General features: G+C 39.1%; 55 protein-coding genes, 19 tRNA genes, 3 rRNA genes, 2 pseudogenes and 2 other annotated features (2 of these 81 cut by a window edge). Of the genes and pseudogenes, 11 read left to right on the top strand and 68 right to left on the bottom strand.

Annotated elements, in window-relative coordinates; genetic code table 11:
* From F0161_RS07645 to F0161_RS11730, 7 genes are all read right to left on the bottom strand, one after another.
* Positions 1-294, bottom strand: partial view of a 5'-methylthioadenosine/adenosylhomocysteine nucleosidase gene (locus tag F0161_RS07645; RefSeq protein ID WP_150204231.1) — the start only. It extends 402 nt beyond the left edge of the window; the window shows 294 of its 696 coding nt (coding positions 1-294); it begins with the start codon at positions 292-294; its stop codon lies off the left edge, out of view.
* Between the two features lie 12 nt (positions 295-306).
* On the bottom strand, positions 307-606 hold the full coding sequence (locus F0161_RS07650) for a hypothetical protein (protein WP_137602652.1): 300 nt from the start codon (positions 604-606) through the stop codon (positions 307-309).
* Between the two features lie 2 nt (positions 607-608).
* The gene (locus tag F0161_RS07655) at positions 609-1,160 is read right to left on the bottom strand and encodes an NUDIX hydrolase (RefSeq protein WP_137602653.1); all 552 of its coding nucleotides are present in this window, start codon (positions 1,158-1,160) and stop codon (positions 609-611) included.
* Positions 1,150-1,383 carry a cold-shock protein gene (locus F0161_RS07660; protein ID WP_137602654.1) on the bottom strand — a complete coding sequence of 78 codons (234 nt, stop codon included), beginning with the start codon at positions 1,381-1,383 and terminating at the stop codon, positions 1,150-1,152. The genes F0161_RS07655 and F0161_RS07660 overlap by 11 nt, the downstream gene beginning before the upstream one ends.
* A gap of 31 nt (positions 1,384-1,414) precedes the next feature.
* On the bottom strand, positions 1,415-2,404 hold the full coding sequence (dapF, locus tag F0161_RS07665; RefSeq protein ID WP_137602655.1) for a diaminopimelate epimerase: 990 nt from the start codon (positions 2,402-2,404) through the stop codon (positions 1,415-1,417).
* Positions 2,405-2,618: 214 nt separating this feature from the next.
* The gene (locus tag F0161_RS07670) at positions 2,619-3,509 is read right to left on the bottom strand and encodes an IS3 family transposase (protein WP_318635340.1); all 891 of its coding nucleotides are present in this window, start codon (positions 3,507-3,509) and stop codon (positions 2,619-2,621) included.
* A 5-nt stretch (positions 3,510-3,514) separates the two neighbouring features.
* Positions 3,515-3,766 carry an IS3 family transposase gene (locus F0161_RS11730; protein ID WP_002816285.1) on the bottom strand — a complete coding sequence of 84 codons (252 nt, stop codon included), beginning with the start codon at positions 3,764-3,766 and terminating at the stop codon, positions 3,515-3,517.
* Between the two features lie 82 nt (positions 3,767-3,848).
* On the opposite strand from F0161_RS11730, the pseudogene F0161_RS11600 reads away from it, so the two are divergent.
* Positions 3,849-4,040 (top strand): annotated as a pseudogene (locus tag F0161_RS11600) (transposase); the annotation flags it as partial.
* Between the two features lie 210 nt (positions 4,041-4,250).
* Here F0161_RS11600 and ileS read toward each other — a convergent pair.
* The 17 genes from ileS to F0161_RS07765 all read right to left on the bottom strand — a co-directional run bounded on the left by ileS (position 4,251) and on the right by F0161_RS07765 (position 22,051).
* On the bottom strand, positions 4,251-7,052 hold the full coding sequence (ileS, locus tag F0161_RS07685; RefSeq protein WP_150204233.1) for an isoleucine--tRNA ligase: 2,802 nt from the start codon (positions 7,050-7,052) through the stop codon (positions 4,251-4,253).
* 67 nt (positions 7,053-7,119) lie between these two features.
* Positions 7,120-7,333, bottom strand: a binding site (T-box leader).
* A gap of 19 nt (positions 7,334-7,352) precedes the next feature.
* The gene (locus F0161_RS07690; RefSeq protein ID WP_150204234.1) at positions 7,353-8,051 is read right to left on the bottom strand and encodes a DivIVA domain-containing protein; all 699 of its coding nucleotides are present in this window, start codon (positions 8,049-8,051) and stop codon (positions 7,353-7,355) included.
* Between the two features lie 16 nt (positions 8,052-8,067).
* Positions 8,068-8,820 carry a DivIVA domain-containing protein gene (locus F0161_RS07695; RefSeq protein WP_137601744.1) on the bottom strand — a complete coding sequence of 251 codons (753 nt, stop codon included), beginning with the start codon at positions 8,818-8,820 and terminating at the stop codon, positions 8,068-8,070.
* Between the two features lie 12 nt (positions 8,821-8,832).
* Positions 8,833-9,624, bottom strand: a complete 792-nt coding sequence (locus F0161_RS07700; RefSeq protein ID WP_150204235.1) for a YlmH family RNA-binding protein — start codon at positions 9,622-9,624, stop codon at positions 8,833-8,835.
* A 12-nt stretch (positions 9,625-9,636) separates the two neighbouring features.
* Positions 9,637-9,921, bottom strand: coding sequence for a YggT family protein (locus F0161_RS07705; protein ID WP_371858074.1), 285 nt, complete (start codon positions 9,919-9,921; stop codon positions 9,637-9,639).
* Between the two features lie 15 nt (positions 9,922-9,936).
* Positions 9,937-10,359, bottom strand: a complete 423-nt coding sequence (locus F0161_RS07710; protein ID WP_137601746.1) for a cell division protein SepF — start codon at positions 10,357-10,359, stop codon at positions 9,937-9,939.
* A gap of 94 nt (positions 10,360-10,453) precedes the next feature.
* Positions 10,454-11,650, bottom strand: a complete 1,197-nt coding sequence (gene ftsZ / locus F0161_RS07715; RefSeq protein WP_150204236.1) for a cell division protein FtsZ — start codon at positions 11,648-11,650, stop codon at positions 10,454-10,456.
* A gap of 25 nt (positions 11,651-11,675) precedes the next feature.
* Positions 11,676-13,052, bottom strand: a complete 1,377-nt coding sequence (gene ftsA / locus F0161_RS07720) for a cell division protein FtsA (protein ID WP_150204237.1) — start codon at positions 13,050-13,052, stop codon at positions 11,676-11,678.
* Between the two features lie 149 nt (positions 13,053-13,201).
* Positions 13,202-14,083: a cell division protein FtsQ/DivIB gene (locus tag F0161_RS07725; RefSeq protein ID WP_150204238.1), complete on the bottom strand. Its 882-nt coding sequence runs from the start codon at positions 14,081-14,083 to the stop codon at positions 13,202-13,204.
* 31 nt (positions 14,084-14,114) lie between these two features.
* Positions 14,115-15,212, bottom strand: a complete 1,098-nt coding sequence (gene murG, locus F0161_RS07730; protein WP_150204239.1) for an undecaprenyldiphospho-muramoylpentapeptide beta-N-acetylglucosaminyltransferase — start codon at positions 15,210-15,212, stop codon at positions 14,115-14,117.
* Positions 15,209-16,585, bottom strand: coding sequence for a UDP-N-acetylmuramoyl-L-alanine--D-glutamate ligase (murD, locus tag F0161_RS07735; RefSeq protein ID WP_150204240.1), 1,377 nt, complete (start codon positions 16,583-16,585; stop codon positions 15,209-15,211). Before murD ends, murG begins: the two co-directional genes overlap by 4 nt.
* A gap of 17 nt (positions 16,586-16,602) precedes the next feature.
* Positions 16,603-17,562, bottom strand: a complete 960-nt coding sequence (gene mraY / locus F0161_RS07740; protein WP_150204241.1) for a phospho-N-acetylmuramoyl-pentapeptide-transferase — start codon at positions 17,560-17,562, stop codon at positions 16,603-16,605.
* 18 nt (positions 17,563-17,580) lie between these two features.
* On the bottom strand, positions 17,581-19,725 hold the full coding sequence (locus F0161_RS07745; RefSeq protein WP_150204242.1) for a penicillin-binding transpeptidase domain-containing protein: 2,145 nt from the start codon (positions 19,723-19,725) through the stop codon (positions 17,581-17,583).
* Entirely contained in the window at positions 19,725-20,120 is a 396-nt protein-coding gene (locus tag F0161_RS07750; protein ID WP_150204243.1) for a hypothetical protein, read from the bottom strand. The genes F0161_RS07745 and F0161_RS07750 overlap by 1 nt, the downstream gene beginning before the upstream one ends.
* Before the next feature lie 18 nt (positions 20,121-20,138).
* A complete protein-coding gene (gene rsmH, locus F0161_RS07755; protein ID WP_137601755.1) occupies positions 20,139-21,089 on the bottom strand; it encodes a 16S rRNA (cytosine(1402)-N(4))-methyltransferase RsmH in 951 nt (316 codons plus the stop codon).
* A 20-nt stretch (positions 21,090-21,109) separates the two neighbouring features.
* Positions 21,110-21,538 carry a division/cell wall cluster transcriptional repressor MraZ gene (mraZ, locus tag F0161_RS07760; protein ID WP_137601756.1) on the bottom strand — a complete coding sequence of 143 codons (429 nt, stop codon included), beginning with the start codon at positions 21,536-21,538 and terminating at the stop codon, positions 21,110-21,112.
* Between the two features lie 147 nt (positions 21,539-21,685).
* Positions 21,686-22,051 (bottom strand): DUF3397 family protein, encoded by a 366-nt coding sequence (locus F0161_RS07765; protein WP_137601757.1) that lies wholly within the window; start codon positions 22,049-22,051, stop codon positions 21,686-21,688.
* A gap of 89 nt (positions 22,052-22,140) precedes the next feature.
* Here F0161_RS07765 and F0161_RS07770 point away from each other — a divergent pair, with 89 nt between their 5' ends.
* Together F0161_RS07770 and F0161_RS07775 are read left to right on the top strand one after the other, a co-directional pair.
* Complete coding sequence (locus F0161_RS07770; protein WP_150204244.1) at positions 22,141-23,100, top strand: magnesium transporter CorA family protein; 960 nt, start codon at positions 22,141-22,143, stop codon at positions 23,098-23,100.
* A 60-nt stretch (positions 23,101-23,160) separates the two neighbouring features.
* Positions 23,161-23,286: a DUF4044 domain-containing protein gene (locus F0161_RS07775; RefSeq protein WP_137601759.1), complete on the top strand. Its 126-nt coding sequence runs from the start codon at positions 23,161-23,163 to the stop codon at positions 23,284-23,286.
* Between the two features lie 42 nt (positions 23,287-23,328).
* On the opposite strand, the gene F0161_RS07780 is transcribed toward F0161_RS07775, so the two are convergent.
* The 4 genes from F0161_RS07780 to F0161_RS07795 all read right to left on the bottom strand — a co-directional run bounded on the left by F0161_RS07780 (position 23,329) and on the right by F0161_RS07795 (position 28,434).
* Positions 23,329-25,647, bottom strand: coding sequence for an FtsK/SpoIIIE family DNA translocase (locus F0161_RS07780; RefSeq protein ID WP_150204245.1), 2,319 nt, complete (start codon positions 25,645-25,647; stop codon positions 23,329-23,331).
* Positions 25,648-25,696: 49 nt separating this feature from the next.
* Positions 25,697-26,212 carry a tRNA (cytidine(34)-2'-O)-methyltransferase gene (locus F0161_RS07785; RefSeq protein WP_137601761.1) on the bottom strand — a complete coding sequence of 172 codons (516 nt, stop codon included), beginning with the start codon at positions 26,210-26,212 and terminating at the stop codon, positions 25,697-25,699.
* A 189-nt stretch (positions 26,213-26,401) separates the two neighbouring features.
* A complete protein-coding gene (locus F0161_RS07790) occupies positions 26,402-27,250 on the bottom strand; it encodes a methyltransferase domain-containing protein (protein WP_150204246.1) in 849 nt (282 codons plus the stop codon).
* Entirely contained in the window at positions 27,247-28,434 is a 1,188-nt protein-coding gene (locus F0161_RS07795; RefSeq protein ID WP_137601763.1) for an AI-2E family transporter, read from the bottom strand. Before F0161_RS07795 ends, F0161_RS07790 begins: the two co-directional genes overlap by 4 nt.
* 117 nt (positions 28,435-28,551) lie before the next feature.
* Between F0161_RS07795 and F0161_RS07800 the strand changes: the two genes are divergently transcribed.
* Positions 28,552-29,580 (top strand): lactonase family protein, encoded by a 1,029-nt coding sequence (locus F0161_RS07800; RefSeq protein ID WP_137601764.1) that lies wholly within the window; start codon positions 28,552-28,554, stop codon positions 29,578-29,580.
* Positions 29,581-29,653: 73 nt separating this feature from the next.
* Here F0161_RS07800 and F0161_RS07805 read toward each other — a convergent pair whose 3' ends face one another.
* The 5 genes from F0161_RS07805 to F0161_RS07825 all read right to left on the bottom strand — a co-directional run bounded on the left by F0161_RS07805 (position 29,654) and on the right by F0161_RS07825 (position 35,105).
* Positions 29,654-31,039, bottom strand: a complete 1,386-nt coding sequence (locus F0161_RS07805) for an aspartate ammonia-lyase (protein ID WP_137601765.1) — start codon at positions 31,037-31,039, stop codon at positions 29,654-29,656.
* A 329-nt stretch (positions 31,040-31,368) separates the two neighbouring features.
* On the bottom strand, positions 31,369-32,718 hold the full coding sequence (gene mgtE, locus F0161_RS07810; RefSeq protein WP_150204247.1) for a magnesium transporter: 1,350 nt from the start codon (positions 32,716-32,718) through the stop codon (positions 31,369-31,371).
* A 2-nt stretch (positions 32,719-32,720) separates the two neighbouring features.
* On the bottom strand, positions 32,721-33,608 hold the full coding sequence (locus F0161_RS07815; protein WP_404825381.1) for an RluA family pseudouridine synthase: 888 nt from the start codon (positions 33,606-33,608) through the stop codon (positions 32,721-32,723).
* Positions 33,605-34,414 (bottom strand): NAD kinase, encoded by an 810-nt coding sequence (locus F0161_RS07820; protein ID WP_137601767.1) that lies wholly within the window; start codon positions 34,412-34,414, stop codon positions 33,605-33,607. The genes F0161_RS07815 and F0161_RS07820 overlap by 4 nt, the downstream gene beginning before the upstream one ends.
* Positions 34,415-34,430: 16 nt before the next feature.
* Positions 34,431-35,105, bottom strand: coding sequence for a GTP pyrophosphokinase (locus tag F0161_RS07825; RefSeq protein WP_170175926.1), 675 nt, complete (start codon positions 35,103-35,105; stop codon positions 34,431-34,433).
* 244 nt (positions 35,106-35,349) lie between these two features.
* Between F0161_RS07825 and F0161_RS07830 the strand changes: the two genes are divergently transcribed.
* Positions 35,350-35,973 (top strand): DsbA family protein, encoded by a 624-nt coding sequence (locus F0161_RS07830; RefSeq protein ID WP_150204248.1) that lies wholly within the window; start codon positions 35,350-35,352, stop codon positions 35,971-35,973.
* Between the two features lie 8 nt (positions 35,974-35,981).
* On the opposite strand, the gene F0161_RS07835 is transcribed toward F0161_RS07830, so the two are convergent.
* From F0161_RS07835 to F0161_RS07855, 5 genes are all read right to left on the bottom strand, one after another.
* A complete protein-coding gene (locus tag F0161_RS07835; protein ID WP_150204249.1) occupies positions 35,982-37,028 on the bottom strand; it encodes a competence protein CoiA in 1,047 nt (348 codons plus the stop codon).
* A gap of 77 nt (positions 37,029-37,105) precedes the next feature.
* On the bottom strand, positions 37,106-38,380 hold the full coding sequence (locus F0161_RS07840; RefSeq protein ID WP_150204250.1) for an O-acetylhomoserine aminocarboxypropyltransferase/cysteine synthase family protein: 1,275 nt from the start codon (positions 38,378-38,380) through the stop codon (positions 37,106-37,108).
* 24 nt (positions 38,381-38,404) lie between these two features.
* Positions 38,405-39,250, bottom strand: coding sequence for a homoserine O-succinyltransferase (locus tag F0161_RS07845; protein ID WP_150204251.1), 846 nt, complete (start codon positions 39,248-39,250; stop codon positions 38,405-38,407).
* Between the two features lie 68 nt (positions 39,251-39,318).
* Positions 39,319-39,562, bottom strand: a binding site (T-box leader).
* A gap of 105 nt (positions 39,563-39,667) precedes the next feature.
* Positions 39,668-40,555 (bottom strand): IS3 family transposase, encoded by an 888-nt coding sequence (locus F0161_RS07850; protein WP_012390893.1) that lies wholly within the window; start codon positions 40,553-40,555, stop codon positions 39,668-39,670.
* Entirely contained in the window at positions 40,552-41,088 is a 537-nt protein-coding gene (locus tag F0161_RS07855) for a helix-turn-helix domain-containing protein (protein WP_150204252.1), read from the bottom strand. The genes F0161_RS07850 and F0161_RS07855 overlap by 4 nt, the downstream gene beginning before the upstream one ends.
* Positions 41,089-41,255: 167 nt before the next feature.
* Between F0161_RS07855 and F0161_RS07860 the strand changes: the two genes are divergently transcribed.
* The 4 genes from F0161_RS07860 (at position 41,256) to F0161_RS07880 (ending at position 43,932) form a co-directional block, all read left to right on the top strand.
* Positions 41,256-41,726 (top strand): transposase family protein, encoded by a 471-nt coding sequence (locus F0161_RS07860; RefSeq protein ID WP_150204253.1) that lies wholly within the window; start codon positions 41,256-41,258, stop codon positions 41,724-41,726.
* Positions 41,727-41,771: 45 nt separating this feature from the next.
* The gene (locus tag F0161_RS07865) at positions 41,772-42,380 is read left to right on the top strand and encodes a transposase (RefSeq protein WP_150204254.1); all 609 of its coding nucleotides are present in this window, start codon (positions 41,772-41,774) and stop codon (positions 42,378-42,380) included.
* A gap of 116 nt (positions 42,381-42,496) precedes the next feature.
* Positions 42,497-43,672: an IS256 family transposase gene (locus tag F0161_RS07875; protein ID WP_150204256.1), complete on the top strand. Its 1,176-nt coding sequence runs from the start codon at positions 42,497-42,499 to the stop codon at positions 43,670-43,672.
* 44 nt (positions 43,673-43,716) lie between these two features.
* Positions 43,717-43,932, top strand: a complete 216-nt coding sequence (locus F0161_RS07880; protein WP_404825414.1) for a transposase — start codon at positions 43,717-43,719, stop codon at positions 43,930-43,932.
* Positions 43,933-44,076: 144 nt separating this feature from the next.
* Here the strand turns inward: F0161_RS07880 and F0161_RS07885 are convergent, their stop codons facing one another.
* The 3 genes and pseudogenes from F0161_RS07885 to F0161_RS07895 form a co-directional block, all read right to left on the bottom strand.
* Positions 44,077-44,787 carry an adaptor protein MecA gene (locus F0161_RS07885; RefSeq protein ID WP_137602826.1) on the bottom strand — a complete coding sequence of 237 codons (711 nt, stop codon included), beginning with the start codon at positions 44,785-44,787 and terminating at the stop codon, positions 44,077-44,079.
* A gap of 127 nt (positions 44,788-44,914) precedes the next feature.
* On the bottom strand, positions 44,915-45,316 hold the full coding sequence (gene spxA / locus F0161_RS07890) for a transcriptional regulator SpxA (protein WP_150204257.1): 402 nt from the start codon (positions 45,314-45,316) through the stop codon (positions 44,915-44,917).
* A gap of 270 nt (positions 45,317-45,586) precedes the next feature.
* Positions 45,587-46,323 (bottom strand): annotated as a pseudogene (locus tag F0161_RS07895) (MBL fold metallo-hydrolase).
* A 157-nt stretch (positions 46,324-46,480) separates the two neighbouring features.
* Between F0161_RS07895 and F0161_RS07900 the strand changes: the two are divergent.
* Complete coding sequence (locus F0161_RS07900) at positions 46,481-46,915, top strand: antibiotic biosynthesis monooxygenase (RefSeq protein ID WP_150204258.1); 435 nt, start codon at positions 46,481-46,483, stop codon at positions 46,913-46,915.
* Between the two features lie 20 nt (positions 46,916-46,935).
* On the opposite strand, the gene F0161_RS07905 is transcribed toward F0161_RS07900, so the two are convergent.
* The 23 genes from F0161_RS07905 to F0161_RS08015 form a co-directional block, all read right to left on the bottom strand.
* A tRNA-Asp gene (locus tag F0161_RS07905) sits at positions 46,936-47,009 on the bottom strand.
* Between the two features lie 2 nt (positions 47,010-47,011).
* Positions 47,012-47,085, bottom strand: a tRNA-Met gene (locus tag F0161_RS07910).
* A gap of 33 nt (positions 47,086-47,118) precedes the next feature.
* Positions 47,119-47,190 (bottom strand) — tRNA-Glu (locus F0161_RS07915).
* Between the two features lie 20 nt (positions 47,191-47,210).
* Positions 47,211-47,298, bottom strand: a tRNA-Ser gene (locus F0161_RS07920).
* Between the two features lie 2 nt (positions 47,299-47,300).
* A tRNA-Ile gene (locus tag F0161_RS07925) sits at positions 47,301-47,375 on the bottom strand.
* 10 nt (positions 47,376-47,385) lie between these two features.
* Positions 47,386-47,456, bottom strand: a tRNA-Gly gene (locus F0161_RS07930).
* A gap of 23 nt (positions 47,457-47,479) precedes the next feature.
* Positions 47,480-47,552 (bottom strand) — tRNA-Phe (locus tag F0161_RS07935).
* 6 nt (positions 47,553-47,558) lie between these two features.
* Positions 47,559-47,632, bottom strand: a tRNA-Asp gene (locus F0161_RS07940).
* A 2-nt stretch (positions 47,633-47,634) separates the two neighbouring features.
* Positions 47,635-47,708, bottom strand: a tRNA-Met gene (locus tag F0161_RS07945).
* Between the two features lie 10 nt (positions 47,709-47,718).
* Positions 47,719-47,808: transfer RNA gene (locus F0161_RS07950), tRNA-Ser, on the bottom strand.
* Between the two features lie 33 nt (positions 47,809-47,841).
* Positions 47,842-47,915: transfer RNA gene (locus tag F0161_RS07955), tRNA-Ile, on the bottom strand.
* Between the two features lie 24 nt (positions 47,916-47,939).
* Positions 47,940-48,013: transfer RNA gene (locus F0161_RS07960), tRNA-Met, on the bottom strand.
* 39 nt (positions 48,014-48,052) lie between these two features.
* Positions 48,053-48,126: transfer RNA gene (locus F0161_RS07965), tRNA-Pro, on the bottom strand.
* A gap of 5 nt (positions 48,127-48,131) precedes the next feature.
* A tRNA-Arg gene (locus F0161_RS07970) sits at positions 48,132-48,205 on the bottom strand.
* A gap of 8 nt (positions 48,206-48,213) precedes the next feature.
* Positions 48,214-48,299: transfer RNA gene (locus F0161_RS07975), tRNA-Leu, on the bottom strand.
* Between the two features lie 17 nt (positions 48,300-48,316).
* Positions 48,317-48,388 (bottom strand) — tRNA-Gly (locus F0161_RS07980).
* A gap of 4 nt (positions 48,389-48,392) precedes the next feature.
* A tRNA-Thr gene (locus F0161_RS07985) sits at positions 48,393-48,465 on the bottom strand.
* A 34-nt stretch (positions 48,466-48,499) separates the two neighbouring features.
* A tRNA-Lys gene (locus F0161_RS07990) sits at positions 48,500-48,572 on the bottom strand.
* A 2-nt stretch (positions 48,573-48,574) separates the two neighbouring features.
* Positions 48,575-48,647: transfer RNA gene (locus tag F0161_RS07995), tRNA-Val, on the bottom strand.
* Between the two features lie 6 nt (positions 48,648-48,653).
* A 5S ribosomal RNA gene (rrf, locus tag F0161_RS08000) occupies positions 48,654-48,770 on the bottom strand.
* Positions 48,771-48,883: 113 nt separating this feature from the next.
* Positions 48,884-51,803, bottom strand: a 23S ribosomal RNA gene (locus F0161_RS08005).
* Between the two features lie 234 nt (positions 51,804-52,037).
* Positions 52,038-53,612: ribosomal RNA gene (locus F0161_RS08010) — 16S ribosomal RNA — on the bottom strand.
* Together the 16S, 23S and 5S rRNA genes with 19 tRNA genes alongside form the textbook arrangement of a ribosomal RNA operon.
* A 414-nt stretch (positions 53,613-54,026) precedes the next feature.
* Complete coding sequence (locus F0161_RS08015) at positions 54,027-54,392, bottom strand: hypothetical protein (RefSeq protein ID WP_150204259.1); 366 nt, start codon at positions 54,390-54,392, stop codon at positions 54,027-54,029.
* Positions 54,393-54,543: 151 nt separating this feature from the next.
* Between F0161_RS08015 and F0161_RS08020 the strand changes: the two genes are divergently transcribed.
* Positions 54,544-55,185, top strand: a complete 642-nt coding sequence (locus F0161_RS08020; RefSeq protein WP_137602512.1) for a VTT domain-containing protein — start codon at positions 54,544-54,546, stop codon at positions 55,183-55,185.
* Here F0161_RS08020 and F0161_RS08025 read toward each other — a convergent pair.
* The 4 genes in view from F0161_RS08025 to F0161_RS08040 are tightly spaced (at most 18 nt apart) and all read right to left on the bottom strand, a layout consistent with a single transcriptional unit that may run on beyond the window.
* Positions 55,175-55,816, bottom strand: a complete 642-nt coding sequence (locus F0161_RS08025) for a TIGR01906 family membrane protein (RefSeq protein WP_150204260.1) — start codon at positions 55,814-55,816, stop codon at positions 55,175-55,177. The two genes, F0161_RS08020 and F0161_RS08025, sit on opposite strands and share 11 nt — an antisense overlap.
* Complete coding sequence (locus F0161_RS08030) at positions 55,797-56,573, bottom strand: TIGR01457 family HAD-type hydrolase (protein WP_150204261.1); 777 nt, start codon at positions 56,571-56,573, stop codon at positions 55,797-55,799. Before F0161_RS08030 ends, F0161_RS08025 begins: the two co-directional genes overlap by 20 nt.
* A 9-nt stretch (positions 56,574-56,582) precedes the next feature.
* Complete coding sequence (locus F0161_RS08035; RefSeq protein WP_150204262.1) at positions 56,583-57,311, bottom strand: YutD family protein; 729 nt, start codon at positions 57,309-57,311, stop codon at positions 56,583-56,585.
* Positions 57,312-57,329: 18 nt separating this feature from the next.
* Positions 57,330-57,671, bottom strand: partial view of a bifunctional metallophosphatase/5'-nucleotidase gene (locus F0161_RS08040; protein ID WP_137602516.1) — the 3' portion only. 1,038 nt of this gene lie beyond the right edge of the window; the window shows 342 of its 1,380 coding nt (coding positions 1,039-1,380); its start codon lies off the right edge, out of view; it ends in the stop codon at positions 57,330-57,332.

The raw sequence follows: 57,671 nt of genomic DNA on the forward strand, positions 1-57,671 counted from the left end.
ATGATAAGCCGTTTCAGACGAAACAACGACATCGCCAACTTTTAAGCCTTCACCGATTCCACCAGCTGAGCCAGAGTTAATAACAACGTCGGCATTAAATTCACTAATTAAGTGTTCAGTGGTAATCCCAGCCTCAACCTTACCAATACCAGATTCCACCAGAACTACCGCCTGGTTACTAATCATACCTTCGTAGTAAGTTTTTGATCCTAATTCAATTTCTTGTTTATAGTCCAATGCATCAATTAACTCTTTAATTTCTTCAGGCATTGCACAAATTACGCCATATTTCATTTCAATTCTCCATTATCCTACAAAAAATAGAACCAAGTAAACTGCCACAATTGCAATGACAAGTCCAACAATAGCAATATTTAATTTTGATTTCATTTTTCGCGATTTATCTTCACCTGAAATAGGCACAGTTCTCCCTTTTCGGGAACGAGTTGGCGCCTCTTCTGGTTCTGGATTATTCTGAGGATGCGTTGCAGCATAATCGCGTTCTGCTTTTAAGCGTTTTTTATCGCGCTCTTTTAATTCATTTTCTTCATTTTGCTGTTGTCGTTTGTATTCTGCTCGCGATAACGGCTTTTCATTTTCTGCCATAATTACTCACCTTGTTGCAAAGTTGCCCAATAATAAATTGCCATAATCGTTTTTTGATCAACAATTTCCTTAGACTTAACCATTTCCAACGCTTGCTTGAGTGAAACTGTAATTAGTTCCAAATTTTCATCTTCATCTTGTGGTAATTCGGTAGTTACCGGTGATAACTCTCTGGCTAAATAAAGTGTCATGTATTCATCTGAAAATCCAATTGAAGTGTAGAAGGAACTAATTTCAGAAACTTTGCCCGCACTATAACGAGTTTCTTCATTTAATTCACGATTGATAGCTCCTAACATATCACCTTGGTCTCGCTCATCAAGTTTTCCAGCAGGAATTTCTAACGTCAGTGCATCAATTGGTGCCCGCCATTGTTTCATCAAGATCATTTGATTATCAGCAGTAATTGCTAACACAGCGACAGCAGGTACATGACGAACAATGTCCCTTGTGGCTGTTTTACCATTGGGTAATTCCACCGTGGTCACTTCAACGTCAATAATTTTACCAGCATAGACGGTTTTGGATTCAATTGGCTTTTCTTCAAAGTTCATTATTATCCTCCTCATCTTCTTCAGTAATTACGCGGACATGTGCTGCTTGAGGTCCACGCACACCGGCAACGACGACTAATTCAACTTTTTGGCCAGGCTCAAGTTCTTTGTGCCCTGATCCTTCAATTCCACTGAAATGCACAAAAATATCCGGCTCATCTTCAACCTCGATGAATCCGAATCCTTTGAGTGCATCAAAACTTTTTACGACCCCTTGTAACATTTAAATTACGTCCAATCATTTTGATTTTACACTATGCAGTTTGTAAAGTTTGAATAAACTGTTCATACGCAGCTTGTTCGTTAGTTTCATTAATTGTAACATGTTCAAAATTCGATGTTAATGCATCTTCAAGATTTATTTCAACCGTACGAACAAAAGTCGCATTACCAATTAAATCAATATAGTCATCTTCTGAAACGGAATGGTGAACTACTGTGTTAACCATTCCTCCTGGATTACATACTGAAATGTTTGTATTATTTGATACTTGATCACTATGCAATAACACACTAACCAAACTTGAGGCTGACATTGCTGTCCCACAGGCATTAGTGTACCCAACGCCACGTTCAAAAGTCCGTACAAAAATTTGATTTTTTCCTAAAATACGTACAAAACTGACATTCACTCCATCTGGAAAAACTGGATTAGTTTTGTTATTCAAATAACGGCCTAACTCACCGAGGTAATCACCATTGATGGTTTCCTCATCAACAAATGCAATTAAATGTGGATTAGGTACAGCAACAGCAGTAAACTTCAAATCTGTGTCTAATTCAGCAATCGATTGGTCAATTAACGTATCTGCTTCATTATTAACGTGCATACCTAAATCTTTAGCTGCAAAACTCACTGGTGCGATGTGTGCTTGGTACGTTTCCACACCAGCAGCAAGTGATGGCATCTTTGCGACAGGTAAGTCTGCTTCCATCGTTTCCACGGTGAATGATTGTTGGTGATTTGTTTCAGCCAAATAACGAGCAACACATCGGAGCCCATTACCACACATACTAGCTTCACTACCATCAGAATTAATTACACGCATTTTACCGATGACATTATTATGTTCTGACTTATTAATCCACAGTAATCCATCAGCACCGTCACCTAGTCCTGATTTTCGATTACAAATGTTGATTGCTAATTGTTTAATTTCATCTTCCGTAAGTTGACGATTTAACTTCGTCGCATCCAACATATAAAAATCATTCTCTGAGCCATGTACTTTAATTAATTGCATAGCATTCACCTTCTCTTCGTTTATCTTCAATATTGGTATTCTACACCGATAAAGATTACTTGTCATGTTTTCTGTTGTTCCTAAAAATATTTTGGATTGAAGTCAATATTTGAGACAGATTTTAAGAGACATTCAGAACCGCGTTTACCTTCCAGGGTTCAAATAAATCATTAATCGCGATTAATAACTTATTTGAACCCTGGAAAGCATTAAATCAGGCGGCCATTTGGCTCGTAAGTGTTGCAATTTCAACTTGTAAGGGGGTCTGGTAGCCCAGTGAACTATGAATTCTCTTCCTATTGTAGAAAGCATGCACATATTCAAAAAGGACGGCAGCAGCAGTTTCATAATCTTCAAAGACCGGCACTGGATAAACACATTCCTTTTTGAGGGAAGCGTGAAAGGATTCCATTGGCGCATTATCATACGGACAACCCTTACGGCTGTATGAGTGGCGGATATGTAGCTCAGTTAAACGTTGATTGTAATCATCGATGGTATACTGTGATCCTAAATCCGTATGGATAATCAGGTCCCCAGTAATGGTTCGATTTTTAACCGCGCTTTCAAGGGTCTTTAAGACTAAATCAGTATCCATCTTTTTTGAGAACGAATAGCCGATAATCCGTCGTGAGTGCAGGTCCATGATGGTTGATAAGTAACACCAGCCATTACGCTTCGTTTGAATATAGGTCATATCAGCGGTCCATTTTTGATTTAAACCAGTAGTCGATAAATCCTGCTTAAGCAAGTTGGGACGCTGTTCAACCTTGGTTTTGGAAGCCGAAGCCGCTTTCCACTTATTGACGGTAACGGAGTGGATATCCAGTTCCTTCATGAGCCGGGAAATCCGTCGTGGACTGCACCAAAGCTGCAGTGGTTGAAGTTCCAGATTCAATTCATGGTGGATCTTCATAACACCGTATCGCTGCTTAAATTCCGCAAAGATCCGCAGAATCCGTTGTTTCAAGCCCGCATCTTCGGCCCGGCGTTTTGAAGGTTTGGGGGATCGATAACGATAATACTGAGCTCTGGAAACACCGAGGATTCGGCACATCTTGGTTACCTGGTGGTGATGGCTTTCTTGGTGAATGTAATCAAAGATATTGGTTACTTCTGCGCAAGGAAGCCCAGGGCTTTTTTTAGGATTTCGTTCTCCTCAGACAGCGAAGCCAGTCGCTTTTCCATCGCTTTGATTTCGTCTGGCGATTTACCGGATTGAGTTTTGGCCTGGCCCTGGATCCACTTATGAACTGTTGAATAGCCAATGCCATATTCTCTGGCCAGTTGGGCAGCTGATTCTCCTTGCTTATATAGGTTGATAATGTTTTGTTTGAATTCTTTGTCGTAACGAGTTGGCATGTAAAAATTCCTTCCTTTTGAGATGATTTATTCATTATACCCTCTCTTAAAAGTTGTCTCAGGAATCAGCTTACATCCAACAGGTCCTGTAGAAGGATGTAACAACAAAATTAAAGTAATAAAGCGTACTGCGTACGGGTTTAGAAACTTCTATCACTTCAAGATTCGAATTCTAATTGCATTTAAAAATAGTTTCTATTCTAAAAATTTCATATCTCTCACAAAACAACAAAAAACTGCTAATTCCCCGACAACGGAGAAACTAGCAGCTTGATGTTAATGATTGTGAAATTCTAGGTCATCAGTACTTCTTGACAAAGAACCAGTAAAAATTAAAATATTGTAACTGTTTAACTTGTGAATTTCAAAAAACAATATCATACAAGATTGAAATACGTTTCAGATTCTTAATAAGTAATAATCGATATTATTATCATTTAAAATTAACAACTTTTAAGCAAATGTTTATTAACTTATTGAAAAATTATTTTTCTAATCCTTCTGTGACTGTTTCTGGATATTCTGCCCGAACAATTGATGCACAACGCGCACATAATTCTGGATAAGCATCATCCGTTCCAACATCCTTAGTTGTCATACGACAACGTTGACAAACGTCACCTTCAGCAGGTGTAACCGTCAAAGCTACTCCATCATTAAAGTCAGTTGCAGAAGCTGGTGCCTCGTCAATTGAAGCGACGTGTAAATCAGAAACTTCCAGCATTTGACGAACATTAGCATTTAATGCTTCAAGCATCTTCTTGTTTGATTCAGATACATATAAATCAAGATGCGCTTCAAGTGATTTACCAATTTCTTTAGCATCACGTGCTTCTTCAAGCACCTTCAACACATGTCCACGTAAGTTCATAAATGAACCCCACGCTTCAATTAATTCTGCCTCATTATCGTAATGTGTCACTTCTGGCATTTCAGATAATTGAACAAATTCTTCGTCTTCCTTCAACAATGCCCAAATTTCTTCAGTTGTATGAGGAAGCACTGGTGTCAACAATTGGCTAAATGAAACCAAAATCTTATAGAAGACAGTTTGCATTGAGCGACGAGTCTTTGAATCTTCTGCATCAATATAAACAACATCTTTGGCCACGTTCATATAAAAAGCAGATAATTCAGTCGTAACAAAATTCATTAGCTTTTTATAGATGTCCAAAAACTCATTATTTTCATAATGTGCACGAATTTCTTCAACGAAAGCATTTAAACGAACCAACATGTATTGGTCAATTGATTCTAAATCATCGTATTCAACTGTATCCTTCTTAGGATCAAAATCAGTCGTGTTAGCCATCAAGAAACGCATTGTATTACGGATTTTACGGTAACTTTCCGAAACTTGTTTCATAATTTCCATTGAAACACGCACGTCAGCAGATGAATCAACACTCATTACCCACAAACGAATAATTTCTGCACCCATTTGTTTGATCACTTTACTTGGTTCGATTGTGTTACCAATTGACTTACTCATCTTGCGGCCTTCGCCATCAAGCGTGAAGCCTTGTGACAAGATTGACTTGTAAGGAGCTTTACCAGACACTACAACGCTGGTAATCAAACTTGAATTAAACCAGCCACGGTATTGATCTGAGCCTTCCATATACATGTCTGAAGGATAGGTTAGGTAATCACGTTCAGCCAAGACACCTTGGTGTGACGTTCCCGAATCAAACCAAACATCCATGATATCTGTTTCTTTTTTGAAAATTCCATTAGGTGAGTGTTCATTAGTATAGCCGTCAGGTAACAAATCCTTTGCGTCCCGATCAAACCAAACATTAGAACCAAATTCACCAAACAAATCAGCCACATGGTTAATTGTCTTTTCTTCGATAATTGGAGTTCCATCTTCCGCATAGAACACTGGCAATGGCACACCCCAAACACGTTGACGTGAAATAACCCAATCGCCACGATCACGAATCATGTTGTGGAGACGAACTTTACCCCAATCAGGTGTAAATTTAACATCATCGATAGCTGCCAAAATTTCATCACGAATCTTATCAACGGAAGCAAACCATTGATCTGTCGCACGGAAAATGATTGGTTTTTTAGTTCTCCAATCAAATGGATAGCTATGTTCGTATGGCATATATTTTAATAGCAAACCAGCATCTTTTAACTTATCCAAAGCAATTTGGTTAGCATCTTCATAAAAGACGCCTTCAAAATCAGGACCAGCTTCAGCAGTCAAATATCCACGATCATCAACTGGAACGAAAACGGCTAATCCATATTTACGGCCAATATTATAATCATCTTCACCAAAGCCAGGAGCAGTATGGACAAGGCCAGTACCTGCATCAGTCGTGACAAAATCACCAAGCATAGTGACCATTTGCTTATCTGCAAGGAATGGATGTTGTGCGGTAACGTTATCAAGTTCTTTTCCCTTAACAACTTTGATAGTTTTAACATCAGACCATTCAAATAATTCAGCACAACTATCGACCAATTCAGCTGCTAAGACATATTTGTTAGTGTCATCCCCATCATGAGTCACAATCGCGTAATCAAATTTAGCATCAATTGTGATACCCTCAGAACCTGGAATTGTCCATGGAGTAGTTGTCCAAACAACCATGTAAGTATCGGTATCAAGTACCCCTTTGCCGTCCACAACGCGTTCGCCGTAGAAAGCCGATGGAGAAACAACATCTTTATAATCAACTTCAGCTTCAGCTAAAGCAGATTCAGATGACCATGACCAATAAACAGGTTTCTTACCACGATACAGCAGATTTTTCTTTGCAAATTGTCCAAATACTCGAATTTGAGCGGCTTCATATTCTTTTTGTAAAGTTAAATATGGATTGTCCCATTCACCAGCAACACCCAAACGTTTGAAATCTTCACGTTGTTTGTCAACTTGTTCGAGCGCATATTTACGACATAAATCACGGAATTCAGAGGTATTCATCTTTTTCCGGTCGTAACCCATTTTGGTTAATTGTTGTTCAATTGGTAGACCATGTGTATCCCATCCAGGAACGTATGGTGCACGATAACCAGACATTGACTTGTATCGAACAATCACATCTTTAGTAATTTTATTCAATGCATGTCCAATATGAATATTACCATTTGCATATGGAGGCCCATCATGTAAGACAAAAGTTGGTTTGCCTTCATTTAATTTTTGACGTTGTTCATAAACTTTGTTTTCTGCCCAAACGTTTTGACGTTCGAGTTCTTTCACTGGTAAATTTCCACGCATTGGGAATTCAGTTTTACCAAGATTAAGTGTTTCTTTGATTCTCATTTGGAACCCTCCTTGAATTATGTAGACAATACGATTGAAATTGATGGCAATAAAAAAATCCCCATCCGCAAGGGACGAAGATTCGTGGTACCACCCAAATTTAGAATTAATTAGCAATTCTCTTAGATCATTTCTTAACGGTGATGAACCGCTTATACTTAATATCAGTATAAGATTCAGAGATGATCTATCAATGACGTTTTCCTACCAACCTCACACCAATCGTTGATTCGCTTTTTAGTAACTGTCAATTGAATTGCTGTTCTCTTCAAAACTTTCAGTCGTATTAAATTTTATGAATTATTTTTCTGAGTCATCTGGGAAGATAACTACAGTTTGACCAGCATCAGGTGCGCTTTCGGTTGGAGCAGGGGCAACTTCAGAAGTTGCTGACGCAGCTGATTGTGCAGGTACTGATGTAGATGAGTTTACACTTTGATTTACACTGTTGTCAAGCGTCTGTCCAAGAACTTTTTGAATTTCATCAAATGAGCTGACATCAACTTCTTTTAACAACGTATCCCAATCATTACTACGAACAACTTCTAATTGAGATTCTAACATGACTTGCAAGCGTTGACGGAAGACCATCGTTTGCTTCTTCAAGTCGTTAGTTTCAACAGTTAGTTTTGAAGTTGATTCTGCGGCTTCATGAACTACTTGGTTAGCTTTATCATTTGCTTCAGCAACGATATCAGTTGCTTGTTTTTGAGCTTCACGTAAAGTGATATCTGATTCGCGTTGTGCATTTGACTTAACCTTATCAGCAGCTTCTTGAGCTACTAAAATTGATTGGTTCAATGAATCTTTTAATTCGCTAAAATACTTCAATTTTTCTTGGTCAGACTTAACTGTTTCTTCTAATTCATGATTCCGTGTTTCTAAATCTTTCATTTCATCAATGATTTGATCTAAAAATGTGTTAACTTCGTCTGGGTTGTAACCACGCATCTTTCCAGAAAACTTTTTGGTTTGAATATCTTCAACTGAGATTGACATTGATTGGTTCCTCCGATTATTTTGAAATAACAAGCGACAAATTGATCACCAATTCGTTGTCTGCATTAGTACTGGTAGAAATATCTTTAATTTTTACTGCATCTTTTTGAGTGGTTGAATCTAGCTTGTGAACCATGACTGGATAGTCTGGATCATCATCCGCCATAATGCCGATACCGATTTGTTGATCTGCCACATCGATGGCGATATTTTGTTCAACAACTGGCACCTCTTCAACGTTATCGACAACTGTTTCCGGTTCGATAATCGCCGGTTCAACTTCTTCCACTACTTTCGGTTGTGGATTAACTAACTCAACTTGTTGCTTAAAGGCATCAACAATTTCATCTTGATAAGTTGCTACAATGACCTTTAATTTAGCTAATGAGTCGGCATGCAATTTGACCTCATTAATTTTAGCAACCACTTGATTTTTGGCAGTCGTATGCGCATCAGTCACAATTTGGTCAGCTTCTTGATTCGCAAACCGAACTGTAACCATTGCTTGACGTCTAGCTCTTTCTTTAACTTTAACGGAATACTTCTGCGAATTCACGATTAAATCCACGATTTCTTCCTTCATCGAGCTCAGTACAGCCAACTGACGTTTAGCATCTGTATCTTGTTGTTTCAATTCTCGATTAGTCGCTTTTAAAGCTTCTAAATCCCCCAAAATATCCGCGAAGAATTCATCAACCTGCTGATAACTGTAACCGCCTAATATTGACTTAAATCGATTATTTTTTATCTTTGGTATTGAGAAATCCATATCAATCCCCTCCTAATTCACCGTAACTACCGACAGTTTAATCCTAACCTTACCTTTTTTTGTTGGCTGTGAACTTATTTCATCTACACTAATTCTACCAGCTCTTCTTACAGACAACAAATCGTGTTCAACAATCAAATAATCCGGTTTTTGAGTTTCCGCCCAATTGACCTGTGCATAACCTTTTTCAATAACCTCTTTAGCGCGGTTGCGAGAAAAATTAAATGCCGCCGCGATGATACTATCAACTCTGACTGAACTGACCGTAGTCTCAATTGATTCCCAATCGGTTTCAGAATTGACGGTGTCGGTCATTTCCACAGGCTCTAATCGGATATTTAATTTACCAACCCGATCGACTTGTTCCTGAAAATAACTGGCCATTTGTTTTTGAACAATAATTTGCCAACGGCCCGTACCATCGGTAATGATATCCCCGAAGGTACCGCGTTCAACGCCTTGATTAAAAAGTGTCCCTAAAACTTGTCGGTGACTTATCTCGGCAAACTTTTCTGGGTAATTGATTTCAAGTAGTTGTAACTCAAAATCATCATTTGAAGGTTCAAAATAACTTGGATAAATTAGTACCCGTTGCATTTCAGCTTCTTCGAACCCACCATAGCTTCTCATTCGCACTTCATCTTGTTGGTTAACTAAGTTTTGTGCGATATAGATTTGTCTAGGATTTAAAAAGATACTAAGTACTGGACGATATTGCAATACTGCTTGAGAAATCCAATCTGAAATATCGTCGATAATTGGTTTTTCGTCTGGTCTAAAATGTTGCTCTACATTTAAGCTCATTGCGTACACTTCCTAATATAACGCATTCGCAACAACCGTCTGCAAAGCCCCAACCCCGTACTGTGCTAATTGCAAGACTAGCAATGCAATTAGTGGTGAAAAGCCGATTCCACCTAGACTTGGAATAAAATCGAATAATCGAATATATGGTTCTACTAAGCGATTAATAAATACTCCGAATTTACTCTGTGATGCACCTGGAAACCATGTCATCAGTGCCCATACAACTATCAGAATCATATATAGCTGCAGCAATTGAGTCACAGCGTAAAATATGAACCCTAACAAATTTGCCAAATTAATTCTCCTTGTTTACAAGTTATCTTGCTCGTGCGAGAGGTTATCAGTTAAATTACCCGATACCTCATAATTATGTGGGGTGCAGAGAAAGATTTGATCTCCAACTCGTTCAATCGCCCCATCAATAGCATATACCGTTCCATTCAAAAAATCGACGATTCGCTTCGCAGATCCTGTATCCATTTGCGTAAAGTTAACAATAATTGCCCGATTATTTAATAATTGGGTGGCAATTTCTTTAACGTCTGAATAAATACGTGGTTCAAATAAAGAAATTTTACTTGATTCGCTTGGTCGAGTGCTGTTAATAGAAACGACTTTCTTATTTCTAACTGGTGTTGAAACTTGTTCGACTGGTTCATCATAATATTCTTCATCTTCGTACTGTTCTTCAGATGTGCCAAAGAAGTTGTGTAATGAAAATTTATTTGCCATGTTATTCATCTCCTTTTCTCGTAATAACTCCAAAACGAGACCAAACTCACACCGTTTGAAAAGGCCTTTGTCTGCTCCCGATTATTCAACTATTCTAGTGACGTTTTTTGAAAAATGGTGGTGTATCTAAACCATTATCGTCTGATTCGTTAGAGCTTGAAGCAGTATCATCACTATAGATATTAAATTCTGGTTTCTCCACTTGTTCAAATTCAGTCGTATCAGCATCATTTCGTGATGTGCTTTCTGTTGAAGTTTGAACGTCCCAATCACCAAATGGATCCTTTTTCTCTGGTTTGTCTGCAGTTGGTCGAGTTATGTGATTAGAATTCTTTTCTTTGTCAATGCCAGTAGCAATAACAGTTACTCGAACTTCATCACCCAATGATTCATCAATCGAAGTACCAAAAATAATATTCACGTCGTTGGTTGCTGCCTGTGTAACAATATCAGACGCATCTTGGGCTTCAAACAATGATAAATCTGGTCCGCCAGTAATATTCAACAATACGTTTTCTGCGCCATCAACTGAGACTTCAAGCAATGGTGAAGAAATTGCTTTTTTTGTTGCTTCAGCGGTCCGGTTTTCACCTGTTGAAGAACCAACACCCATCAAGGCAGATCCTTGGTTAGCCATAACTGTTTTAACATCAGCAAAATCCAAGTTAACATATCCTGGACTCGTAATTAAATCTGAAATACCTTGTACCCCTTGACGAAGTACATTGTCAGCAGCTTTGAACGCTTCCATCATTGGCGTCTTTTTATCGACAATTTCTAACAGACGATTATTAGCGATGATGATTAATGTGTCAACACTAGCCTTCATTTTTGCCACACCTTCGGCGGCATATTTCCCACGCTTAGGTCCTTCAAAACTGAATGGACGTGTAACAACCCCAACCGTCAATGCACCAGAATCCTTTGCAATTTTTGCAACAATTGGTGCTGCACCGTTACCTGTACCACCACCCATTCCGGCGGTAACAAATACCATATCTGCACCTGCAAGTGCATCTGCTAATAATTCTTCACTTTCTTCGGCAGCCTTGGCACCAATTTCAGGATTAGATCCTGCCCCTAAACCACGGGTTAATTTAGGTCCAAGTTGGATTTTTGTTTCTGCTGCAGAAGCTTCCAAGGCTTGAACGTCAGTATTAGCGACAATAAATTCAACGCCTTTCACTTGATCGGAAATCATTCTGTTGACAGCGTTGCTCCCACCACCACCAACTCCGATAACTTTAATTTTCGCACCAAAACTTTGGTCCGCATCTATTGAATAGTCCATATTGTGATTCCTCCGTCACTATTTTTTAATTGAAAAAGTCATTAAAGAAGTTCTTGATACTTGCCAAACGATCTGGTTTTTCCTCATCACTTTTGGGCTTACTTTGTGTCCGTTGTGGCTCGGGCGCCTTTTGACGTGGACGACCGTTTTGCGTTTCAGCACGTGACGATTTTGCTGAATTCTTAAGAATACTTGGCCGACGACCTTCAGTAGTCTGAGCTTGTGACTTAACAGTTCCGCGTAAAGTTTGTTTGACTAGTAAATCAACCTCACTTAGGCTTGCTTCGTACTTAGTCAATGCAAATCCCTGGGTAAAACTAGGATGTCTAATCCCCATTTGATCAGGAACATAGGCACGGACATGAACACCGAAGTATTGTTCTGCCAAATCTGTAATACCAGGTAATGCGGCAACTCCACCAGTAATAACAATTCCTCCGGGAAGTTCAAGCGCGTTGATAATCTGTAATTTTTGGTTAATTCGTTCAAAAATTTGTTCAACACGTGCCTGGATAATTTCAGCTATATATTGTTCTGTAAACTCAACGGGCTTACTTTGACCAACAACGTCAACTGTAAAAGTATTTTCAGGTGAAACAGTATCTGAATTAGCATACCCATAGTCTCTCTTTAGCCGTTCAGCGCTAGCTAACGAAGTATTCAAAACAACTGAGATATCTTTTGTGATATATTGTCCACCTTCTGGATCAATATAAGAATACTTCAATCGATGATCATGTATTACACTCGTTGTGCTTTGGCCTCCACCAATATCAATCACAACTGTCCCAAAATCTTTCTCCCCATCATTCAAAATTGTATCTCCAATTGCCAATGGTGATACAACTAAATCCTTAACTTTTATTCCGGCCTTTTCTAACGCTTTTTTCGTATTATGCACAACAGTCTTAGGACCTGTGTACAAAGTTGCATGTAATTCTAATCGAACACCAACCATCCCACGAGGATCTCTAATGTCGTTAAAGCCATCGACGATAAATTCATCGGCTTTAAGATCAATAATCTCTCTTTCGGGTGGGAGGCTTTGCATAATTGCTTCTTTAGCAACATTAACAACATCTTGATCATTAATTTCACGTGCCTGACTTTGATCTGCAATCGTAATCATGCCGCGACTTTTTTCAATTTTTAATAGATTTGCTGGAATACCAACTACTACTTCTTCAATTGTTACGTTTGACTTTTCTTGTGCTTGGGCAACTGCCTTTTTGATTGCAGCTGCTGTCTTATCAATATCGACAATTATTCCACGATTAAGCCCTGCAGACTGCTCACTGCCAACCCCAACAACATTTAGCTGTCCTTTTACATTTTCACAGACAATTGCTTTAATCGAGGTGGTTCCAATGTCTAAGCCAACGTAGATACCTGAATTATTCATCTACTCGGAACCCTCCTATTATTTTTTTAGTCATAAATTTGTAAGTTTTTAGCCGAATAAAAAGATACATTTAGCTATTACGAGTTTACCACATAACTAGCGTGTTCTGAAAGTCAATTTACTAAATAATATACATGATTTACTAACGCTTATTCATCCTTCGTCCCATATGGATAAGAATATGCTCCAACTTGCAAATCTACCACCCCTGGTGTTGTCATTTGTGTGGCGATTCCAGGATAATAATCCATCATTTTTGCCAACTTAGTATATTTAACCAAAACTTCGTTGCCATCTGACATATAAATTAACAGTCGATCTGGAGCTTTATTAGTTTGATCAAATTTCACTTCGGAAATATTTTGTGAAATTGAAGTCGGGATTTTTTCCATTTGCAAAATTGTCGCTTTTAGTACGCTATCACTTTTAAAGCCACTATAAATTGGCATATCATAATCAGTTAATTGCTGATTAACTTTTTTTATTTCACCATTTGAAAGCGCTGCATAATAATGGTTTTGCTCATGAATTAAGCCAATAATCTTGTTTTCTTTAATTTGAATAGTGACATTTCGTGGTCCAACCACATTAATTCGAACGGATTTAAATTGTGGATTATTTTTCATTGCGTGTGTTTCTTCTTTGGCAATATTAAACCAAACTTTAAAAATTAAATCGCCTTTTTTGACACCAATACTTTTTCCAATTTCGGCGGTACTCATTTGTTGATTACCATAGATTTTAATATCATTAATTTTGCTGATTGGAGTGACTAAATATAGCATGAATAAAATGACAATTGAAAAAGTTCCAATTAAAATTCCTGCCCGAAATTTATTAGCATTAAAACGCTGCTTTTTTAATTTAGGTAATTTTTTACTAATTGCTTGATTTTTTTGCGGCTCAGCTTTCTTTTTTCGGCGGATTAATTCTAACTCGTCCAAACGTTCTTTATAAGAATGCTGATCCGTTTTTGACCGACTATTATGATTAACTAAGTCAGAATCTTTTAAATCATCATCTTTTGCCATTTCATTCACCTCCCAACTAACTTATAAATTATTAATGCTTGGCTTCTGCTTTTCTCATTACCGCGATTAATCTATCAGATGCATCACAAATACCAATTTTTTTAGCAGCTACGCTCATTGATTTTCGTTTCTCATCATCTTGTAACAGTGAATCTGCCGCCTTGACCAAGGAAGCTCCATTCAGATTTTCCTCAAGAATCATCTGTGCCGCATTACTATCAACTAAAGCTTGTGCATTCTTAAATTGATGATTGGCCGTAACGTAAGGACTAGGAATTAATATTGATGGAATTCCCAATGCCGTAACTTCGGCGATACTGGTTGCTCCAGCACGTCCTACAATGACATCCACTTTTGGCAACAGGTTTGGCATATTGTTAATATACGGTCTGATAAGAATGTTTTCCCCAACTTCAACACCCTTTAATTGCTCCATCACCGTATCATAACGTTTCCTACCGGTCGCAAAAACAACTTGGTAATCACGCTTATTAAATGTGGGAACTGCTTCGGTAACACTTTTATTAATTTTTGGTGCACCTTGACTACCACCAAAAATCAACATCGTTGGGACGTCATCTTTCAGTCCTAGATCACTCCATGAAAAATCACTAACCCGATCAGCGACCTGCTGTGCACGCGGATTACCAGTCATTGTGACCTTTCCCTTAGGAAATTGATCGTGGGCTTCTTCAAAAGCAATGGCAATCTCATCGACATAATGACTCAAAAATTTATTCGTAATTCCAACCACACTATTTTGTTCATGAATAACTGTTGGAATATGTAACTTAGCGGCCGCATAAAGCACTGAGCCACTAACATACCCACCGGTTCCAAGGACTACATCAGGTTTAAAGTCCCGGATAATTTTTTTTGCGTCCTTAATACTTTTCAAAAATAACGAAATTGTTTTAAAATTTTCGACAGATAGTGATCGTTTAAATCCTTGAATTTTAATTGTTTTTAATTGAATGCCTGCAGCGGGTACGATTTTATTTTCAAGTCCTCGTTCAGTCCCCACATACAGTACTGTCAAATCAGGATCGACCTGTTTTAATCGTTCAATTACTGACAGGGCCGGATAGATATGTCCACCGGTCCCACCACCAGAAACTAATAATCTCATAATTGTTCCTTCTTTCCAGTAAAGTTTTCCACCGCTTGGATAAACTTGTCACCACGAACCTCAAAATTGGGATACTGATCCCAACTGGCATTAGCAGGAGAGAGTAAGATTACATCCCCTGGTGCACTGATTTTAAATGCCAAAGGTACAGCAGTTTCCGCTGTTTCACTGTATTCAATTTCTTGTAAGTTGGCTTGTGTAGCTGAATCTGCCAACTTTTTGGCCGTTTCTCCAAATAAAATAATTGCTTTAACATGTTTTTTTAGGCTTGGTTCAAGCTTTTCAAAAGTATACCCTCTATCAAGTCCACCAGCTAGTAATATCACTGGCTGCTTAAAGCCATTTAGGGCCATTTCTGTTGCTTCAATATCCGTTGCTTTAGAATCGTTATAAACTTTGCGACCATTGTACTCCATCACAAATTGCATTCGGTGACGCACACCACCAAATGACTCTAAGACATGCTTAATGACTGCATCGGAAACTTGACTAATTTTAGCGACGGCGATGGCCGCTAACGCATTCTCAATATTGTGATCACCCACGACATTGACATCGCTAGCAGCCATAATTTTATTTTCTTGCCAGTACAAGTCTCCATCTAACTCATAGGCTCCACGCTTTGACTTAGCCAGCCGAGAAAATGGAATCACTTGTGCTTGACTACGTTGGCTTAATTGCTGCCATTCGTCATTATCCCAATTGATTACCAAATAATCATTCTTGGTTTGATTTTTAGTGATATTCATTTTGGCATTAACGTAATTTTCACGCGTTTTATGATAATCTAAGTGGTTTGAAAAAATATTAGTAATAACCGCAATATGAGGATGCAGGGTTGGCGTACCCATCAATTGAAAACTCGAAAGTTCAGCTACAATAGTGTCAGTTTCGGTAGCTTGTTGAACGATGCCACTCATTGGAATGCCAATATTTCCCGCCTTAAAAACATCAGCTTCATTACCGGCGTTGAGCATTTCATGAATCATTGTTGTTGTCGTGGTTTTACCATTACTACCAGTCACACCGACTAAATTACCTTCAAAGACTAAACTAGCAATCTCTATCTCAGTGACAATCGGAGTATTTTTTGCCAAAAAAGCTGCCACTAACACATTGTCATAATTAATCCCTGGGTTTTTAACAACCAAAGAAAAATTTTCATCAACTAATGTCATCGGATGTGACCCTGTGATTACTCTAATGCCCAATGATTTTAATTCATCAACTTCTGTCATATCTTTAGGTGTACTAGCATCATTGACCGTCACTTGTGCACCTAATTTGAAGAGTAGTTTCGCGACGCCGGCACCACTTTTTCCTAGTCCAATCACCAGAATATTTTTATTTTTATAGTTGTCGACTTGTCGCATAATTTAAGACTCTCCTTTTATTTAGTAATGAAAAAAATAATTAATTGTAAAATTGAACCAATTAGTCCAACTGACCAAAATACATAATCAACCTTCACTTCACTCCACCCAATCATTTCAAAATGATGGTGAATTGGGCTCATTTTAAAAATACGTTTACCAGTTAATTTGAATGAGGCAACTTGTAAGATGACACTGGCAGTTTCCGCGACATAGACAATTCCAATTAGCAGCAACGAGAATTCTTGATGCAAAATCAAGGAAACTGATGCTAAAGCGCCACCTAATGCGAGGGATCCCATATCACCCATGAAAATTTTAGCCGGTTTTTTGTTAAAGAAAAAGAAAGCAATCAGTGCTCCAACAATTGCTAAACAAAAAATTACGACTTCAAATTCATGCTGATACCAGCCCATAATTGCATACGTGATAAATGAAATTGTGGCTAATCCTGCAACTAGCCCATCTAAACCATCACTGAGATTAACTGCATTGGAGAATCCAACTAACCAGAAAATAATAAATAAGGCATACAACCAGCCAAATTGCATTGTCCCAAATCCCATTTGGAAGCCCTCATGTTGATAAATTGCCGCAAAAATCATTGACACAACTATTTGAGCTAAGGCTTTTTGCCAAGCTTTAAAGCCTTCATTTTGATGGTTAAAAATTTTAATACTGTCATCCCACATACCGATTAGTCCAAATAACACAAAAGTTAGGATAATCGCCCACATTGTGTTCGTCAGTGTAGATTGAACTAAGGCCATAATTATGGCTGTGATTGTGCCAGTTACAACAAAAACTAATCCACCCATGGTTGGAGTGCCAGCCTTGGCTGCGTGCCAGTTTGGCCCATCTTCTCTAATTTGTTGTCCTTCTTTTTTTGATCTGAAGTAACGAATCAAATAAGGCATTGCCACATAGGTCAACCCACCTGCTATTAATACAGTGATAATATTGAATACTAAACTCATAACTTATCCTCCAACGGACTATTTCTTTTCAAATTTAACGGTTAGTGTTTGACCAGTATTCACAGCCGTATTGGCTTGAATACTTTGGCTTGTCAAATATCCACTACCGGATGTTTCAATTTTTAAATTAGCTAATTTTGCAAATGAGACAACGTCTTTTTTCGACCAGCCATTCATATCTGGCACAGTCGTGGTATCGCCACCAGTCATCAAAAAGATACGACTATTATTTAAGACTAAACTGCTAGAAACAGATTGTGCCTGTACCTTGTTACCATTTCCAATCACCACGTATTGTAAGCCAAGGCTTGATATTTTGGCTTGCGCTGTCGCCACGTTTTGTCCCTTGACACTCGGAACTTTGACACGGCCTTGCGTTGATTTCTCACGCTTTGCCTTGTCCGTATCCAATGCTTGTTTCATAACAGGATTAAAGACACTGGCAATAAAAGTTTCGGCAGAACTTGACGTATTTTTGGGCTTTGTCAAGGTGATATACATAATATACTTAGGATTTTTCGCCGGCGCCATTCCTACAAATGAATAGACGTAGGCGGTGCTTCCTGTTTCATACCCAGAAGCTGTCCCAATCTGCGCAGTACCTGTTTTACCAGCTACTCGATAGCCATCAATTTGGTACACACTCCCTGTTCCTTTATCACCGTAAATAACATCTTGCATGTATTTTAGGACTGATTTGGCAGTGCTAGATTTAATTGGTGTTCCTACTACCTTTTTAGTACTTTTTTGAACCACTTTATTAGTATTTGGATCAACAATCTTTTTCACAAAATAAGGTTTCAACATTTTACCATTATTTGCGACCGCACTAAACCCTTGCAACATCTGCATCGCATTGACAGTGATACCTTGACCATAAGCAGTATTGGCTTGCTCTAAAGCGCCACTAAATGGTGCGCTCCCCTTGGCTTCATTTGTCATGCCAAGTACGTTAACTTTTTTCATAAAACCAAAGCGGTTGAGGTACTTCTTCCAGGTTTTAGCTCCCATGGTTTGTTCCAAATGAGCCATCGCCACGTTACTTGAACGCTCAAATCCTTCACGATAGGTAATAGATCCCCACCCTGAAGAATTCCAATCAGTGATTTGACCACCGCCCAAACTATAAGTCCCCGATTGATAATAAGCATTAGGATTGAAATTTCCTGAATCAATCGCCGCACTCATAGTAAAGACCTTCATCGTGGATCCAGGTTCGTAGGCATCCTCAATTAGTGTGTTCCTCCACATCGTCTTATCGTCAGTATTGTAACTAGGGCGCTGCGTAGCGGCCACAATTGCGCCTGTTTTAGCATTCATCAAAACTGCATTCAAACTGGTAGCTTTTGACGTGCTGGCTGTAGCATCCATCTTTCCTTCTAGCAATGTCTGTAGCTTATTATTAAGAGTGGTATAAATATCATCCCCATTTTTAGCTGACTTTTTAGTGCCATCAATCTGATAACCAGATGTATCTTCTTTTGATTTTTTAACCCCATTAGTCCCGGTCAGTTCTTTATTAAAGATACTTTCCAAGCCTAATTGGCCAATTAATTTAGTTTGTCCGGTTTTAGCATTGGTCGTAGGCTTGGCAATCCCGATTAGTTGAGAAGCAAATGAGCCGTTCGCATATTCACGGGCGGGACTTTCGACGAAATTAATTCCGGTTAATTTTTTATTTTCAATATTGCGTTTGGTTTCAATGGAGATTCCTGCCCCAGCATTACCAAATTCAACTTGATATATTTTGGAACTGGGCGACAGAATTTTAGTGACTTCTTTTTCTGACAAGCCCAAATATTTAGAAAGTACTTTGGCAGTTTTAGTTTTATTAGTAACATACAGTGGCTTCCCGCTGGTTGTTTTTTGTTTTTTATCTAGAACTGCATAGATTTTGTATGTACTGGTATTATCAGCAATTTTATTGTTTTGTGAATCATAAATAGTACCCCGCTTAGCTTGAATGACGCTTTTTTGGGTATACAAAATATCAATTCGATTATTTAAACTAACACCGTGAGCTTTTTTCATAATTCCAATATAACCAAAACGAACGATGAGTAATAAGAACAACGCCCCTACAAAGAAGAATAGCCATTGGCCGAATATCTTCCTGTTTTTTGCTGTCTTATGCCCCATCGTTCGTTTTGCTTTTTTATTCATTACTTATTGACGTTCCTTATATCAGAATTAATTGACAACCCACTCTTTTGAGCAACTTGCTGTAAATGTGTTGAACCAGTTAGTTCATCAATAACCTGCTTATTACTGTCATTTTGACTATTAACTTTAGTAATTTGAGAGTTAATATTTTGAAGTTGATGTTGTGCACTTGTAACTTGATTTTTCGTCGTTACAAGCGAAATTGCCATGAATAGAGTTATTATAACACACGAAACAGCAACGACTATTTCGAACTTAGAAACTGATATTTTTGACGGTTCACTAACAGGTGCTGGTGCAACGGTTTGTCCCGGTTGTTTAACAGGTTCTGGGTTAGCTTGAAGAACTGTATTGTCGTAATAATCGTCTAATTGTTCTGCTGTATTCATTGCCATGATATCCAATATCCTTATCTATTTTCGTATTTTTTCAATAACTCTCAATTTGGCACTATGTGCGCGTCGATTGTTATCTAACTCCTCAGTTGTTGGTAAAATTGGTTTCTTATTAATTAATTTAAATTTGGGTTGCATTTCATCTGGAATGACTGGTAAACCTGCAGGTAAATCTGGAATTGTCACCTGTTCCCGAAACATACCTTTGACTAATCGATCTTCTAGAGATTGGAAGGTAATAACACTGATTCTTCCGTCAACCCTTAATAATTGCAATGCTTGTTCTAGTGAATCTTCTAATGCCCCAAGTTCATCATTCACTGCGATCCGAACTGCTTGAAAACTTTTCTTGGCTGGATGACCGCCATGTCGTCTTGCAGCAGCTGGAATTGATTCTTTAACTAAATCAGCTAACTCGAAAGTTGTTTCAATTGGTTGAATAGCTCGTTGTTTTTCAATTGAACGGGCTATTTGTTTCGCAAACTTCTCTTCACCATAGCGGCTCAAGATACGTACCAATTGATTAAATGGCCATTCATTCACAACTTCTTTAGCTGTTAATGATTGTCTTTGATCCATCCGCATATCGAGTTCGGCATCGTAGTTATAGCTGAATCCGCGTTGACCATCATCAAACTGTGGTGATGACACTCCCAAATCATAAACAATTCCATCGACTTCTGAAATTCCAAGGTCGTTTAACGCTTGGGTGATATTTCTAAAATTGGTGTTGATAAATGTTAATTTGCCTTCTTCGACATATTTCGCCAAATGTTCGCGGTTATAGTCAATTGCTGTTTGATCTTGATCAAATGAATACAGATGACCTGATTCATCAAGTTGTTCAACAATCTTGCCACTATGACCTCCGCCACCAAGCGTTGCATCTACATAGATTCCATTCGGTTTAACGTGTAAGCCTTCCACTGCTTCATTTAAGAGCACTGTAATGTGATTAAATTCAGTCATTTCTGTCTTACACTCCCTAATTAAAGTCCAAAGTCTAGTTTTTCTGCAATTTCATCAAAGTTTTCTTCTGCACCTTCAGCAAAGTTGTTCCAACGGTCTTCACTCCAGATTTCAATTCTATCTGAAACTCCCACGATGACACATTTCTTTTCAAGTCCAGCATGTTCGCTGAGCGCTTGAGGTAGATTAACTCGTCCTTGCTTATCGAATTCACATTCAGTTGCGGCTGAGTAGAAGAACCGGACAAACGCCCGAGCATCTTTTTTGTTAAGTGGTAGTTCCTTTAACTTCTGTTCAAGGACTTCCCATTCACTCATTGGATAGCCAAAAAGACAACCATCCATTCCCCGAGTCACAACAAATTGCGCTCCCAATTGATCGCGAAACTTAGCAGGAATGATTAGTCGTCCTTTGGTATCAATACTATGTGAAAATTCTCCCATAAACACGACTACTCACCCCCATTTCATCAACGCTTGGTTTTAGTCTACCACATCTCCCCACTTTCCACCACAAATTTTTCAAAAAAAGATAATCAAAAAAATAGCAAGCTTTCTAAAGAGCAAAAGCCTGCTATGACAGCATTTATATAATTATTATAAAGTGGGAGATAGTCCCATTAAACTAACGAATATCGACAAAATATACACAATAGTGGTGTAAACCACTGTAATCCGCCAAAATGAGAAGAAAAACTTTTTGAATAAGACCTCACGATTGTGAACAATTTCAATAAGTACTAGCGCAATTCCAATCGCCATCCAGCCAATCACCACATATGGGAACAAGCCCCACTTCAAATTCAATGCACCAAAATATAACATGAAAATTGGCCACAGGTCATAAAAGTTATACATTGCCCGTTTCTTTTTCTTCATTACTTTCTTGATTAAAATGACAATCAATGACACTATTATGATAACTAATAGTTGCATGATAATTTTAAGAATTGCTGCATTCATTTAACATTCCCACTATCTTTTAATTTCAATAACTATCATTATAGAAAAATGTTGCTCCTGATTCAATAGGAGTCGTCTGGAGGCATTCAATGATTCAATACTTTACAACAGATTCTTCTGAATTGGTGACTATCGATGACCAAGCGGCCTTGACTGCTGATCATCGCTGGATAAATTTAGAAAGCCCCACCGAGGACGAAATTAATCAAATCGCTCAACTTTTTAAAGTAAGCAATTTCAGTCTATCCTCAGTGCTGCAAGACCGAGAAATTTCTCGGGTTAATTTTGGAAAAACACCCCAAGAAAACACATCGATTTTACTGCAATATCCTAAATATGAAACCAGTCCACTTGGTTACTTGACGCACAGTACTTTTCCAATTATGTTCATTATTTCTGAAGGGTCCATTATTACTGTGTCTAACCACCCCGCCTCTTTCATTCAACATTTTGTGATAAATCAGTCAAGTCTTCAAGAAACAATTACTGATCATGAAAACTTTGCAGCACGTTTAATTTGGTTTATTACCAAGGATTTCGTGACTTCACTAGACAAAACTGCTGTTCAAATGGATTTACTCGAGCGTCAATTGACGTCTGCGACTGAAAACGAACAAATTTATCAAATTATGGCAATTCAAAAAACAATTATTGATTTTAAATCATCTCTAGCACAAAACCAGAAAGTAATTGATCAAATTAAACAAAATGATAGCCTATTTAGTACCACGCCTTTGACAAAAACCATTTCTGCGGTTGCTTTAAAAAATGAACAAGCCATGACCATGGCCAAGACCCAAGGCGAAATATTGGAGCAATATAGTAATATGGTCTCATCAGTGGTCTCCAATAATCTGAATGACGTCATGAAAGTTTTAACATCACTCACCTTAATCATGACCATTCCCACCATTATCGGGGGTATTTACGGCATGAATGTTGACCTTCCTGGAGCAAAATTAGTCTCAGCATTTACTCTGCTAATGCTGTTTACTATTGTCGTTTGCTTAATTACTTATTTAATTTTAAAGAAAAGAAAATATTTGTAAATTGTAATTCCTCTGGTTTTTAGGTAGAATGGATTTGATTGATATACGGAGGAATAATTAATGGCAAAAGAAAAAAAGAAAAAATCAGTTTTTCAAAAGATTACCACAATTTCAATTTGGCTCATGGTCATTTCAATGCTCGCTAGCACTTTGTTAGGCGTTGTCTCAGCAATGGGTTGGTATTAAAAAGAAGTTCAACGATGTTGAACTTCTTTTTTTTGACTCAATTTAGTTTTCGTCTGATACATCATCAGCTGGTTGTTTATAAACCTGTCGAGGCTTTGATCCCTCGGAAGGTCCAATTATTCCTCGCTGTTCCATATCGTCTACCATTCGTGCTGCACGGTTATAACCAATCCTAAATCGCCGTTGAATTAACGACGTTGAGGCTTTTTGTTGGTCAACAACAAAGTCCACCGCATCGTTAAACAACTCATCAGTATCATCGTCAACATCATTAACTTCGACTTCTTCATCTTTAACAACCATCGTTTCATCATATTGAGCCGGTTGTTCGACCTTAATAAAATCAACGACTGATTCCACATCAGTATCAGAAATAAATGCTCCTTGAACACGAACTGGCTTATTTTGATCAATTGGCATAAATAACATATCACCACGACCTAATAATTTTTCAGCCCCATTACTATCCAAAATGGTTCTTGAATCAATCCCACTTGAAACAGCAAAAGCAATTCGAGAAGGTACGTTAGCTTTAATCAAACCAGTAATAACATCAACTGATGGTCTCTGGGTTGCCAAAATCATGTGAATTCCAGCTGCACGCCCCATTTGTGCGATACGAACGATTGAATCTTCAACATCGTTTGAAACAGTCATCATCAAATCAGCCAATTCATCAACAACCACCAAAATTAATGGTAAATATGCTTGATTTTCATTCTTTTCAGAATTTGAATCACGAACCATTTTGTTATAACCACCAATATTGCGGACGCCAAAGCCTGAAAATAGTTCATACCGACGTTGCATTTCATCAACAACCTTAGCTAATGCTTTAGAGGCACGTTTAGGTTCAGATACAACTGGACTTAGTAAATGTGGAATACCATTGTACACACTCAATTCAACTTTTTTTGGATCAATCATTAAGAATTTAACTTCATGTGGTTTGGCTTTCAACAAGATACTTGTAATAATACCGTTGATGGCAACTGATTTACCACTACCTGTGGCACCGGCAATTAACAAATGTGGCATCTTAGTTAAATCTGCCATCATTACTTGACCAGTTACACTACGACCCAATGGTACTTCTAACACTTTGTCATTTTTCGGCATTGCTTCAACCATATCTCTAAATCCGACTGTCGCAATTTGTCGATTAGGTACTTCAATTCCAATTAGCGATTTACCTGGTATTGGTGCTTCGATACGAATATCTTTTGCTGCTAAAGCCAAAGCTAAATCGTCTGCCAAATGAACAATCCGGCTAACCTTGACTCCGACTGCTGGATGCAACTCATACTTGGTCACTGAGGGCCCTAAATTAACATTTTCGACTTGTACTTCAACCCCAAACGAAGCTAAGGTTTCAGTTAACTTTTTGGTATTCTCTTGAATTGACTTCAACTCAGCACTTTGATCAGTTGCGTCAACCTTGGTTAAGAGAGTTGTTGGAGGTAATTGATAATCCTCATTTTCACTTTCTTGTGCCGGTTGCAAACTAACTTCTTCATCGGTTGATTTCGTTTTATTTTCATTAGTTGCCCGATGGCTGGCAACGGTAATATTAGGACCTTTTGGCGCAGCTGATTCCTCAGTTTTCTTAGGCATTTCAACCGCTTCTGGTTCGAAGAAATCTTGAACCACGCTTGGCTTTTCCTTAACTGGAGTCGGTAAATTCTTTTCTTGCTTTTTAGGCAAATTCTTAGAAGCAGGTTTTTCTTTAGGCTTTGCATCGTGCATTTCTTTTTGTTCCTTAGCCCATTGTGCAGATTGTTTAGCAGTGTCGCCTACGTGTCCTAGTAACTTGGCAACCGGAATGTTAAAGGCCATCACAGCACCAATGACAATTAATAATCCTGCCACCAAAACAGTGCCCAAATTTGCAATCAAATAGTAAGAGGCAGTGTACAAATAAGCACCAATCATCCCCCCACCTACAGGCATCGTCAAACTACCTTGAACAATATCTTCATTTAAACTATTCCATGTTAATTCGACAAAATCGTTGTGTAGATTCAATTGATTGAACATCATCACATGCATTATTGCTAAGACACCAATGTATGCAATCAGGACACCTATCACAATTCTCGCTTTAAACTTTGGCCAACGTCCTGTAAAAGCTTTATAGATTCCATAAACTACAAAGATACCTAAAATAACTTGATAACTTTGACCAACCGCGATTCTCACAAGATTAGCAATGAAAGTTCCCACAACACCTAAATTAAAGAACCCAAATAAAGCAATCAGAACCAAAATAATTCCTTGCAAATTATTCAGCGCTGCATCGTATTTTTTTGAGCTTTTTTTTCTAGGTTTTTTTGTACTTGTTTTTTTACGCTTTGTTGCCAATGAAACTCCCTCATCTCATGTATTATTCGAACTATTTCAGTTTAACACATTATTTTAACTTATCATTTTGGTATTCATGAACTCGTTCTAGTCCATTAAATTGTTGTTGTCGTAAAGCTTCATAAATGACAATCGCTGCACTGTTTGATAAATTAAGTGCTCGAATTTTAGTATCGTCTTGTGGAATACGAATCGCATTTTCTGGATATTGACGCATAAATGCTTCCGGTAGCCCTGTGGTTTCTTTACCAAAGAGAAAATAATTATCTTGAGTGTCTGAATCCGTGTAGTCTGGCATTGAGTAATCACGACTCGCAAACTTAGACACAATAAATAAACGTTTGATATCAGGAATACTGTCAATAAAGGCTGGTAAATTGTCATGATAAGTGATGTCAACCTTATCCCAATAATCTAATCCAGCTCGTTTCATATGTTTGTCGTCCACCGAAAATCCAAGTGGCTTAATTAAGTGAAGATGGGTATCAGTTCCTGCACAGGTACGTGCAATATTACCAGTGTTAGCAGGCATTAGCGGTTCAAAAAGTGCAATATGATTCGTCAAGGTAATTCTCCATTCAATAATATAAATTAGGACATAAAAAAAAGCAGGGTCTCGGTGTGGGCACGGCGAAACGCTACTTTAATGCAGTTCATTCGGCTAGCTAATCGTGATAAAATCAAAGTCAACTACCAAAAGATTGTTAAATAAAATTTACCACTTACTTAAACATAATGCAAACTATTCTTAAGCCTACTCTGCTTTAGCAATTAATAAAGTAACATCTACTGTAATTTTTGTAAGATTTAATAAGTCATCATCCGTGAGCTTAATGGCATCTTTTCCCCAATGTAACGGAGTCATTTCGACCATTTGAGCACGCAGGTTAACGGGTAATTCAAATTCATAAGTCACCTGTTTCGTAGTTGTATCTGGAAAGTTCTTTTTAAATAATTCGACTACGGCAGCATTACTATAAGTTTGATGTTGCCCACTCGGATATAGCATTTGCCGAAGTTCCATTAAATAATTGGCATTTGGAATAACTTTGATTAACGTCCCACCAGGCTTTAAAACTCTTTTAAATTCATTATAATCAGATGGTGAAAAAATTTCCAAAACTGTATCAAACGTTGAATTATTAAATGGTAATTGTCTTAAATCTGCCGCACAAAACCATGCGTTTGTTTCCAGCTGAGTTGCTAATCCAATTCCATCTTTAGAAATATCAAAACCAATCGCAACATCTTGCTGATTTCGCAATTCTTCGAGATATTTCAACGGTGTTCCTTCTCCACAGCCAACGTCTAAAATGGTGGCTGGTGTGGATTTTAAGTGTGTCGCAATTTCATCGACGATTGGTGAAAACAAACCTTGATTCAATAATTCACGTCGGGACGCCAGCATCTCTCGATCATATTCGCCATTGATTGCACGTAACAAAAAGTATAAATAACCCTGTTTGTTAAAATCAATTCGATGCCCCTCAGGACACACTAAACTATTTTCTTCAATACTACTGGCCGGTTGCTGACAGATTGGACATCTAAACAAATCCAAATGTTGTGCGACAAATTGCTTACCAAGTTCTATTTTTTTCAAATTTGTTGATCCTCGTCCTTTAAAGTATCTGTTTCTTTAGTTTCATATAATGGAGAATTAAGCTGATACCATTCAAATAAATGGCTGATCAGTACTTTTAACACGGCATATCCTGGAATACCAAAAATAACACCAAGCACCCCAAACATTTTACCCGCTGCGAGTAAGACAACGATAATCGTCACTGGATGAATTTTCAAGTTACTACCTAGAATTAGTGGCGATAGAACCCGACCTTCAATGGTCTGCTCAATCACAAATACAATGAATACTTTGACAAGCATCCACGGTGAAATGAACGCCCCCACCAACACAGCAGGCACCATTGCTAAAAAGGACCCTAAATAAGGAATCATATTTAAAATCCCAGCAATAATCCCGATAGTAAGCGCGTATTTTAGGCCAATCGTTAGATATCCCAACCAAAACATAATTCCAACAAAAAAAGCGACCGTTAATTGTCCACGAACATAATTACTAATTTGAGTATTAATCTCAGTTAAAACCAAGAAAAACGATTTTCGTCCCTTATCCGGAACAAATTTTGCCATATAATGTGGTAAATTTTTTCCATCCCGTAGTAAGTAAAATAGGATAAATGGCATGGTGATAATGGCAACCACAATCGTCGTAATAGTCCCAACCACATCTCCAAGAGAATTAACCGTTGTTTTCAAATAGCTGCTAGATTTAGCCGACAATTCATCCCCGGCCGTTTTGGTCCAATGTTCCACTTGATCAGAAAACTGATTGAACAATGGATGCTTCATGGCACCATTAATATCCCGGCTGATGTGGTCGATATAAGCGGGAATTGACGTAATCATGCTTTGAATTTGTTGATTAATCACCGGAATAAGTGTCCAAAGTCCCCAAACAATGAGACCAATCAGAATCAAAAATACAAATGAAATCGTCAAAGTACGATTAATTTTGAATCTGCGTTCCCAACTATCGACCAGTGGATTCAGCAAATAATAAAAGACGCCAGCTAGCACAATTGGCAACCCAACAATACTCAAAAAATCTTTAATGGGATTAAACAACCAGGATACTTTACTGCCAACCAAAAAAATCAACAAAACTAATAAAATGACCACTAACGCACTGACAATTTGACTACGTTTGATGATATTCAAAATCGAATGTACTTTTTTATTACTCTCGTTACCGCTTGCTTTCATCGCACCATCAACTCCCTTTATCAAATTAATTTTAACATATTTAGTAATATCTTAGTATTGATTACCCAGAACCATTATAATAGACTATGTTCATACATTAACAAAGGAGCATTTAACATGAAAGAAACTTTTATCATTGGTACATACACAAAAAAGACCAGTAAAGGAATTTACACTGTTGAGCTTGATACTAACAGCAAAACACTTTCAGAACCAAAGTTTATCATTGAAGCGTCTAATCCAACTTATTTGGCAATTTCAAAGTCACACCACCTCTTCTCCGTCATTAAAGAAGATGACGAAGGTGGTGTCGGTTCATTTGATTTAAATGACAATTCATTTGCCGCTGCAGACAAAGTTTTGGCTGATGGCGCACCACCTGCATATGTTGGGATTGACGAAGCCCGTCAACTTGTTTTTAGTGGTAATTATCATTTAGCAACTGTAGATGTGATGAAAACCAATAATGACGGTTCATTAACGCTCACCGATTCAGTCACACATCAAGGTGTTACTGGGCCAGCTCCTGAACAAAATACACCTCATGTCCATTATTGTGACTTAACCCCTGATCAACGGCTAGTAGTTTGTGATCTCGGAATGGACTTAGTTGTGGTTTATGACGTTTCAGATGATGGCAAACTAACTGCAGTATCGCAATACCACAGCGAACCAGGTTTTGGTTCACGTCACATTGTTTTCCACCACAATGGTAAATTTGCTTATCTAATGGGTGAACTCAGTAGCCAAGTTGAAGTACTCTCATATAACTCTACTTCAGCCGAATTTACGCACGTGCAAACTATAAAAACCATCCCATCAGATTGGACTGCCCATAACGGTGCGGCAGCCATCCACATTTCTTCTGACGGTCGTTTCCTTTACAATTCAAATCGTGGTCAAAATACCATTGCTGTATTTGAAATTGGTTCAGATTTTAAATTAACTCACTTACAATCAATTTCAACTGAAGGCGATTTTCCTCGTGATTTTGAACTCGACCAAACTGAGGACTTTTTGATTGTTGCTAATCAAAACACTGACAATCTCACCCTGTATTCTCGTGATAAAGACACGGGATTACTAACCTTAAATCAAAAAGATGTTCACTGTCCTGAAGGCGTTTGTGTCAAAGTGGTTCACTAACAATTAATACTCAAAAAGCAGTTCTCATTATCATTTGAGAACTGCCTTTTTTATACTTCTTATGATGATTTAATTACTTCGCCATTGCTTTAACGGCAATTCGCTCATTAACTAAGCTATCAGCCTTAAATAACTCATCTACCAAGCTTGCATTTAACAAGCCCGAATCTTTAACCAATTCTTTGACAGATTTGTTTTCTCGCGTTGCTTGTTTGACGATTTCTGTAGTTTTCACGTATCCCAGATACGGAGTTAAGATAGTAGCGGTGACCGCTGAATATTCTACTTCTTTAGCGCAAGCTGCTTCATTCACCATGATGTCTGAAACACAATTATCGTTTAAGGTTGTCAGTGCATTGGTCAGGAATTCCTCGTCCTTTAAGATGTTTTTGAAAATAATAGGTTCGAAAGCATTGAGTTCCATTTGACCTGCTTCGGCTGCCATTGTGACAGTCACATCATCCCCAATCACTTCAAATGACACCTGGTTAACAACTTCTGGAATGACCGGGTTGATTTTACCGGGCATAATAGAGGATCCTGCCTGTTTAGCCGGTAAAATTAATTCTGCCAATCCAGCTTGTGGCCCACTTGATAGCAATCGTAAATCATTCGAAAATTTAGACATATCTACTGCAAGTGCCTTGAGAGCACCTGAAAAAATGACATATGCATCACAATTTTGGGTACAATCAATCAAATCCTCTGCTTGTTTCAATCCCAATTTAGCCGTTCCTTCCAAGGTACGCACGACATTGTCTTGATAATATGGCGTTGCATTGATTCCTGTACCAATGGCCGTGCCACCCAAGTTAACTTCCTTCAAACTGTTGGATGCCATTTCGATGCGTTTAATGTCGCGACGAAACATTGAATAGTAACCATGGAATGTTTTTCCGAAGGTGGTGGGAACTGCATCTTGCAACTGAGTTCTCCCGACTTTGATCGTATCTTGATACTCACCGGCCAAATCTAATAACGTTTTAGTGAGTCGATTTAAACTGGCCATTAATGATGGTATGCTGCGGAGCATTGCCATTTTGCCGGCCGTGGGAAATGTATCATTAGTTGACTGAGCCAAGTTTACATCATCGTTGGGATGGATTTTAACGCCGCTATTTCTAGTGGCTAAGTTAGCGATTACTTCATTGACATTCATGTTGGCAGAAGTTCCTGCTCCGCCTTGAATTGCCGGCACGATGAACTCTGCGTTGTAGCTACCAAATAACAACTCATTACAAGCATTGATAATAGCCTTTGCTTTATTTTCAGGCAATGCTCCAGCAGCCAAATTTGTTTGTGCTGCGGCCCGTTTGATTTGAATTAAGCTTTGAATAAGTAGTGGATGCAACTTTTCAGAACTGATTTGAAAATTCTCTGCGGCACGCGCAGCGTGTACTCCGTATAAAGCGTCATCTGGTATTTCTTTTGTTCCAATACAATCTTCATCAATTCTCATAGTTTCCCTCCGTGTTATATAAGCTAACATCTAACACTGGAAAGTATACCAATTATTATTGTTAAGTCAACTCTGCTTCTGACAATTTAACTTGATTTACATTCAATTAAATTCATAAACTTAATATTTTAAAGCATAAAGTCGTTGTAACTTACTATAGCAAATCTAAGCCAAGGCAATACTTTTGAATATTTAAATATTAACGAATGTTATATTTTATAACATAACTAACTTTTTCAATTTAGTTTTGACCCTATCCAATTAAAAAAGCATGACCGCAACTTGATGATTTTATCCAAACGGATAAGAAGAATCAATCACTGTCATGCTTACATAATCGAATTAATAAAAATTTGTGCCACGGAAAAATAAATTAAGACCGACGTTAAATCGGATAATGTTGAAATGAACGGTCCACTAGCCACCGCAGGATCAACGCCAATTTTATCCATCAAAATTGGAATTAAACTGCCTGCTAAGTTAGCGACGGTAATCGCTGCTGCCATCGATATGCCAACGACCATTCCCAATGCCAAACTATGTTTCCACAATTCAACAATAATAGTAATCGAAATGGCCGCAAACACCCCGATAATAATGCCTGTAATAACTTCATTACGAATTATTTTCCAAATTTTATGGTAATTTTGTACTGAAATCTTACGCACAGCAATTGCCAAGCTTTGCGTGCCTGCGTTACCCGCCGTGCCAGTAATCAATGAGATAAAGACTGCTAAAATACTGGCTTGGCTCACCAAACTATCGAAATGGTTAATTAAGCTGGCTGTAGACATTCCTAATAATAGTAAAGTCAATAACCAGGGCATCCTGTGTAATGCCGAAATCCAGGGTGACTGTTCGTCACCATCAACTTTGACCCCGGCTAATCCCGAGTAGTCTTCAGTTGATTCTTCATCCATGACGTCAATAATATCATCAACCGTAATAATTCCTAACAAATGGTCTGTTGTATTTACGACTGGTACTGCGAGGAAATTGTACTCTTTAACTCTTTGCGCAACAATTTCTTGATCATCTTCAACGAGCACCTTAAACACATTGGTTTTCATGAATTGTTTCGCGGTTAAGGAATCGTCATTCATGATTAACTCACGTAAGGTGACTACCCCCACTAGCACTTCAGTTTCATCTTCAACGTAAACATAATAAATAATCTCCGCTTGACTGGCCCTCTTACGAACTATCTCCATCACTGAGGCAACTGTCTCATTTTGGTTCACAGAAATATATTCCGTCGTCATAATGGCCCCAGCTGTACGTTCATGATAATTCAGTAATTCTCGGACTTCTTGGATTTGTTCTTTAGGCAATAAATTCAAGTAAGTCGCCAAATCAGAACGACTCATTCGTCCCAATAAATCCGCCAGATTATCCATGTACATATCTGACAAGATGGCTGATGCTAACCGTGGCGTCATTTCTTTCAAAAATCGAATTGTTTCCATTTCTTCCACTTCAAGAGCATCGAAGATTTTACATAATTCTTCAATTGTCAAAAAGCGATTGATTACTTCTCGCTCATCAGGTTGTACATTCGCATAAATGACTGTTTGATCAAACCGCAACAAATTTAAAAAGACGGCTCGGAACGCTTTTTCACCGAGCGTATTAAGTGCAGCCTCAACTTCGTTAAATTTACGCTTATCAAAATCATCCATGCTTACACCTTCTTCATCAAAAATGCTTTCATATCATCAGCCAACTCACACGTTAATTCAATATATTGATTTTTAAATCGGCTAAAAAATTTTACATAATAACAATGCAGTGCCTGTCGCTCCAATCCAGTTGGCCCTTCATACATCTGGTCACCAATCAGCGGATGTCCCAAAAAGTTAAAATGCACTCTGATTTGATGGGTTCTTCCAGTATGTAACATCACATCCACCAGAGTTGCGTCCGTAAATCGTTGCTTAACCCAATACTCGGTTGTTGCATATTTACCATTCGTTCCAACTTGCCGTTTCACAAATGAATCTGGGTCACGCTCTAATGCTGCTTCAATTAGACCATGATTAGCTGGTATGACTCCTGAAGTAATTGCTTGATATTTTTTTACTACTCGGTGTTGTTTCAACTGTTGATCAATGACGGCATGGGCAAATCTGTGTTTGGGGAAAATGACAATTCCACTCGTGTCCTTGTCCAGTCTGGTAGCAACATGGGTAACTTGATCTGGGTAATTCATCCGCTGATAATAGCCCTTCACGCGATTTACCAAACTATCTGCAGTCACAACATGATGCGCAGGAACAGTCGCAACCCCAGCTGGCTTATTCAAGATTAAATAATCATCATCCTCATAAATAATATCAATAGGTGCACTACAGCTGTCAACTCGGTCAGTAGCTTCTTCATTGGGCAGAACCAACGTAACTGTATCACCAGTATGCATTAGATTAACAGTCCAGACGTGGTCACCATTTAACAAAATATCGCCGCCATGGTATTTGGCGACGACTAACAGTGACCTAGTAACTCCATTCATGCCTAAAAATGTTCTAACTTTAATTGGTACTTCATCATGATACGTCCAAGCAAATCTCACTTAATTCCTCCAATAAACGCCTCGTCAACACGCTTCCAGAAACTAGTATGACGATATCTTGCAAATGAAATTTCATGAGGCGAAATTTCATAATGAATTTTGGCAATCTTTTTCTTATTATCCATGTCATGTGCTTGTAAATTATCAGCACTGACAATTAACTGTTCATCGGTGTTCAACACTAAATCTAAATATTGATCCTTACCAACAATGATTGGAGACCCTAGAGTTCTAAATACTCGATTATTAATCGAGGCAATTTCACCCAGTTGTAATCCAACTAAACTAGGATCAATGACTGCCCCACCTACTGACTTGTTATAACCCGTTGAGCCCGTCGGCGTCGAGACACATAATCCGTCGCCTCGAAATCTTTCAAACAATTCGCCTTTGATGTAAATATCGCATACCATCGTATTTTCAATTTTCTTAACAGTAGATTCATTCAGTGCCGTAAAGTTATCAACACTGCCATCTTGATAAATAATATCCACACATACCAATGGATAGCTAACCTTTTGGCCATTATCACTAGCTAGCCCATCAACCATCTGTCCGACTTCAAAATCGCGCCAGTCGGTATAAAAGCCTAGATGGCCCGTATGGACTCCAACAAACCTAACATCATCAATTTGATGCGCATAATGATGGAATGCGGACAGCAAGGTCCCATCACCACCAACTGTAATGACAACTTCTGGGTTATCATCGTCAACTTCAATGTTAGTCTTATTTATTTCTTTCATGATTAAATCTGAAACTCGATTTGAATCTTCTGTATGATTACTGTAAATAGAAACCTTCATAATTTACCTCTGTTTTTTAAGGTGTATCATCTGTCCGTTCTTGATCTTGATTTTCATATTTAGACCATACATCTTTTTTGCCGTACGAAAATAGGTTTTGCGCTTCTTGAATTTCTTCTCTAATTTCAGACATTTCAGTATCCAATTTAAATGCCGCTTCACCAGCACGCTGAAGCCGATCACTTAATTCTTCAGGAAAATCATCTTGATATTTATAATTAAGGGAATGTTCAATTGTTGCCCAAAAATTCATAGCCAAAGTCCTGACTTGAATTTCCACTAATAACTTTTTTTCACCTGTCACTAAATAGACCGGATACTCAACAACAAGATGGTAAGACCGATATCCACTACTCTTGGCATTAGTAATATAGTCACGTTCCTCAAGAATCGTCATATCAGTCCGTTTACGCAATAGGTCAACTACTTGATAGATATCCTCTACAAATTGACACATAATTCGTAAGCCGGCAATATCTTGCAAATCTTGTTCTAAACGATCTTCTTCGACATGGCGTCTAACCATTTTTTCTTTAATACTATCGACTGGCTTAACTCGACCAGTGACAAACTCAATTGGAGCATGTTGATTTAAATCTTGAAATTGTTTTCGCATTCCCCGAAATTTAACTTTTAATTCATCAACTGCTTGTTGGTATGGCAGTAAAAAATGCTTCCAATCTTCGATCATCTTGCTCGCCTCCCGCTCAATATCTTGTTTCATTTTATCATACTTTGTGCATTTATTAATTAATAACTCCTAGGTTTTATCCTAATCTCCCTTGACATTAATACGATTTTTTGGAAAAATTAAAAATGATGATTTGTACGGACAACTTTAAGTCGTTTTAATTGAATTCTGCATCAAATTATCTTAAAGTAGTTGCAGTAAAAGGATATACATAGTTAATTATCGATAAAAAGGAGGAGCCATTTTGTTCGAAATCCATTTATTCGTCAATCCGCTTGATTCACAATGCATGCAATGTGAACAAGACGCTTTGAAATTCAAGCAAAATCTCAATGGTCACGTAAGAATTCAATTTCTGCCATTGGTTAACATGCAAACTGTTACAAATACAATTAAACAATTAAATCTTGACCCACATAATTTACCATTAAGAAATCGCATCACCCAGCATATACTTGATGTCGCACTAGATTATAAGGCTGCTTCATTCCAGGGCCGAAAAAAAGGGCGCTCATTTTTATTTGAAATGCAAGACGCCATTATGGAACAAGGGCAACAATATTCTTCATCAATGAGTATTCAAATAGCTCGTGAACTTGGACTAGATGCAGAGATGTTCTCCGAAGATCGTGCTTCCAAGCTTGCAAAGAATTCCTTCAAGGACGACCAAAAGTTAGCTCAAGAGATGGGCGTAACTGATGAATCTTCAGCTGTAGTCTTCAATTCAACCATTGAACAAGATGGTATTTTAATTCCTAATTTTAGTTATAAATCACTAACTGAAGTCTGCTCAACCAAATTAGATTCAGTCGATCACTTCGTAGCTAACCTGAAAGAAAAGCAACATCCATCATTACACATCATTTAGTGCTACTTTCAACGTTCCCGTTTGGGAACTTTTTTTATTTGGGTTAATTTCTCAATCTCTGATTGAAACCAAACTGGATATTTTACTAAGGTAATTTGTTGATTATCTTTTTGTATAATTTCTCCCTTAATCAACTTCTGACTAAATTCCTTTAATGTCTGAAGTCGCAACTGTTCAATATTGAGAACACAACAATAATCAAACCACCGACCAGCGGACAAGCTTTGCAACCACTCCAACCATTCTTTTCGGTCCCAAGAATAACCGATGGGCAACCGTTCAATTGCTAATAACACTTCAACTTGAAAAAAAGAACGTTTAACAGTCATAATTGGCCAGGCGGATTCTTGAAAATGAGCGATTAAAGGCATCAACCGCAAGTCATGATGATTCAAATAACATTGCTCTGCAATTTGCATCAGATCAACCGATTTAGCACGCAACTTTTGACTAATCTTTTCAGTCTGCTGGCTTAAAACATCCCGACGAAAAAGCTGTTTGGAGCATAATTCAAAATGACAAAATTCATAATTATATTCAAATAAAGCAGTCTCAGTATTCCAAAATAAAATACAAAATCGTTTCTGAAACAGTTGAGTAAATTGCGCGACTTTCTCATCTGTCAATTTATGCCGGTACGGTTTTCCTAACGCCCAAATCACTTCAATATTTAATTGGCGGTACCCTTGATTACGCTCTGTTAATCTTCGACATGATATCGGACTACATTGAAACTCAATGGCAATTCTTCGTCCATTAACTTCAATCAATATATCTGGCCGCTGTTTTATTTCAGATAAATAAACTTCATAGCGGGGTTGATATCCATTTAAGTTTGCCCATTGAAAAATTTGTTTTTTCCCTAATAAATGCTCCGCTGTTTCCCCTTCACTGCTTGCACATTCACTACCCTTTTGATGTGCAAAATAGGGTAATTTAATGGCCCCACATTTGAAAATAACGACCGACCCACATGCTGGACAAATATACTTTTGTTGCCGATCATTTTTTTTGTCGGCAATCACTATCTTGCCGTTTAACTTAGCTGCTATCATTTCATCACCTATAAGTTAAATACGTAAAAAAGTCCAAAAAAATAGAAACTAATTAAAATAGTTTCCATTTCTAAACCTTAAATTTGATCTAGTGCTTGTTTCAAATCATCAATTAGGTCATCCGCATTTTCAATCCCAACTGAAATTCTAATCAAATCTGGAGTAATTCCCGCCTCTTTCAATTCTGCTTCGTTTAGCTGCGCATGTGTCGTTGAAGCTGGATGGATGATTAATGAATGTGCATCCCCAACGTTAGCTAATAATGAGAATAATTCTGTTTTTTCAATGAGTCGTTTACCTGCTTTTTCACCGCCAGTTAAGCCAAGGGTGAAGATTGAGCCAACTCCTTTTTCGAAATACTTATCTGCTAATGGCTTGTATTTGCTGTCGCCTAATTCAGGATAATTAATCCAGGCTACCTTAGGATTATTATTTAAGAAGTCGACAATTTTACGAGTGTTTTCAACATGGCGTTCAACCCGCAACGAGAGGCTTTCAAGTCCTTGAATAAATAGGAACGAGTTAAATGGACTGATAGCAGCCCCAGTATCTCGTAAGACTTGTGCTCGAACCTTGGTGGTAAATGCTCCTCCACCTAACGTGCTCCAAACTAAGCCATTGTACTGGGCATCTGGTTCTGTAAAGCCAGGGTACCGACCATTAGTAAAATCAAATTTACCATTTTCAACAATCACCCCACCCATTGAAGTTCCGTGACCGCCAATAAACTTAGTGGCTGAATGAACCACAACATCGGCTCCAAAGTCTAATGGACGAGTCAAGTATGGTGTGCCAAAGGTATTATCGACAATCAAGATGAGATTATTGTCATGAGCGATTTTAGCAATTGCTTCAAAATCAACTAAATTGATTCCCGGATTGCCAATACTTTCAACGTACAAAGCTTTAGTGTGTTCGTTAATTTTAGTCGCAAAATTTTGAGGATCATCTGGGTCAACAAAATGAGTGGTGATTCCTAACTTCTTCAAAGTCACACTAAACAAATCATATGTTCCACCGTAGATAGTACTTGCAGATACAATTTCATCGCCAGCGTCAGCAACATTCAAAATTGCAGCCGTGATTGCAGCTGAACCAGTTGCCAAAGCAACTGCTGAAGTTCCATTTTCAAGAGCCGCCACACGAGCTTCAAAAACAGACGTGGTTGGATTTGTTAAACGAGTATAAATATTACCCGCATCAGTCAATGCAAAACGTCCTGCGGCTTGTTCTGCGTCTTTAAAGACATATGAGGTTGTTTGATAAATGGGAACTGCTCGTGCTCCTGTTTCGTCAACTGTTTGTCCTGCCGTTACTTGTAATGTTTCAAAATGTAATTGTTTTTCTGTCATAAGTTAAATCTCCCTTTTTTATTGTTATTTTATTTGGTTTAACCAATTAGCAAATAATTTAACTCCATCTGCGTGCCAATAATTTTTGACATCACTGGTTGGATTGTTTTGCTTAAAATAGTTATCTGGAACATGTGGTTCTAAGCCAGCATCGACATCCCTAAAATACTCATTGGATAACGTCTCAGTACTATATTCTGGATGCCCCGTGATAAAGGTACTCCGGTGATCTTTCGTGACTATAATTTGGGGGCCGGTAATTTTAGAAGTAGTTAAGACAGTTAAATCATCTTGTTGCAAGATATCTTCATCATCCAGTGTGGTATGACGTGAATGTGGCAAATAAAAAGTGTCACCAAATCCATCAAGCAGAGGATCAATTAACTGACTGTGATGCGGGAAAATACCTGAAATTTTATCATCGACATTATGTTTTTGAATTCCGTAATCCGCATATAAGGCAGCTTGGCTTGCCCAGCAAAAATAAATTGACTGTGTTACATGTGTCCTTGACCATTCGAGTAATTGTTTAAATTCTTCCCAGTAATCAACTTCTTCAAATTCAATACATTCTACTGGCGCACCCGTTACCAGCAAACCATCATAGTATTCATCTTTAATATCGTCGATAGTTACATAGGTTTCTTGTAAATGATCAAGTACATCAGATTTAAAATGATGCGATTTTGGATATAAAAATGTGAAATTAATTGACTTGGAATAACCGGAACACAAATTCAAAATCTGACTTTCCGTTTCCAATTTATTAGGCATGATATTCAAAACCAATAAATTAATTGTGTCTGTACTATCTTGATTGGGTTGGCTCAACTTAAATTGCTTATGTTTAATAGCTTGTAATCCAGTCATAATTATCACCTCCTGGAGTTATTTAAAAATAAAAAAAATACCTTCGTTCACCAAATGCAAATAAAGCATTTAGGGACGAAGGTATTCGCGGTACCACCCATGTTTGCATGAGTTTCACAACTCATGCCTCAAAAGTACATCAAATAGTGACTATACTCCGCATTTTATCGTGTGCAAACGGATCATCAGCATCAAGACACCGACTCACTGGCTCCAAGATCATCTTCAAGTCAAGCTAACACCATTCCATTTCACCAACCGGAACTCTCTGTATTCGTTAGATAACTTTACTCTTCTTTTCTTTGCCATTTAGTTTTAATCTGTTTTTAATAATAACATCAAAATTGATAAAGTCAACAAAAAAAGGCTCTATACTTTTTAGCGTGTGAAGTGAACCCACAAGTTTGGACAACTAAATTAAGCTACTAACTGATTGGCAAGTTCTCGGTATTGTACTGGTGACTTGCCTTTTAGCTTGGTCCTGATTCTACGGTTATTATAAAACTCAATCCATTCAGTCATCGCTTGCGCGAGACTCTCTGGATTTTCGAAGTGTTCATCCATCATCTCTGCTTTCATGAGATGAAAGAATGATTCCATGGCGGCGTTATCTAAGCAAGTCGCCTTACGGGACATACTCTGAAAGGTATGATGAGTTTTAAGCGTTTTTTGCCACTGCTTATGTTGGTACTGAAATCCTTGATCTGTGTGTACCGTTGTTCGATAAGGAAGCTCAGGTAGTCCATCTAATGCTTCTTTTAGTGGCTTCAACGCAAACTCAAGAGTTGGATGTGCACTAATGTTAAATGCCAAAATTTCACCCGAAAATAAATCCATGATGGGCTCTAAATAGATTCGTTCACTTTGACTCATCTGACCGTATCGAAATTCACTAACGTCGGCGACAAGTTTTTGATATGGTCGATCTGTCTTGAATCGCCGGTGTAACTTGTTTTTGGCGATTCTACCAACAACTCCTTTGTATGAGTTATATTTACGAGTTTGCTTATTAAAGGCCTGACATGTCCAGCCTTGTTCCTTCATAATTCGGAGGACGCGTTTGTGATTAACTTTAAATCCCTGTTCATGCATAACTAACGTTATGCGACGGTAACCGTATTTTTGAGTATACTTGGCATCTGTTTGGCGAATTTCATCAATGGCTTGGATAACCTGGTCATCATCATATTTTCGTCCCTGGCTGTGCTTAGTGTAATAGTACGTGCTACGTGGTATCTTAACGGCTTTGAGGATAAAACTAATCGACGTTTTGAAGACTCGCCTCAGATCATCAATTAAGGTCACGGTTTCGCGTGAGCTGATTTTTCGTGATCTAAGGCATCGAGTTTTTTTAGGAATTCATTCTCGATTCTTAACATCTTATTTTCTTGCTTGAGTTGCTTTAACTCATCTTTATCGTGGCGTGCTTGAATTTGTGCTGTTGTGGGTTTGGTTACTTTTTTATGCTTATGCTTAGCCATAGTCTTTGGATCTCCTCTCACTCTATTTAGGCCACTGAGTCCCTTTAAATCAAACTTTCTTTGCCATTGCCAGATAGTACTTGGTGAAGAGAGATTGAAGTGTAGTACTGTTTCTGAAAGCGAAGCTTGGTGCTGTTGTTTCCAGTTTAATACTTCTATCTTGAACTCACTAGAGTATTCCAAGTTCATAGGTCTCGGTTTTAATCCTGCAATGCCAAAACGATTAAAGCGATGAACCCATAGGAGAATCGTTTCATTTTTGGCAATATGGTATTTTCTGGCCAATTGAATGGAACTAATACCCGTTAAATATTGTGTCACAATAGAAATTCGTAACTCTAAATTAAATTTAGTCATAATAAAACCCCCGAGATTGTTGTCCAATCTCGGGAGTTCACTTCAGTGGAAGGTTAACAACCTCTACGCTTTTTTATGTACATTCTAAAAATCCGAAAAAAAAGACACTAGTTTATACCTAGTGTTACACTTTAATCGCCAAACCAAAATGAAAGTAGGTAAAACTAATGTCCATAAATAATTCTATACTAAGATCTGCAGGATTAACAGATAAATCAATTAAATTCTTGATTGATGAGAATGGAGAATTTAATCATCCAGTTCATCAAGATAAACATGATGATACGCTGATGCTATACGGGGAACTATCAAGGTTCCCTGAAAGATGCCCATACTGTGGCTTTCCGATGGAAAGCAATTACTATCATAACGGTACCGACGAAGTCCGACTATCCTTACCCTCTACAAATGGGTTCAAACAAGAATTAACCTTAACCAAGCAAAGATTTCAATGTTTAAATTGCTACGGTACATGTACTTCAATATCACCTGATTTTATTGAAAATTCAAAGATAACTAAGCCTCTTTGGGAACAAATATTTGACTTGGCAAAACAAGATATTAGTGAAAAATTAATTGCTCATATTACTAGATTATCAACATCTAAAGTACATGTAATTATTTCTGCATCCGCTTAGGACTACGTAACTGATACAACACAACAATTACCAAACGTAGTTTGTATGGACGAAGTGAAATATCGAAAAGGTCATTTTGGATTTGAAATACTTAACGGAAATACCAGTGAATTTATTGAAATTTATCCTCAGCGTGATAATAAATCAATTAGACAATATTTATCACAATTCTCATTAAAAAACCGACAAAAAGTAGAAATTATTGTTATGGACATGAATGCTGGGTACCAAGCACCCATACGTGAACTATTTCCTAACGCTATTATTGTAGTCGATCGATTTCATATTGTTCAATTAGCTATGAAAGCTGTTCAATCTGAAAGAATCAAAATACAACGGGAACTCAGCGACAAGAATCATAATCGCGTTTACAAATTATTAAAATCAAACTGGAAATTTTTCTTAAAAGCCGAACGTAACATCGATACCTCAAACACGAAGTGGTTTCGTGGTGTAAATGAATATATGTATCCTCAAGATGCATTACAACTAGTTTTTAAAGACTTTCCGAACTTTAAAACAGTGTATGATGTTTATCAAAGTGTTTTAGACGCTCGATTTAATCATACTTTCACGCCATTAGAACTAGTAATTAATAATTATAAAAATAACAAAACTGAAATGGATACTGTAATTAAAACATATAAAAAGTAGAGAGCGTAAAATATCTTGTGTAAATGCATAAAAGATTTCTGAATTGTATAGAAATAGGGAATGCCTTCCCTTATGATATTTAGTAATCACAGAAAACATCACAGGAGGCATTCCCCATGAATGAACTTACCACAGAAATTATCGCTGCACTAGCCCAAAAGCAAGATTTGGACGAAGTTTTTCGTCACCACCTCGAAATTGCGATTAACCAGCTGCTTCAAACCGAATTGGCAGAGTTTTTGGGTTACGAACGCTACTCATACGCTGGGATTAACACTGGTAATAACCGCAACGGCAGTTATGAGCGCTCGTTTGATACGAAGTACGGCCAACTTAACTTAACCATTCCTCGAGATCGCAATGGCCGGTTTGAAAATCATACCTTGCCAGCCTACGGTCGGCACAGTGATAATTTAGAAACAACGGTCATTCAGTTGTATACCAAGGGAATTACCACTGCTGAAATTGCCGAACTTATTGAGAAAATGTACGGTGCTCACTACTCCAAAGCCACGGTTTCCAACATGACTAAAGCCGTCAATGAACAGGTTCAAGCTTTCCAGCAACGTCGACTGGCTTCACAATATGCGGCCATCTTCTTAGATGCCACTTACTTGCCGTTAAAGCGGGATACCGTTCAAAAAGAAGCCGTTCATATTGCGATTGGCATTCGTCCAGATGGTACGAAAGAAGTGCTGAACTACCAAGTGGCGCCAACGGAATCGACTGGAATCTGGACTGAACTGCTGGGAACCTTGATCAAGCAGGGCGTTAAAGATGTGCTGTTGTTTGTGGACGATGGGTTAGTTGGTTTGGATGAAGGCTTGAATCGGCATTTCCCTAAAGCCAAACGACAACGTTGCCTGGTTCATGTTGGGCGGAATCTGATGAACAAAGTTCGCGTAAAAGACCGCAAGGCCGTGATCAGTGACTTTAAACAAGTTCATCGGGCCGCCAACCGTGAAGCAGCCGAACTGAAACTGAATGAGTTCGCCAACAACTGGCATCAGACCTATCCCAAATTAATCAAAGATCTGCTTAAAATGCCGAATTTACTCACTTTCATGGACTTTCCACCAGCTATCCGGCAATCACTATACTCCACTAACCTGATTGAGAACTTTAATAAGCATCTCAAGCGCACCACCCACCACAAAGAACAATTTCCAACGGAAGATTCACTGGATTGCTTCCTGGTTTCTCAGTTTAATGTTTATAACGAGAAGTCTCTGAAGCGGATCCACCGAGGGTTCAAAGGACTCCAGGACACCTTGGAAGCATCATTTATTTAAGTTAGATACATATTATATGTACGAAGGCATTTCATTTACACAAGATTCTTGACGCTACCAAAAAGTATATCAAGGGAATTAAAGCAGCATTCGAAAATAATGCCTCTAACGGCCGATTAGAGGGCACAAATAGAAGAATCAAACAAATTGGTAGAACTGCCTACGGCTATGCCAATTCAATGAATTACTTTTATAGAATTAGGATTCAGTTGCATAACAAGTTTGTTTTAAAACAGCAGTTTTTAACTTTTAAAGTATGAAAAAAGTGCAATACCAATCATCAATTGAGATTGATATTACACTTGTATTCATGAGCTTTTCATCAGCGATTATTGTTTTTCACGCTATTTGACAAAGAGCCCCCAAAAAACCAATTACATCAAAAAATGTAATTGGTTAGTCATTTACTTAGAAAAATAAAATCTGGTCAATTCAAGAGCCGACTGATCCATGATCTTCTTACCATGTTCATTCAAGACATCTGAAGTAACTGTAGTTTTAACCCCATATTCATATGCAATTGCCAAATCATCTTTAATAGTTTCTGGCGTATGCTGATCGGCGAAAAACGTGACTTCAAGATAATAACTCTTATCATACAAGTAAAGATTAGAAACCGCATTTTCAACTCTCAAAATTCTGGCAATTTGTACCATATCTTCAAATGAATTTAATTTAATAACCATACTAGTCTTTTCGACATCTGAATTTTTGATAGCTGCCTCGACTTCATCATCACTACTGTTACCATTACCATCTTGTATATTTTCAGCGTGACTATCTTTTTGTTGTAATTGACGCTTCAAGAAATCCGAAATTTCATCATCATTATCTGACACAATTTCTACCCCGTCTTCATCGCCATCTTCGCTTCCGAAACCATTCTTGCTAATAAATAATTCCAATCCATTTCTATTTGGTAGAACTTGGAAAGTAACAGAATCATTATCCTGGAATTGATGTTCAGTATCAATCTCTTCAAGAATACTATAAAAGAAGCTTTCAATTTGTTGATGACTTCCAAGCAAATCAAGCACTGTGATGCCACGTTCAGTTAAATCTTCATTTCCAATTAGAACCCTAATCGTGTTTTCGTTAATTCGTTCCATTTCCATCATGACAGCGCCCCTTTCGACCTGCTATTGGTAATTCAATGTATATTGTAACTGATTTACCAGAAAAGTAAAGAAATCGAGTCATAAAAAGACCTAATACTCCAAATATCGTATTGGTCTTTAATGTTTAGATTAAATTTGCTTGTTCTCTGGCTTGTGCAAGTTCCATCGCGCGTACATCACGAGGTAAGAAACGACGAATTTCATCTTCGTTATAGCCGACCTGCAAACGTTTGTCATCAATAATAATTGGACGGCGTAATAAACCTGGATCCTTTTGAATCATCGAATACAAAGTTTTCATTGGCAGATCATCTACACTTACATGTAACTTTTGGAATGCCTTAGAACGTTTCGAAATAATTTCTTCCGTTCCGTCTTCAGTCATTCGTAAGATATTCTTTATTTCATCCATTGTTAAAGGTTCCGAAAAAATATTTCTTTCTTGATAAGGAATATCATGTTCTTCTAACCATGCTCGTGCTTTTCGACAAGATGTGCAACTTGGAGATGTGTAAAGTGTAACCATAAATATCTGCCCCCTCCGTCATGACTTGCTGCCATGTGATTATGTCTTTCCTATGTCTATATTATACAATAACATTCTAAAAAAATAAACACTTTTTTAAAAATAAAATATAGTGACTTATGAAACAAAGTAATCTTTTTTGTTCTCTAAATTAATATAAATATATTAAGAAATCCCTTTCAGTATTTTAAACGTTTGTGCACAATTATACGATATTCTAATACACACATATTTATAAAAGTTATAAAATCATGGCATTAACCATTAGTGCTACAGGTTTATAACTAGTCCTTTTTGTGCAACACTTATTTTAATTGACCCCATATTTTGTTTTGCGGCGTCAATTAATTTACTTTTTTCAATATTCTGAGGTAAATGAGATAAAAGTAAAGAATCTACTTTGGCATCACTAGCTAGTTGCCCAGACTCCGCGGCCGTTAAGTGCCATTTAGGTCCACTTGGCACCTCTAAAAAATTAGTATCCGTAATTAATAGATTAGTTTGCTTCGCAAAACTTGCGAGTCCTTCAATTGTGGTCGTATCTGCAGTAAACACAAAATTTTTACCAGATGGTCTGTCAATAATCCTGACAGCAAAGGTTCTGACCGGATGTTTAACTTCGAAAAAGCTTAACTCTAACGGTCCAAGTGTTAGATTTTGATTGACATTATAACTGTGCGCAGCTGTTGAATTCGGCCAATTTAATCTATCGAAATTAGGTTGGTCAAATGAATGCCCATAAATTGGCAAAATTGGCTTTTTTTTATTCCTGGGGCCAGTTGCCAATAATGTTGTAACACACCTACATCGGCAATATGATCAGCATGATAGTGTGTTAACACCACTGCATCTAGTTGTAACGGATCTAAGTGCTTTTCTAATTCAATCAATGCACCACTACCGCAATCTAATAATAAATTAAAATCATCGCTTTGAACCAAGTATGATGATGTCCCATCTCCATTAAATGGATAACCTCCATAATAACCTAACACTGTTATCTTCATTGATAAACTCCTTACTAACTCTTGACTTAGTGTCTTATTAACCTCATAATAATCTAAAAAGGAAGTGATTTCCATTACTAACAAACTAAATGTAACCTTTGGCACTCTGGAATTTTTGCAAAGCTACATTAATTCTTATCCTGAATACGAATTTAAATTGCTAAAATCAAGTACGAGTGACGATGAAGATGATCGGTACCAGTTATTAGACGTTACCAATGACTCATCTATTTTTAAGTATGGTAAATCTTACAACATTGTTGATTCAGTCGGAAGTAATGAGTTTAGAGGATTTTTTCGTTTCACTTTTTTTAAACTATCTACTGAACAAATTAAAATTTTTACTTCTCTAACCAAATTACACATTTTAAATGCAAAGCCACATCCATTTTTGCGAGCATTATTATTAATTGACGCTGACAACCCTGATGAATACGTTCTACTGACACTTTGGGCAACTCAACGTGACTTTGATGAGTGGCAAAAGACCAACGACTACCAATCTATTTATTCAACATTAGCCAATCCGATTTATCCATCGTACTCAAAAAACTATTATTTAGTACCGATGCAAAAAAAGGAATTCCATTAAGGAATTCCTTTTTTAATTAGCGGTCCGTACGAGACTCGAACTCGTGATCTCCTGCGTGACAGGCAGGCGTCCTAACCAGCTAGACCAACGGACCAATTGCGGGAGCAGGATTTGAACCTACGACCTTCGGGTTATGAGCCCGACGAGCTACCAGACTGCTCCATCCCGCGATAATATAATAATACTGTTGTAACTCGTCAAAGTGACCCGTATGGGATTCGGACCCATGATACCGCCGTGAAAGGGCGGTGTCTTAACCACTTGACCAACGGGTCATAATAATATAATTGAAAAACGGAGAAGGAGAGATTCGAACTCTCGCGCCGCTTGCGCGACCTACACCCTTAGCAGGGGCGCCTCTTCAGCCACTTGAGTACTTCTCCAATGGGCCTAAATGGACTCGAACCATCGACCTCACGCTTATCAGGCGTGCGCTCTAAACCAGCTGAGCTATAGGCCCATAATGCAAAAGCGGGTGACGAGAATCGAACTCGCGACAATAGCTTGGAAGGCTATGGTTTTACCACTGAACTACACCCGCATAACAAAATATTCAATTATAAATGGCGCGGGACAGAATCGAACTGCCGACACATGGAGCTTCAATCCATTGCTCTACCGACTGAGCTACCGAGCCATATTACGGTCCGTACGAGACTCGAACTCGTGATCTCCTGCGTGACAGGCAGGCGTCCTAACCAGCTAGACCAACGGACCAATTGCGGGAGCAGGATTTGAACCTACGACCTTCGGGTTATGAGCCCGACGAGCTACCAGACTGCTCCATCCCGCGATAATAAAAAAGGAGGATGAGAGATTCGAACTCTCGCGTGGTTTGACCCACCTGACGGTTTTCAAGACCGTTCCCTTCAGCCAGACTTGGGTAATCCTCCAAAATAAAAAACTATTGAAATTCCATCAACAGATGGACCTTGTAGGACTCGAACCTACGACCGGACGGTTATGAGCCGTCTGCTCTAACCAACTGAGCTAAAGGTCCAAAGCCCTACAGCTGTCCGGCCAATCGCGGCGGGGGGGATCGAACCCTCGACCTCCCGGGTATGAACCGGACGCTCTAGCCAGCTGAGCTACACCGCGAATTACTGCTAAATACTAAAACAAACCAATGTTTGTCAATCGGGAAGACAGGATTCGAACCTGCGACCCCCTGGTCCCAAACCAGGTGCTCTACCAAGCTGAGCTACTTCCCGAACAATGCACCCAGTAGGAGTCGAACCTACAACCTTCTGATTCGTAGTCAGACACTCTATCCAGTTGCGCTATGGGTGCAAAATAAATGCCGAGGACCGGGATCGAACCGGTACGGTCATCACTGACCGCAGGATTTTAAGTCCTGTGCGTCTGCCAATTCCGCCACCCCGGCATGAGATGAACTGGCAAAGCGGAAGACGGGATTCGAACCCGCGACCCCCACCATGGCAAGGTGATGTTCTACCACTGAACTACTTCCGCAAAATGCCGACTAGAGGATTCGAACCTCCGACCCCCTGTTTACAAGACAGGTGCTCTGCCAACTGAGCTAAGTCGGCATCAAGCAAATGCCTGTCGCTCGACGAACGACAATGAGCCGTGACAGGTTCGAACTGTCGACCCTCTGATTAAAAGTCAGATGCTCTACCGACTGAGCTAACGGCTCAATGGAGGATACAGGGTTCGAACCTGTGACATCCTGCTTGTAAGGCAGACGCTCTCCCAGCTGAGCTAATCCTCCATTAGTGCATGGCAACTTCCTACCCTCGCAGGGAGCGATCCCCCAACTACTATCGGCGTTTAGAAGCTTAACTTCTGTGTTCGGCATGAGAACAGGTGTATCCTTCTAGCCATCGTTACCACACTAACATTTCGTGTTCGATAAACGGTCAGTTACAAATTGACCTCACGAATGTTGAAAGCTTGCGCTCTCAAAACTAAATAATATCAAGAATTTTTTAAACCGGACACCACTATGTGGTTAAGTCCTCGACCGATTAGTAATGGTCCGCTCCATGCATCACTGCACTTCCACTTCCATCCTATCTACCTCATCATCTTTGAGGGGTCTTACTCTCCCGAAGGAGATGGGAAATCTCATCTTGAGGCGAGTTTCACACTTAGATGCTTTCAGCGTTTATCTCATCCATACGTAGCTACCCAGCGATGCTCCTGGCGGAACAACTGGTACACCAGCGGTATGTCCATCCCGGTCCTCTCGTACTAAGGACAGCTCCTCTCAAATTTCCTGCGCCCGCGACGGATAGGGACCGAACTGTCTCACGACGTTCTGAACCCAGCTCGCGTACCGCTTTAATGGGCGAACAGCCCAACCCTTGGGACCGACTACAGCCCCAGGATGCGATGAGCCGACATCGAGGTGCCAAACCTCCCCGTCGATGTGGACTCTTGGGGAGATAAGCCTGTTATCCCCAGGGTAGCTTTTATCCGTTGAGCGATGGCCCTTCCATACGGAACCACCGGATCACTAAGCCCGACTTTCGTCCCTGCTCGACCTGTCTGTCTCGCAGTCAAGCTCCCTTGTGCCTTTACACTCTGCGAATGATTTCCAACCATTCTGAGGGAACCTTTGGGCGCCTCCGTTACTTTTTAGGAGGCGACCGCCCCAGTCAAACTGCCCACCTGACACTGTCTCCCATCACGATTAGTGATGCGGGTTAGAGTGGTCATACAGCGAGGGTAGTATCCCACCAACGCCTCCACCGAAACTAGCGTTCCGGTATCTACGGCTCCTACCTATCCTGTACAAGCTGTACAAACACTCAATATCAAGCTACAGTAAAGCTCCATGGGGTCTTTCCGTCCTGTCGCGGGTAACCTGCATCTTCACAGGTACTTCAATTTCACCGAGTCTCTCGTTGAGACAGTGCCCAGATCGTTACGCCTTTCGTGCGGGTCGGAACTTACCCGACAAGGAATTTCGCTACCTTAGGACCGTTATAGTTACGGCCGCCGTTTACTGGGGCTTCAATTCTGAGCTTCGCCGAAGCTAACCCATCCTTTTAACCTTCCAGCACCGGGCAGGCGTCAGCCCCTATACTTCATCTTACGATTTTGCAGAAACCTGTGTTTTTGATAAACAGTCGCCTGGGCCTATTCACTGCGGCTGTACTTTCGTACAGCACCCCTTCTCCCGAAGTTACGGGGTCATTTTGCCGAGTTCCTTAACGAGAGTTCACTCGCACACCTTAGGATTCTCTCCTCGACTACCTGTGTCGGTTTGCGGTACGGGCAGTTAAATACTCACTAGAAGCTTTTCTCGGCAGTGTGACATCGGCAACTTCGCTACTAAAATTTTGCTCCCCATCACAACTTGTCCTTAAAGGAAAAAGCATTTCACTCTCTCCAAGACTTGTTGCTTGGCCAGACATATCCAACAGTCTGGTTTGCTTAGCCTCCTGCGTCCCTCCATCGTTCAAACGCATTTAACTGGTACAGGAATATCAACCTGTTATCCATCGTCTACGCCTCTCGGCCTCGACTTAGGTCCCGACTAACCCTGGGAGGACGAGCCTTCCCCAGGAAACCTTAGTCATTCGGTGGACAGGATTCTCACCTGTCTTTCGCTACTCATACCGGCATTCTCACTTCTAAGCGCTCCACCAGTCCTCACGGTCTGACTTCATTGCCCTTAGAACGCTCTCCTATCACGCAACCTAATGGTTGCATCCGTAGTTTCGGTAATATACTTAGCCCCGGTACATTTTCGGCGCAGGATCACTCGACTAGTGAGCTATTACGCACTCTTTAAATGGTGGCTGCTTCTGAGCCAACATCCTAGTTGTCTAAGCAACTCCACATCCTTTTCCACTTAGTATATATTTCGGGACCTTAACTGACGGTCTGGGCTGTTCCCCTTTCGACGATGGATCTTATCACTCACCGTCTGACTCCCGGACATAAATCAATGGCATTCGGAGTTTATCTGAATTCAGTAACCCATGACGGGCCCCTAGTCCAAACAGTGCTCTACCTCCATGATTCTAAGTCCGAGGCTAGCCCTAAAGCTATTTCGGAGAGAACCAGCTATCTCCAAGTTCGTTTGGAATTTCACCGCTACCCACACCTCATCCCAGCCATTTTCAACTGACACGGGTTCGGTCCTCCAGTGCGTTTTACCGCACCTTCAACCTGGACATGGGTAGGTCACCTGGTTTCGGGTCTACAACAACATACTTCATACGCCCATTTCAGACTCGCTTTCGCTACGGCTCCGACTTTTCTGTCTTAACCTTGCATGCAATCGTAACTCGCCGGTTCATTCTACAAAAGGCACGCTGTCACCCATTAACGGGCTCCAACTGATTGTAGGCACATGGTTTCAGGAACTATTTCACTCCCCTTCCGGGGTGCTTTTCACCTTTCCCTCACGGTACTGGTTCACTATCGGTCACTAGGTAGTATTTAGCCTTGGGAGATGGTCCTCCCGGATTCCGACGGAATTTCACGTGTTCCGCCGTACTCAGGATACAGAGCTGAGGGTATTACGTTTCGCTTACGGGGCTATCACCCGCTCTGGCTCAGCTTCCCAGCTGATTCAACTACGTAATACTTTTGTAACTCAAATGTTCTGTCCTACAACCCCAAAGAGCAAGCTCTCTGGTTTGGGCTTTTCCCGTTTCGCTCGCCGCTACTCAGGGAATCGATTTTTCTTTCTACTCCTGCAGCTAATGAGATGTTTCAGTTCACTGCGTCTACCTTTACTTAGCTATGAATTCACTAAGCAATAACTGACGATTAAGTCAGCTGGGTTCCCCCATTCGGAAATCTCCGGATCAAAGTGTACTTACCACTCCCGAAGCATATCGGTGTTAGTCCCGTCCTTCATCGGCTCCTAGTACCAAGGCATTCACCATGCGCCCTTTATAACTTAACCTTGTTGATTCCAGCACTTGCGTGCTGGCTGACAACAGATTAATTGAGTATATGCGATAACTCTTTAAAAAAACTCAAATAACGCGGTGTTCTCGGTTTAATTGTTAAAACAATTAATAAATAAAAAATTTTGATATTATTTAGTTTTCAAAGTACAAGTTGATACATTTTGAGAGTAGACCTCTCAAAACTAAATAAAGTTTCGACTAATGTGTAGGTTCCGTATATTCCTTAGAAAGGAGGTGATCCAGCCGCAGGTTCTCCTACGGCTACCTTGTTACGACTTCACCCTAATCATCTGTCCCACCTTAGGCGGCTGGCTCCTAAAAGGTTACCCCACCGACTTTGGGTGTTACAAACTCTCATGGTGTGACGGGCGGTGTGTACAAGGCCCGGGAACGTATTCACCGCGGCATGCTGATCCGCGATTACTAGCGATTCCGACTTCGTGTAGGCGAGTTGCAGCCTACAGTCCGAACTGAGAACGGCTTTAAGAGATTAGCTTACTTTCGCGAGTTCGCAACTCGTTGTACCGTCCATTGTAGCACGTGTGTAGCCCAGGTCATAAGGGGCATGATGATTTGACGTCGTCCCCACCTTCCTCCGGTTTGTCACCGGCAGTCTCACTAGAGTGCCCAACTGAATGCTGGCAACTAATAATAAGGGTTGCGCTCGTTGCGGGACTTAACCCAACATCTCACGACACGAGCTGACGACAACCATGCACCACCTGTCTTAGCGTCCCAGAAGGGAACGTCCTATCTCTAGGATTGGCGCTAGATGTCAAGACCTGGTAAGGTTCTTCGCGTTGCTTCGAATTAAACCACATGCTCCACCGCTTGTGCGGGCCCCCGTCAATTCCTTTGAGTTTCAACCTTGCGGTCGTACTCCCCAGGCGGAATGCTTAATGCGTTAGCTGCGGCACTGAAGGGCGGAAACCCTCCAACACCTAGCATTCATCGTTTACGGCATGGACTACCAGGGTATCTAATCCTGTTCGCTACCCATGCTTTCGAGCCTCAGCGTCAGTTACAGACCAGACAGCCGCCTTCGCCACTGGTGTTCTTCCATATATCTACGCATTTCACCGCTACACATGGAGTTCCACTGTCCTCTTCTGCACTCAAGTTCTCCAGTTTCCGATGCACTTCCTTGGTTGAGCCAAGGGCTTTCACATCAGACTTAAAAAACCGCCTGCGCTCGCTTTACGCCCAATAAATCCGGATAACGCTTGCCACCTACGTATTACCGCGGCTGCTGGCACGTAGTTAGCCGTGGCTTTCTGGTTGGATACCGTCACTACATGATCAGTTACTATCACATACGTTCTTCTCCAGCAACAGAGTTTTACGAGCCGAAACCCTTCTTCACTCACGCGGTATTGCTCCATCAGGCTTGCGCCCATTGTGGAAGATTCCCTACTGCTGCCTCCCGTAGGAGTATGGGCCGTGTCTCAGTCCCATTGTGGCCGATCAACCTCTCAGTTCGGCTACGTATCATTGTCTTGGTGAGCCATTACCTCACCAACTAACTAATACGCCGCGGGTCCATCCAAAAGTGATAGCCGAAACCATCTTTTAAATTAGAACCATGCGGTTCTAACTTTTATGCGGTATTAGCATTTGTTTCCAAATGTTATCCCCCACTTTTGGGCAGGTTACCCACGTGTTACTCACCCGTCCGCCACTCATTCAAATGTCTTTTCAATCTGGTGCAAGCACCGTCAATCTAAAACGAGAATGCGTTCGACTTGCATGTATTAGGCATACCGCCAGCGTTCATCCTGAGCCAGGATCAAACTCTCATATATAATTTAAGTTTGTAGCTCTTATTTGTTTGTATTCACGAAATTGACTTCGCAAATGTTATTTGCTTTTGACTATTGTCAAAAGACCCTACACATTTGATTTGTCGAAACTTTATTCAGTTTTCAAAGGTCTACATTTCGTTGCCGTTTGTAATTAAGCAACGTATATTATGTTATCATTTTAGCTTTTCACTGTCAACATTTTTTTCAATTTATTTTGATGACTCAAAACTCGTGAATCCCTGTAACAGCAAGAATAATCATACCAATTCAATTGATGTAAGTCAACTGCTTTTTCTAATTATTTTCAACTTTTTGTGAAGTGATTCATAACCGTTTAAAGTTGCTCATCACTATTTGACAACAGATAATATCATAGCAAGAATCATGTATGTGGTCAAGCAGTAATTTAACTTTTTAATTGAAAAACGGTGTGGTATCCATTTCAATGGTCTTGAAAAGCTCTTTAAGTGTTGATACATCAGCAAATTCTAGCCTTTCATTGTGTAAACAAGCAGCTTTTACTTCTTTAATATGACTATTAATAGAAAAGACAAATAGGTTTTGTTTCACTTCCCCGGCCTTGACCATTGATAATTCTTCTAATCGTAGATAATCAGGATTGACTCCTAGTTCATTCAGGTAGTAATTCAGAATTACCCCCAATGGAGTTTTGCTTTCATCTTCCTCTATTATTGAAGGAAACTCCATGGGTTGATCTTTTTTCACTAAAAACATACTCTTCTTGTCTTCTCCTAAAACAATTGTTCCTAAAATTTTCATAATGCTTAATCCTTCCTTATTCCACTTTACATAGAAACTATTAAATATTTACTTAGTCTAGTTAACCGGGTGTCTTTCTTAGCATAAACCATGATATACTATTTGGCGTGCAACAACACTTATATTATTAATATTGAAAGAGGTTCATATATTGGGTACTTTAATTGATTTCATTTTACACATTGATGCTCACATCGTGTCAATTGTAAACACTTTTGGCGGTTGGTCGTACGTGATTTTGTTTGCCATTGTCTTTATCGAAACGGGCGCGGTTATTATGCCTTTCCTCCCTGGAGACTCATTACTCTTTGCAGCGGCTGCACTAGCAGCTAATCCACAATACAACCTAAAGATAGAATTGTTCTTTATCTTCTTCTTGGTGGCATGTATAGCTGGAGACTCACTGAACTTTCTCATTGGACACTCCATTGGTAAATCGTTATCAAATCATTCTTGGTTCGGAAGGCTAATCGATAAAAAAAGTATGGAACGGTCTGAGCAGTTTTTTGAAAAGCACGGTGCAGTCGCCATTATCTTGGCTCGCTACATGCCAATCATCAGAACGTTTGCACCATTTGTCGCGGCCGGTACTGGATATTCATATAAGCAATTTATCCGCTACAGCTTAATCGGTTGTATCAGTTGGGTGACAATTTGTTCAGTCTGCGGTTTCTTCTTTGGTAATCTGCCATTTGTTCAAGAACACTTTTCAGCCATCATCTTAGGAATTATTGTCGTCACGTTAATTCCAGCTGTCGTTGGATTCTTCAAGTCTCGATTATCTAACTCTTAATGATTGAACATTTTGAAATTCGGTAAGCAACAAAAAACATCAATTCAATTAACATGCATGCCATGGCTGCCAACTCAATAAACACAGATTCAGTTAACACATTAATGATTGGATCAGTTAGAGGATCAAAAATCCAGTCTTGATTATTGAAGACTATCTGGTGAAATTTGATAAAAAATGGTTCAAAATTTAAACCTAAAGTAACAGCTAGCACAGGGAAAACAGTTAACCATATTTGTAAAGGAACGAGCAATTTCCACAATTGTTTGTTCCTTTTTTCTTGTTTCAGTAGCCAATACGTCAACGGAACACTGATTAACATAACGGCATTATTGAGTAAGAATAGGTGTTTTACATCCGCAAAATGATGCCGCCCAGCTACAGACATATCTATGTACCTAAATTTTAAGCCACCTGTAAATGGGTTTTGTAGATATCCTAATAAGTGAAGATAATCTGCTAATACATGCTTAATCGTCACACCATCTATATTACCTGCCGTTGGAATAATAAATAGCGACGAGATATTTAAGACAACAAAAAAAGCCACGCTAATGATAGCGAAAAATAGAACTAATTCCACTAACAGTTGCCGACCTTTAATTTTTAAATTATTCAAATTTCCAATCATCTAACGTGTCCACCTGATAAGTTGGTAAGATGGATTGCTTGGCCACATCCGTTTTTGTAGATAGGCCAGAGTAGACCATTAATGTGTCTATCTCAGCTCCAATACCCGCTAAAACATCTGTATTATAGTTATCACCAACCATAACAACCTCGTCTCTCTTTAATCCACTGCATTGTAGCGCCATGTCCATGATAATTCGCTCAGGTTTACCAATCATGATTGGTTTAGTTTGTGTCGCATACTCTACCAATTTGACTAATGAACCCGCTCCAGGCACCATTCCTCGTTCGTTAGGTAAATTACTGTCAGCATTAGTGCCAATAAACGTTGATCCTGCACGAACATTTAACACTGCAAGCTCAAGTTTATGATAAGTAACATCGTAATCTAGCCCGACAACCACGTAGTCTGGATTGGTCTCTGTCATAATAAAACCAGCTCCAACTAACGCATCCTTTAAACCAGATTCACCAACCACGTAAACTAGACGATGCTTACTATCAGCCACTTGATTTAAATAATCTGCCGTTGCCATTGCCGTCGTATAGACTTCATCAGCTGATGTCTTAATGTCATGATTATCTGTCAAATTTGTTGCAACATCTTCTGGTGATTTCGTACTATTATTTGTGACAAACAGTAACCGCTGCCCAGTTTCTCGCAATCGATTTATAAACCTCGGTGCTGCAGGTATTTTGGCCTTGCCTTTGTACATAGTTCCATCTAAATCAATAAAATATCCTTTATATCGAGGCATACGGACTCCTTACTTATGTCGAATAACAAATTTTTGTTTACTTTTATTATTGCTTGCCACCCTAGTTGCGGTTTGCTGAGTTCTTTCCTTGACCGGTTTTGTGGAAGCATTAACTTGTCGTTCTTTAATTTGTGGCTTAATTTGCTTGTTATGTTGCGTTTGATTGTTGTGTGAGGTTTTTTTTGGATCGTTATTCTTCGCACGATGGTTTGGAGAATTACGTTTTTTCTTATTCTCACTGGTACCAGTCTTATGAGACTCTTGTTGTGCTTTTTGATTTCGTGAACCAGTTTTTTTATTGTTATTATTGCCGGAACCGTTCCGCGTATTGCGTTTACGATTAGGTTTCTTGGTTTGATGTTCAGGCTTAGGCAACTTAACTTCAAGATTTTGAATAATAAAATAGGCACAGCCAAAATTACAGTACTCATATAAATAATCTTGTATCGTATCTACACTAGTCGTTTTTTGCACTAACGGATTATCCGGTCCAAAAAAACCTTTTAATCTTAACTGATCAAAGCCCCAATCACCAACAATATAATCGTATTTGCTTAGGATAGAGCTAAACCGTTCCTCTAATTTTTCCGTTTGAAACGCATCCCGATATTCAGTCAATAAAACGTACTTATGTCCATTGATAGTAAATTCTGTTTCACTTTGACGCTCAATTTTGTAGATATCAGCTCGTTGCTCTTGTCGCTTGTCGATTAGCTCTTGCATGACTTCTCGTTTCAATCAAATTCCTCCTTTCTTCTAAACTGGATAATGTTCTTTTAAGTAAGCAGCAAATACATCTCTAAAAAACATATTATACATTAAATCGTTGTGTCCCGCGATTTCAATTGTTGGGAAAAATGGAATAAACAAATAATGATCTAAAGTGGCAATGGTATATTGTCGATACAAATCAACCGGTTTGCCTTGGCAAAGAACCTGTTTAGTATCACTATGATACTGAATTCCATCATAATGAATCTCGCCAAATATTTTGCCTCTAAATCCCATTCCTTTTAACGGAAACTTTCTCAGAAACGCCCGATTCTTTTCAATTTCACGAACAAGGCGTATTAAATCAGTACCATTTAACGTCACCCG

The sequence above is a fragment of the Paucilactobacillus nenjiangensis genome, from assembly GCF_008632615.1.
Classification (GTDB): domain Bacteria; phylum Bacillota; class Bacilli; order Lactobacillales; family Lactobacillaceae; genus Paucilactobacillus; species Paucilactobacillus nenjiangensis.

Coding starts and splice junctions, on each gene's coding strand:
- F0161_RS07650 (WP_137602652.1), bottom strand. CDS start 606: ATGGCAGAAAATGAAAAGCCGTTATCGCGAGCAGAATACAAACGACAA.
- F0161_RS07655 (WP_137602653.1), bottom strand. CDS start 1,160: ATGAACTTTGAAGAAAAGCCAATTGAATCCAAAACCGTCTATGCTGGT.
- F0161_RS07660 (WP_137602654.1), bottom strand. CDS start 1,383: ATGTTACAAGGGGTCGTAAAAAGTTTTGATGCACTCAAAGGATTCGGA.
- dapF (WP_137602655.1), bottom strand. CDS start 2,404: ATGCAATTAATTAAAGTACATGGCTCAGAGAATGATTTTTATATGTTG.
- F0161_RS11730 (WP_002816285.1), bottom strand. CDS start 3,766: ATGCCAACTCGTTACGACAAAGAATTCAAACAAAACATTATCAACCTA.
- ileS (WP_150204233.1), bottom strand. CDS start 7,052: ATGAGAATCAAAGAAACACTTAATCTTGGTAAAACTGAATTCCCAATG.
- F0161_RS07690 (WP_150204234.1), bottom strand. CDS start 8,051: ATGTCAATCTCAGTTGAAGATATTCAAACCAAAAAGTTTTCTGGAAAG.
- F0161_RS07695 (WP_137601744.1), bottom strand. CDS start 8,820: ATGGATTTCTCAATACCAAAGATAAAAAATAATCGATTTAAGTCAATA.
- F0161_RS07700 (WP_150204235.1), bottom strand. CDS start 9,624: ATGAGCTTAAATGTAGAGCAACATTTTAGACCAGACGAAAAACCAATT.
- F0161_RS07710 (WP_137601746.1), bottom strand. CDS start 10,359: ATGGCAAATAAATTTTCATTACACAACTTCTTTGGCACATCTGAAGAA.
- ftsZ (WP_150204236.1), bottom strand. CDS start 11,650: ATGGACTATTCAATAGATGCGGACCAAAGTTTTGGTGCGAAAATTAAA.
- ftsA (WP_150204237.1), bottom strand. CDS start 13,052: ATGAATAATTCAGGTATCTACGTTGGCTTAGACATTGGAACCACCTCG.
- F0161_RS07725 (WP_150204238.1), bottom strand. CDS start 14,083: ATGGCAAAAGATGATGATTTAAAAGATTCTGACTTAGTTAATCATAAT.
- murG (WP_150204239.1), bottom strand. CDS start 15,212: ATGAGATTATTAGTTTCTGGTGGTGGGACCGGTGGACATATCTATCCG.
- murD (WP_150204240.1), bottom strand. CDS start 16,585: ATGCGACAAGTCGACAACTATAAAAATAAAAATATTCTGGTGATTGGA.
- mraY (WP_150204241.1), bottom strand. CDS start 17,562: ATGAGTTTAGTATTCAATATTATCACTGTATTAATAGCAGGTGGGTTG.
- F0161_RS07745 (WP_150204242.1), bottom strand. CDS start 19,725: ATGAATAAAAAAGCAAAACGAACGATGGGGCATAAGACAGCAAAAAAC.
- F0161_RS07750 (WP_150204243.1), bottom strand. CDS start 20,120: ATGGCAATGAATACAGCAGAACAATTAGACGATTATTACGACAATACA.
- rsmH (WP_137601755.1), bottom strand. CDS start 21,089: ATGACTGAATTTAATCACATTACAGTGCTCTTAAATGAAGCAGTGGAA.
- F0161_RS07765 (WP_137601757.1), bottom strand. CDS start 22,051: ATGAATGCAGCAATTCTTAAAATTATCATGCAACTATTAGTTATCATA.
- F0161_RS07770 (WP_150204244.1), top strand. CDS start 22,141: ATGATTCAATACTTTACAACAGATTCTTCTGAATTGGTGACTATCGAT.
- F0161_RS07775 (WP_137601759.1), top strand. CDS start 23,161: ATGGCAAAAGAAAAAAAGAAAAAATCAGTTTTTCAAAAGATTACCACA.
- F0161_RS07795 (WP_137601763.1), bottom strand. CDS start 28,434: ATGAAAGCAAGCGGTAACGAGAGTAATAAAAAAGTACATTCGATTTTG.
- F0161_RS07800 (WP_137601764.1), top strand. CDS start 28,552: ATGAAAGAAACTTTTATCATTGGTACATACACAAAAAAGACCAGTAAA.
- F0161_RS07805 (WP_137601765.1), bottom strand. CDS start 31,039: ATGAGAATTGATGAAGATTGTATTGGAACAAAAGAAATACCAGATGAC.
- mgtE (WP_150204247.1), bottom strand. CDS start 32,718: ATGGATGATTTTGATAAGCGTAAATTTAACGAAGTTGAGGCTGCACTT.
- F0161_RS07820 (WP_137601767.1), bottom strand. CDS start 34,414: ATGAAGGTTTCTATTTACAGTAATCATACAGAAGATTCAAATCGAGTT.
- F0161_RS07825 (WP_170175926.1), bottom strand. CDS start 35,105: ATGATCGAAGATTGGAAGCATTTTTTACTGCCATACCAACAAGCAGTT.
- F0161_RS07835 (WP_150204249.1), bottom strand. CDS start 37,028: ATGATAGCAGCTAAGTTAAACGGCAAGATAGTGATTGCCGACAAAAAA.
- F0161_RS07840 (WP_150204250.1), bottom strand. CDS start 38,380: ATGACAGAAAAACAATTACATTTTGAAACATTACAAGTAACGGCAGGA.
- F0161_RS07845 (WP_150204251.1), bottom strand. CDS start 39,250: ATGACTGGATTACAAGCTATTAAACATAAGCAATTTAAGTTGAGCCAA.
- F0161_RS07855 (WP_150204252.1), bottom strand. CDS start 41,088: ATGACTAAATTTAATTTAGAGTTACGAATTTCTATTGTGACACAATAT.
- F0161_RS07860 (WP_150204253.1), top strand. CDS start 41,256: ATGTCCATAAATAATTCTATACTAAGATCTGCAGGATTAACAGATAAA.
- F0161_RS07865 (WP_150204254.1), top strand. CDS start 41,772: ATGGACGAAGTGAAATATCGAAAAGGTCATTTTGGATTTGAAATACTT.
- F0161_RS07875 (WP_150204256.1), top strand. CDS start 42,497: ATGAATGAACTTACCACAGAAATTATCGCTGCACTAGCCCAAAAGCAA.
- F0161_RS07885 (WP_137602826.1), bottom strand. CDS start 44,787: ATGGAAATGGAACGAATTAACGAAAACACGATTAGGGTTCTAATTGGA.
- spxA (WP_150204257.1), bottom strand. CDS start 45,316: ATGGTTACACTTTACACATCTCCAAGTTGCACATCTTGTCGAAAAGCA.
- F0161_RS08015 (WP_150204259.1), bottom strand. CDS start 54,392: ATGAAAATTTTAGGAACAATTGTTTTAGGAGAAGACAAGAAGAGTATG.
- F0161_RS08025 (WP_150204260.1), bottom strand. CDS start 55,816: ATGATTGGAAATTTGAATAATTTAAAAATTAAAGGTCGGCAACTGTTA.
- F0161_RS08030 (WP_150204261.1), bottom strand. CDS start 56,573: ATGCCTCGATATAAAGGATATTTTATTGATTTAGATGGAACTATGTAC.